General features: G+C 59.1%; 55 protein-coding genes and 1 pseudogene (2 of these 56 cut by a window edge). 33 read left to right on the plus strand and 23 right to left on the minus strand.

All coding sequences use genetic code 11. The annotated features are described in order from the left end of the window. Both A1WC_RS14470 and A1WC_RS14465 read left to right on the plus strand, forming a co-directional pair. Positions 1–1,182, plus strand: the 3' portion of a protein-coding gene (locus A1WC_RS14470) for an amino acid permease (RefSeq protein ID WP_016160889.1). It extends 195 nt beyond the left edge of the window; only the last 1,182 of its 1,377 coding nucleotides appear in the window; its start codon lies off the left edge, out of view; its stop codon occupies positions 1,180–1,182. 235 nt (positions 1,183–1,417) lie between these two features. Then, a complete protein-coding gene (locus A1WC_RS14465; protein ID WP_008805156.1) occupies positions 1,418–2,167 on the plus strand; it encodes a hypothetical protein in 750 nt (249 codons plus the stop codon). Between the two features lie 115 nt (positions 2,168–2,282). Here the strand turns inward: A1WC_RS14465 and A1WC_RS14460 are convergent, their stop codons facing one another. From A1WC_RS14460 to A1WC_RS14450, 3 genes are all read right to left on the minus strand, one after another. Beyond that, positions 2,283–2,477: a hypothetical protein gene (locus A1WC_RS14460; RefSeq protein ID WP_008805155.1), complete on the minus strand. Its 195-nt coding sequence runs from the start codon at positions 2,475–2,477 to the stop codon at positions 2,283–2,285. A 236-nt stretch (positions 2,478–2,713) separates the two neighbouring features. Beyond that, the gene (locus A1WC_RS14455; RefSeq protein ID WP_016160890.1) at positions 2,714–3,832 is read right to left on the minus strand and encodes an oxidoreductase; all 1,119 of its coding nucleotides are present in this window, start codon (positions 3,830–3,832) and stop codon (positions 2,714–2,716) included. Next, positions 3,795–4,538 (minus strand): DeoR/GlpR family DNA-binding transcription regulator, encoded by a 744-nt coding sequence (locus A1WC_RS14450; RefSeq protein WP_012541956.1) that lies wholly within the window; start codon positions 4,536–4,538, stop codon positions 3,795–3,797. Before A1WC_RS14450 ends, A1WC_RS14455 begins: the two co-directional genes overlap by 38 nt. A gap of 278 nt (positions 4,539–4,816) precedes the next feature. Between A1WC_RS14450 and zntB the strand changes: the two genes are divergently transcribed. The 3 genes from zntB (at position 4,817) to dbpA (ending at position 7,699) form a co-directional block, all read left to right on the plus strand. Further along, on the plus strand, positions 4,817–5,800 hold the full coding sequence (gene zntB / locus A1WC_RS14445) for a zinc transporter ZntB (RefSeq protein ID WP_008805152.1): 984 nt from the start codon (positions 4,817–4,819) through the stop codon (positions 5,798–5,800). Positions 5,801–6,134: 334 nt separating this feature from the next. After that, complete coding sequence (locus tag A1WC_RS28425) at positions 6,135–6,311, plus strand: hypothetical protein (RefSeq protein ID WP_369707647.1); 177 nt, start codon at positions 6,135–6,137, stop codon at positions 6,309–6,311. Between the two features lie 14 nt (positions 6,312–6,325). Then, positions 6,326–7,699 (plus strand): ATP-dependent RNA helicase DbpA, encoded by a 1,374-nt coding sequence (dbpA, locus tag A1WC_RS14440; protein WP_016160891.1) that lies wholly within the window; start codon positions 6,326–6,328, stop codon positions 7,697–7,699. Between the two features lie 45 nt (positions 7,700–7,744). Here dbpA and ttcA read toward each other — a convergent pair whose 3' ends face one another. Further along, positions 7,745–8,680, minus strand: coding sequence for a tRNA 2-thiocytidine(32) synthetase TtcA (ttcA, locus tag A1WC_RS14435; RefSeq protein ID WP_016160892.1), 936 nt, complete (start codon positions 8,678–8,680; stop codon positions 7,745–7,747). 48 nt (positions 8,681–8,728) lie between these two features. Beyond that, positions 8,729–9,193: pseudogene (locus A1WC_RS0125120) on the minus strand (tyrosine-type recombinase/integrase); the annotation flags it as partial. A gap of 546 nt (positions 9,194–9,739) precedes the next feature. On the opposite strand from A1WC_RS0125120, the gene A1WC_RS0125125 reads away from it, so the two are divergent. Next, complete coding sequence (locus tag A1WC_RS0125125) at positions 9,740–10,120, plus strand: hypothetical protein (RefSeq protein ID WP_032691179.1); 381 nt, start codon at positions 9,740–9,742, stop codon at positions 10,118–10,120. A 291-nt stretch (positions 10,121–10,411) separates the two neighbouring features. Here A1WC_RS0125125 and A1WC_RS26170 read toward each other — a convergent pair whose 3' ends face one another. The 5 genes from A1WC_RS26170 to nifJ form a co-directional block, all read right to left on the minus strand. Next, positions 10,412–10,771, minus strand: coding sequence for a CHAP domain-containing protein (locus tag A1WC_RS26170; protein WP_071599412.1), 360 nt, complete (start codon positions 10,769–10,771; stop codon positions 10,412–10,414). A 551-nt stretch (positions 10,772–11,322) separates the two neighbouring features. Next, positions 11,323–11,757, minus strand: a complete 435-nt coding sequence (gene uspF / locus A1WC_RS14430) for a universal stress protein UspF (RefSeq protein ID WP_008805149.1) — start codon at positions 11,755–11,757, stop codon at positions 11,323–11,325. 82 nt (positions 11,758–11,839) lie between these two features. Beyond that, positions 11,840–12,052: a KTSC domain-containing protein gene (locus tag A1WC_RS14425; RefSeq protein WP_008805148.1), complete on the minus strand. Its 213-nt coding sequence runs from the start codon at positions 12,050–12,052 to the stop codon at positions 11,840–11,842. A 142-nt stretch (positions 12,053–12,194) separates the two neighbouring features. Next, positions 12,195–13,319, minus strand: a complete 1,125-nt coding sequence (gene ompK37 / locus A1WC_RS14420) for a porin OmpK37 (protein WP_016160893.1) — start codon at positions 13,317–13,319, stop codon at positions 12,195–12,197. Positions 13,320–13,677: 358 nt separating this feature from the next. Further along, entirely contained in the window at positions 13,678–17,205 is a 3,528-nt protein-coding gene (gene nifJ, locus A1WC_RS14415; protein WP_016160894.1) for a pyruvate:ferredoxin (flavodoxin) oxidoreductase, read from the minus strand. Positions 17,206–17,567: 362 nt separating this feature from the next. Here nifJ and A1WC_RS14410 point away from each other — a divergent pair, with 362 nt between their 5' ends. Beyond that, a complete protein-coding gene (locus A1WC_RS14410; protein WP_008805145.1) occupies positions 17,568–17,831 on the plus strand; it encodes a DUF333 domain-containing protein in 264 nt (87 codons plus the stop codon). Between the two features lie 45 nt (positions 17,832–17,876). Here A1WC_RS14410 and hslJ read toward each other — a convergent pair whose 3' ends face one another. From hslJ to A1WC_RS14395, 3 genes are all read right to left on the minus strand, one after another. After that, positions 17,877–18,317 carry a heat shock protein HslJ gene (hslJ, locus tag A1WC_RS14405; RefSeq protein ID WP_012541951.1) on the minus strand — a complete coding sequence of 147 codons (441 nt, stop codon included), beginning with the start codon at positions 18,315–18,317 and terminating at the stop codon, positions 17,877–17,879. Between the two features lie 122 nt (positions 18,318–18,439). Next, the gene (locus tag A1WC_RS14400; protein ID WP_008805143.1) at positions 18,440–19,429 is read right to left on the minus strand and encodes a 2-hydroxyacid dehydrogenase; all 990 of its coding nucleotides are present in this window, start codon (positions 19,427–19,429) and stop codon (positions 18,440–18,442) included. A gap of 147 nt (positions 19,430–19,576) precedes the next feature. Beyond that, on the minus strand, positions 19,577–20,077 hold the full coding sequence (locus tag A1WC_RS14395; RefSeq protein ID WP_008805142.1) for a DedA family protein: 501 nt from the start codon (positions 20,075–20,077) through the stop codon (positions 19,577–19,579). A gap of 206 nt (positions 20,078–20,283) precedes the next feature. On the opposite strand from A1WC_RS14395, the gene A1WC_RS14390 reads away from it, so the two are divergent. The 3 genes from A1WC_RS14390 to A1WC_RS14380 are packed head-to-tail and all read left to right on the plus strand — an operon-like array spanning position 20,284 to position 23,436. Further along, positions 20,284–22,923, plus strand: a complete 2,640-nt coding sequence (locus A1WC_RS14390) for a YdbH family protein (RefSeq protein WP_016160895.1) — start codon at positions 20,284–20,286, stop codon at positions 22,921–22,923. After that, positions 22,920–23,105: a YnbE family lipoprotein gene (locus A1WC_RS14385; protein WP_016160896.1), complete on the plus strand. Its 186-nt coding sequence runs from the start codon at positions 22,920–22,922 to the stop codon at positions 23,103–23,105. The genes A1WC_RS14390 and A1WC_RS14385 overlap by 4 nt, the downstream gene beginning before the upstream one ends. Before the next feature lie 7 nt (positions 23,106–23,112). Next, on the plus strand, positions 23,113–23,436 hold the full coding sequence (locus tag A1WC_RS14380; protein WP_012541948.1) for a YdbL family protein: 324 nt from the start codon (positions 23,113–23,115) through the stop codon (positions 23,434–23,436). Here the strand turns inward: A1WC_RS14380 and feaR are convergent, their stop codons facing one another. Next, the gene (gene feaR, locus A1WC_RS14375; protein WP_016160897.1) at positions 23,437–24,339 is read right to left on the minus strand and encodes a transcriptional regulator FeaR; all 903 of its coding nucleotides are present in this window, start codon (positions 24,337–24,339) and stop codon (positions 23,437–23,439) included. Positions 24,340–24,574: 235 nt separating this feature from the next. Between feaR and A1WC_RS14370 the strand changes: the two genes are divergently transcribed. Then, positions 24,575–26,074, plus strand: a complete 1,500-nt coding sequence (locus A1WC_RS14370) for an aldehyde dehydrogenase family protein (RefSeq protein WP_012541945.1) — start codon at positions 24,575–24,577, stop codon at positions 26,072–26,074. 124 nt (positions 26,075–26,198) lie between these two features. Next, positions 26,199–27,089, plus strand: coding sequence for an oxidoreductase (locus tag A1WC_RS14365; protein WP_016160898.1), 891 nt, complete (start codon positions 26,199–26,201; stop codon positions 27,087–27,089). Positions 27,090–27,106: 17 nt separating this feature from the next. On the opposite strand, the gene A1WC_RS14360 is transcribed toward A1WC_RS14365, so the two are convergent. The 4 genes from A1WC_RS14360 to A1WC_RS14345 are packed head-to-tail and all read right to left on the minus strand — an operon-like array spanning position 27,107 to position 31,117. After that, positions 27,107–27,838 carry a class II aldolase and adducin N-terminal domain-containing protein gene (locus A1WC_RS14360; protein ID WP_008805136.1) on the minus strand — a complete coding sequence of 244 codons (732 nt, stop codon included), beginning with the start codon at positions 27,836–27,838 and terminating at the stop codon, positions 27,107–27,109. A gap of 5 nt (positions 27,839–27,843) precedes the next feature. Beyond that, on the minus strand, positions 27,844–28,674 hold the full coding sequence (locus tag A1WC_RS14355) for an ABC transporter substrate-binding protein (RefSeq protein ID WP_016160899.1): 831 nt from the start codon (positions 28,672–28,674) through the stop codon (positions 27,844–27,846). Between the two features lie 23 nt (positions 28,675–28,697). Continuing rightward, positions 28,698–29,570: a phytanoyl-CoA dioxygenase family protein gene (locus tag A1WC_RS14350; RefSeq protein WP_004224469.1), complete on the minus strand. Its 873-nt coding sequence runs from the start codon at positions 29,568–29,570 to the stop codon at positions 28,698–28,700. Positions 29,571–29,596: 26 nt separating this feature from the next. Next, positions 29,597–31,117, minus strand: coding sequence for an amino acid ABC transporter permease/ATP-binding protein (locus A1WC_RS14345; protein ID WP_004224471.1), 1,521 nt, complete (start codon positions 31,115–31,117; stop codon positions 29,597–29,599). Between the two features lie 488 nt (positions 31,118–31,605). Between A1WC_RS14345 and A1WC_RS14340 the strand changes: the two genes are divergently transcribed. The 7 genes from A1WC_RS14340 to A1WC_RS14310 all read left to right on the plus strand — a co-directional run bounded on the left by A1WC_RS14340 (position 31,606) and on the right by A1WC_RS14310 (position 38,077). Then, positions 31,606–32,520: a LysR substrate-binding domain-containing protein gene (locus A1WC_RS14340; protein ID WP_004190428.1), complete on the plus strand. Its 915-nt coding sequence runs from the start codon at positions 31,606–31,608 to the stop codon at positions 32,518–32,520. Positions 32,521–32,688: 168 nt separating this feature from the next. Continuing rightward, complete coding sequence (locus A1WC_RS14335; RefSeq protein WP_016160900.1) at positions 32,689–33,948, plus strand: flavin-containing monooxygenase; 1,260 nt, start codon at positions 32,689–32,691, stop codon at positions 33,946–33,948. Between the two features lie 24 nt (positions 33,949–33,972). Further along, on the plus strand, positions 33,973–34,407 hold the full coding sequence (locus A1WC_RS14330; RefSeq protein WP_004190423.1) for a RidA family protein: 435 nt from the start codon (positions 33,973–33,975) through the stop codon (positions 34,405–34,407). After that, positions 34,404–35,078 (plus strand): DUF1028 domain-containing protein, encoded by a 675-nt coding sequence (locus A1WC_RS14325; protein ID WP_008805132.1) that lies wholly within the window; start codon positions 34,404–34,406, stop codon positions 35,076–35,078. The genes A1WC_RS14330 and A1WC_RS14325 overlap by 4 nt, the downstream gene beginning before the upstream one ends. After that, a complete protein-coding gene (gene argE, locus A1WC_RS14320; protein WP_016160901.1) occupies positions 35,056–36,228 on the plus strand; it encodes an acetylornithine deacetylase in 1,173 nt (390 codons plus the stop codon). Before A1WC_RS14325 ends, argE begins: the two co-directional genes overlap by 23 nt. A gap of 24 nt (positions 36,229–36,252) precedes the next feature. Continuing rightward, positions 36,253–37,071, plus strand: a complete 819-nt coding sequence (locus A1WC_RS14315; protein WP_012541938.1) for a phytanoyl-CoA dioxygenase family protein — start codon at positions 36,253–36,255, stop codon at positions 37,069–37,071. 22 nt (positions 37,072–37,093) lie between these two features. After that, entirely contained in the window at positions 37,094–38,077 is a 984-nt protein-coding gene (locus A1WC_RS14310) for a zinc-dependent alcohol dehydrogenase family protein (protein ID WP_172437948.1), read from the plus strand. A 2-nt stretch (positions 38,078–38,079) separates the two neighbouring features. Here A1WC_RS14310 and tynA read toward each other — a convergent pair whose 3' ends face one another. Next, entirely contained in the window at positions 38,080–40,347 is a 2,268-nt protein-coding gene (tynA, locus tag A1WC_RS14305) for a primary-amine oxidase (protein ID WP_016160903.1), read from the minus strand. Positions 40,348–40,988: 641 nt separating this feature from the next. Further along, the gene (paaZ, locus tag A1WC_RS14300) at positions 40,989–43,034 is read right to left on the minus strand and encodes a phenylacetic acid degradation bifunctional protein PaaZ (protein ID WP_016160905.1); all 2,046 of its coding nucleotides are present in this window, start codon (positions 43,032–43,034) and stop codon (positions 40,989–40,991) included. Between the two features lie 286 nt (positions 43,035–43,320). On the opposite strand from paaZ, the gene paaA reads away from it, so the two are divergent. The 13 genes from paaA to paaY all read left to right on the plus strand — a co-directional run bounded on the left by paaA (position 43,321) and on the right by paaY (position 54,471). Beyond that, a complete protein-coding gene (paaA, locus tag A1WC_RS14295; protein WP_016160906.1) occupies positions 43,321–44,250 on the plus strand; it encodes a 1,2-phenylacetyl-CoA epoxidase subunit PaaA in 930 nt (309 codons plus the stop codon). An 11-nt stretch (positions 44,251–44,261) separates the two neighbouring features. Next, complete coding sequence (paaB, locus tag A1WC_RS14290) at positions 44,262–44,549, plus strand: 1,2-phenylacetyl-CoA epoxidase subunit PaaB (protein ID WP_004224492.1); 288 nt, start codon at positions 44,262–44,264, stop codon at positions 44,547–44,549. A gap of 7 nt (positions 44,550–44,556) precedes the next feature. Then, positions 44,557–45,312, plus strand: coding sequence for a 1,2-phenylacetyl-CoA epoxidase subunit PaaC (gene paaC / locus A1WC_RS14285; protein WP_016160907.1), 756 nt, complete (start codon positions 44,557–44,559; stop codon positions 45,310–45,312). 11 nt (positions 45,313–45,323) lie between these two features. Further along, positions 45,324–45,821 carry a 1,2-phenylacetyl-CoA epoxidase subunit PaaD gene (paaD, locus tag A1WC_RS14280; protein WP_016160908.1) on the plus strand — a complete coding sequence of 166 codons (498 nt, stop codon included), beginning with the start codon at positions 45,324–45,326 and terminating at the stop codon, positions 45,819–45,821. Between the two features lie 7 nt (positions 45,822–45,828). Next, positions 45,829–46,899, plus strand: coding sequence for a 1,2-phenylacetyl-CoA epoxidase subunit PaaE (gene paaE, locus A1WC_RS14275; RefSeq protein WP_008805122.1), 1,071 nt, complete (start codon positions 45,829–45,831; stop codon positions 46,897–46,899). Beyond that, a complete protein-coding gene (gene paaF / locus A1WC_RS14270) occupies positions 46,896–47,663 on the plus strand; it encodes a 2,3-dehydroadipyl-CoA hydratase PaaF (protein ID WP_016160909.1) in 768 nt (255 codons plus the stop codon). The genes paaE and paaF overlap by 4 nt, the downstream gene beginning before the upstream one ends. Positions 47,664–47,665: 2 nt before the next feature. Next, the gene (paaG, locus tag A1WC_RS14265; RefSeq protein ID WP_016160910.1) at positions 47,666–48,454 is read left to right on the plus strand and encodes a 2-(1,2-epoxy-1,2-dihydrophenyl)acetyl-CoA isomerase PaaG; all 789 of its coding nucleotides are present in this window, start codon (positions 47,666–47,668) and stop codon (positions 48,452–48,454) included. After that, a complete protein-coding gene (locus A1WC_RS14260; RefSeq protein ID WP_172437947.1) occupies positions 48,455–49,879 on the plus strand; it encodes a 3-hydroxyacyl-CoA dehydrogenase in 1,425 nt (474 codons plus the stop codon). Then, positions 49,869–50,291 carry a hydroxyphenylacetyl-CoA thioesterase PaaI gene (gene paaI / locus A1WC_RS14255; RefSeq protein ID WP_016160912.1) on the plus strand — a complete coding sequence of 141 codons (423 nt, stop codon included), beginning with the start codon at positions 49,869–49,871 and terminating at the stop codon, positions 50,289–50,291. Before A1WC_RS14260 ends, paaI begins: the two co-directional genes overlap by 11 nt. Then, a complete protein-coding gene (gene pcaF / locus A1WC_RS14250) occupies positions 50,291–51,496 on the plus strand; it encodes a 3-oxoadipyl-CoA thiolase (RefSeq protein ID WP_016160913.1) in 1,206 nt (401 codons plus the stop codon). The genes paaI and pcaF overlap by 1 nt, the downstream gene beginning before the upstream one ends. Before the next feature lie 26 nt (positions 51,497–51,522). After that, entirely contained in the window at positions 51,523–52,839 is a 1,317-nt protein-coding gene (gene paaK / locus A1WC_RS14245; RefSeq protein WP_008805116.1) for a phenylacetate--CoA ligase PaaK, read from the plus strand. Between the two features lie 99 nt (positions 52,840–52,938). Beyond that, positions 52,939–53,865 (plus strand): phenylacetic acid degradation operon negative regulatory protein PaaX, encoded by a 927-nt coding sequence (gene paaX, locus A1WC_RS14240; protein ID WP_162535956.1) that lies wholly within the window; start codon positions 52,939–52,941, stop codon positions 53,863–53,865. A 9-nt stretch (positions 53,866–53,874) separates the two neighbouring features. Continuing rightward, positions 53,875–54,471: a phenylacetic acid degradation protein PaaY gene (gene paaY, locus A1WC_RS14235; protein WP_008805114.1), complete on the plus strand. Its 597-nt coding sequence runs from the start codon at positions 53,875–53,877 to the stop codon at positions 54,469–54,471. A gap of 32 nt (positions 54,472–54,503) precedes the next feature. Here paaY and nadS read toward each other — a convergent pair whose 3' ends face one another. From nadS to azoR, 3 genes are all read right to left on the minus strand, one after another. After that, positions 54,504–54,788 carry a NadS family protein gene (gene nadS, locus A1WC_RS14230; RefSeq protein ID WP_012541926.1) on the minus strand — a complete coding sequence of 95 codons (285 nt, stop codon included), beginning with the start codon at positions 54,786–54,788 and terminating at the stop codon, positions 54,504–54,506. A 1-nt stretch (position 54,789) separates the two neighbouring features. After that, positions 54,790–55,122 (minus strand): type II toxin-antitoxin system RelE/ParE family toxin, encoded by a 333-nt coding sequence (locus A1WC_RS14225; protein WP_016160915.1) that lies wholly within the window; start codon positions 55,120–55,122, stop codon positions 54,790–54,792. Between the two features lie 243 nt (positions 55,123–55,365). Beyond that, positions 55,366–55,971 (minus strand): FMN-dependent NADH-azoreductase, encoded by a 606-nt coding sequence (azoR, locus tag A1WC_RS14220; protein WP_002902889.1) that lies wholly within the window; start codon positions 55,969–55,971, stop codon positions 55,366–55,368. A 203-nt stretch (positions 55,972–56,174) separates the two neighbouring features. Between azoR and hrpA the strand changes: the two genes are divergently transcribed. After that, on the plus strand, positions 56,175–56,414 hold the 5' portion of the coding sequence (gene hrpA / locus A1WC_RS14215) for an ATP-dependent RNA helicase HrpA (protein WP_016160916.1). The gene runs 3,663 nt beyond the window's last position; 240 of the gene's 3,903 nt are visible here — the first part of the coding sequence; the start codon lies at positions 56,175–56,177; its stop codon lies off the right edge, out of view.

The following is a 56,414-nucleotide window of genomic DNA, read 5'->3' on the forward strand; positions in this document are numbered from 1 at the left end:
GAGATGGTGGTAGAGGAGCCGGTGGCGGGGTCGTTCAGCCATTTCGCCAACCGCTACTGGGGGCCTTTCGCCGGGTTTATGTCCGGCTGGAATTACTGGGTGTTGTATGTGCTGGTGAGCATGGCGGAGCTGACGGCGGTGGGGATCTATATTCAGTACTGGTGGCCGGAAGTACCCGCCTGGCTGTCGGCGGCGATCTTCTTCGTGGCGATCAACGCCATCAACCTGACGAATGTCAAAGTGTATGGCGAGCTGGAGTTTTGGTTCTCGATTGTCAAAGTGGCCGCCATCATCAGCATGATCGCCTTTGGCAGCTATCTGTTATTTAGCGGCCACGGCGGCCCGGCGGCGACGGTGGCCAACCTGTGGCAGGACGGGGGATTTTTCCCTAACGGTATCACGGGCTTAGTAATGGCGATGGCGGTAATCATGTTCTCCTTCGGCGGGCTTGAGCTGGTGGGGATCACCGCGGCGGAAGCCGACGAACCGCATAAAACCATTCCCAAAGCCACCAACCAGGTGATCTACCGTATTCTGCTGTTTTATGTGGGTTCGCTGGCGGTCCTGCTGTCACTCTATCCCTGGCGTAACGTCGTGGAGGGGGGTAGCCCCTTTGTGCTGATCTTTCATGCCATTGACAGCAATATTGTGGCCAACGCTCTCAATCTGGTGGTGCTCACCGCCGCGCTGTCGGTCTACAACAGCTGTGTGTACTGCAACAGCCGGATGCTGTTCGGCCTGGCTCAGCAGGGCAATGCTCCGCGGGCGCTGCTGCGGGTTAACCGCCGGGGGATCCCGTTGACCGCGCTGGCGGTATCTGCCGTCGCCACGGCGCTTTGCGTGGTGATTAACTATGTGATGCCTGGTAAAGCGTTTGGCCTGCTGATGGCGCTGGTGGTGGCGGCCCTGGTGATTAACTGGGCGATGATCTGCATCACCCATCTCAAGTTTCGTCGCGCTATGCAGCGGGCCGGGAAGGTAACGGCCTTCCAAAGCCTCGGCTATCCCCTGACTAACTGGCTGTGCCTGCTGTTTCTCGCCGGGATCCTCGTGGTGATGTATCTGACTCCCGACATCCGCATCTCCGTCTGCCTGATCCCGGTATGGCTGCTGATCCTCGCCGCAGGCTATCTGCTGCGGAAGAAAAGCGCCCCGGCGCTGGTGGTGATGAAAGAAGGTTAATCGCCAACACCCTGCCGGGCGGCAGGGTGATATTCTCATCGTGAAAATAACGTCAATACTTCTAGTGGATTTTATAATTCCTATAAATGATAACCGGACATGTTAATCTGGGAATAGATGACATGAACATGCTTTTTATTGATCTTGCGTGGCGCTTTGGTAATATCCCGACGGCATTCAGGTTTATTTTATAATGCCACCGAATGGAATAGTAAAATACATAATGGAGTATGGGATGAAGCATGTTCATAAACTGGTCTGGATAGGCCTGTTCGTCAATATTATTATCTGTTTTGTCGCGCGAAATTTATTACTCGATGAAGGACAGCTGAACTTTCATCATCGGGCGGACAGCATGTGGTCCTGGCTGGTGCTCGCTCTGTTTATCGCCGTGGTGGTTCAGGCCGTCAGTATTATGTTGTCGGGCCGCTATCCTTATCTGGCCATCGTGCTGGCATTTATTGGCGGTATCGTGATGGTGCCCGCCAGCATGATCTTTCTGGTTGGCTGTATGTTCAGCTTTCAAACGCGGATTAACGCCGGTTTTACCCCATGGCGGTCAACAACCGGGGCGATGGGCCGCGACGATAATCACCAGCTATTAACCTTTAATGCATCCGGTTTTTATCCGCAGGGGGCGCTGGCGCTCATCGCCGGCATTATTATCTTAATGATTGGCATGGGTATTGGCGGGGTATTTATTGCCGCCGGCATTGTTGCGCTGTGCAATGGCTATCGTCTGCAGAATCGGGTGGTGATTGGCGTGAGCGGCGAGTCGATGATATTTACACCGGGGCTCTATGCCGATACCTACGTTATTCCGTTAGGTGACGTTGTGCTGGCTGAGCGCGGGAATAATGATGCGAAAGTTCGGCTACGGATCCGTTCCAGCGGCAGAAGCTTCACGTTGCGTAAAAAACTGCTCGCCGGCGATAACGTTAATGATGCCTTCGCCGCCATTCTGGCCAAACTGTCCACGGTTTAAGGCCGACGGGGAAGGGAAGCCGCCAGGAGAGAAACACCTGGCGGCGAAAGCGTGGGTTAGCATGCGCGTTCATCGCGCCAGCCTGCACCCACGCCCTACAACACCAGGTTGCATGTTAATCCACGTTGGTAAAATAATCGCGCGCGGCGGTCTCGACGCGTTTCGCATCCAGCCCGGTCTTCTCAGTGATCTGTTCGATAAACGGTTTAAATTTCTCGTCCATCACGTTACCCCCGTCCCAGTGGGCGACGTAAAATTTGCACTGATAGCGATAAAAATGGAGAGTGGTATCTCCTAACGTGTAGTACATGAGCTTCTCCTGTCCATTAATGCGGTCGCCGCGTCCACAGCGTCAGCAACCCTTTTCTCATCACGATCGATCTGCTCTCTATCCTCCTCCCAATTGGCTGAAATTTCCAGCGGTGCTTTGCGCTATAAAGCAGGATAAAAGAGGGTTATATTGCGGACGAGTAGTGATTTTTTCTGAAATGGAACGGAGGAACCGGTTACCTGCGGGATGCGCAGATAACCGGAGAGCAGGCAGGATTAGCGCAGCGCGTTGCGCTCGTCGTCGGTCAGGTCCAGGGTCTGCACCATGCCGCTTTCTGCAGCGCGCACCGCCGCTTCCAGAACGGCCATTACCGCCAGCGCTTCAACCGGCGGCACCGGATTGGCGATCTGACCGTTCAGCGCGTCGCGGATCTGCATATAGTACTGGCGCTGATCGCCCTGCGGAGTGGCCTGAGAGTGGGTCTGCAGCGAGGCGTCATAGATCACCAGCTTGTCATCATCCTGACCCCAGCCGGCACTTCCCGGCTCCACGCCCGCCAGCAACTGGCTCTCCTGCTGGTCGGCCCGCGCTTTGATCACGCTGCCTTTATCGCCGTGCACGGTGAAGCGCGAGGAGCCGCCCGCGACCAGCATGCTGCAGTGCAGGATCGCTTTATGCGCCGGGTAGTTTAATACCACATGCGCCCAGTCGTTGATCTCCGCGCCGTCGCGCAGGGTGGCGATATTGCCTTGTACCGACTGCGGCAAACCAAACAGCTGCAGCGCCTGGTCGATCAGGTGGGGCCCCAGATCGAACCATAAACCACTGCCCGGGACGTTCTGCTCACGCCAGCGGACGCGAACTTCCGGACGGAAGCGGTCAAAATGCGACTCGAAGTGTTTCACCGTGCCGATGGCGCCCTGCTCAATGACCTGACGGATCCCCTGGTAGTCGCTGTCCCAGCGGCGGTTATGGAAGACCGAGAGCAGGCGCTGTTTCTCCTCAGCCAGGGCGATCAGCTCCCGGGCTTCCTGCATATCGAGGGTAAAAGGTTTATCCACCACCACATGCTTGCCGGCGTTCAGCGCCAGGCGGGCCAGCGGCGCGTGGGTGGCGTTGGGGGAGGCGATGACCACCAGATCGACATCCGGATGCTGAACCGCTGCCTCCGGGGAAGCGATGACCGTGACATCCGGCAGGTCGCGTTTGACTTTCTCTTCATCGCGCGAGGCGACGAACGCCAGATTCAGACCCGGCACTGAACGGATAAGCGGCGCGTGGAAGGTCTTACCGACGAAGCCATAGCCAATCAGGGCGATATTTATTGTGTTGTTACTCATCAGGTTCTCCACGCGGTTAAGCGTCAGCAATGTGTACAGAGAGGGCGGGGTCATCCCCCAGCTCAGCCCAGGGACGATCAAGAAAAAGATGGTGAATATCGCTGAGCCCGGCCACCAGCCACGGCTCGCAATGGTTGACTTTGGTATGGTCTGCCACCAGCCAGTGCTCTGCGCTGGCGGCCAGCATGGCGCGCTTCACGTCAGCATCGGCCTCCTGGCTGGCGCTCAGCCCCAGCCCGGCATGAAGCGCGCAGGCGCCGAGAATGGCGATGTCGGCCCGGTAGCGGGCGACCAGCGACAGCGTAGCGCTGCCGGCGAACAGCCGCTGTTCACTGTCCCACTGGCCGCCAAGCAGGATCAGCTGGATATCGGTACGGTCGCTAAACAGCTGGGCGATATCCAGCGAAGGCGTGATCACGGTCATCGGCCCTTTAAGCTGGGCGGCGACCGCCAGCACCGTGCTTCCGGCGTCGAGAAACAGCGTCGAGCCGAGGGGGATGCGCGCGGCGACCTGCTGACCCAGGCGCTGCTTGGTCTGGGGGAGCAGGGCGTTTCGACCCTGGCGGGTCATCGCCGGGACGTTAAGAGCGATGGCGCCGCCGTGGCTTTTCTGCAGGACACCCTGTTTTTCCAGCTCGCTCAGATCCCGGCGAATGGTATCGGCGGAGACCTGGAGCCCTTCGACCAGTTCGCTGATGCTTAGCTGGCCGTTTTCACTCAGCCTGTCGAGGATGTGTTTTTGTCTGGCGAGCTTATGCATGGCAAGCGACTCCGCAAATTAACGCAATAAACAGCATAATACAGCAATGAGTGGCAAAATAAACCGCAAAAAGACGCATTGAGATCGGCAAAACGGGAAGAACTTGATTTCACTACGCTTTAACGTTAAATGAGGAGTGCAGCGCGACCCGGGGCGAAAGCGCTTTTTAATGAAGCTATTAGCCCTACTTACCGGGCAATAAAAAGCGAAAAAGCGCGCTTTCGCGTACCTTATAGAGAGTGCGCGCAATGTGACAGGTATGGATTAACGGAGGTTGAGTGGACGCGATTAAAGGCTCGGAGTTGCAAATACCGGACGCGATCTTCGCGTGGGTGCTCGACGGGCAGGGGGGCGTGAAGCCGCTCACCGATAACGATATTATCGACAAAGACAAGCCCTGCTGGCTGCATCTGAATTATACCCACAGCGACAGCGCCGACTGGCTGGCGGCCACCCCGTTGCTGCCCAACAACGTGCGTGACGCCCTGGCGGGGGAGAGCACCCGGCCACGGGTGACGCGGATCGGCGACGGGGCGCTGATCACCCTGCGCTGCATTAACGGCAGTACCGATGAGCGTCCCGACCAGCTGGTGGCGATGCGTCTGTATATGGACGAGCGGCTGATCGTCTCCACCCGTCAGCGCAAGGTGCTGGCGCTGGACGATGTGCTGGGTGACCTGAAGGAGGGCAATGGCCCGACGGACGGCGGCAGCTGGCTGGTGGAAGTCTGCGATGCGCTGACCGATCATGCCAGCGAGTTTATCGAACAGCTGCACGACCGCATTATCGACCTGGAAGATGACCTGCTTGACCAACAGGTGCCACCGCGGGGTTTTCTCGCGCTGCTGCGTAAGCAACTGATTGTGATGCGCCGCTATATGGCGCCGCAGCGCGACGTTTACGCCCGACTGGCCAGCGAGCGGCTGCCGTGGATGAGTGACGATCAGCGGCGGCGGATGCAGGATATCGCTGAGCGGCTGGGGCGCGGTCTGGATGAGATCGACAGCTGTATCGCCCGGACGGCGATCATGAGCGACGAGATCGCCCAGATTATGCAGGAGTCGCTGGCGCGGCGGACCTACACGATGTCGTTGATGGCGATGGTGTTTCTGCCCAGCACCTTTTTAACCGGCCTGTTCGGCGTCAACCTTGGCGGGATCCCGGGAAACAGCTGGCATCTGGGGTTTAGCCTCTTCTGCCTGATGTTAGTTGTTGTCATCGGTGGTGTTGCGTGGTGGTTACATCGCAGTAAATGGTTGTAAAGAATCGCCTTTTAGCGGCCGCATTGCCGGGAAAACCCGGCAATGTTTGAGCGAAATCAATAAACCACCTACCCATTCAGGGCAATATCTCTCTCGCAGGTGAATGCAACGTCAAGCGATGGGCGTTGCGCTCCATATTGTCTTACTTCCTTTTTTGAATTACTGCATAGCACAATTGATTCGTACGACGCCGACTTTGTTGAGTCGGCTTTTTTTTTGCGCTCTCCGGACCAGCTTCTACGCTTACTAAGACACCCGACGGTCTTCAGGCCGTTAAGCCTGCGGGTACGCCCGTATTACTCTCCGGGAGGCCTCTATGCATTACGCTTCAGGGCTGACAGCCCAGTCTATCCCCATCTCACCCGAGCCGAACGATCCGGCTCCTTTACCCGACCCACGACCGCGTCCGCAGCCGCAGCCCGATCCGCCGCCTGACGAAGAGCCGATTAAATTGTCGCATCAGGCGCGGAGATCTGCGAGGATACGCGCCTGCAGATTGTCCGTCCTTTAATACGAGAATACATTGTGACCGCTTTTTCTACCCTGACTGTTTTACCTGCCGCCCAATTAGCCAACCTTAATGAGCTGGGTTATCTGTCGATGACTCCGGTTCAGGCCGCCGCCCTGCCGGCGATCCTTGCGGGGAAAGATGTGCGCGTGCAGGCAAAAACCGGCAGCGGAAAAACGGCCGCATTCGGGCTGGGTCTGCTGCAGCATATCGATCCGGCGCGCTTTGAGACCCAGTCGCTGGTGTTGTGTCCGACCCGCGAGCTGGCCGATCAGGTTGCCGGTGAGCTGCGTCGCCTGGCGCGCTGCCTGCCGAACATCAAGATTCTGATGCTCTGCGGCGGGCAGCCCTTTGGCGCCCAGCGAGATTCACTCCAGCACGCCCCGCATATCATCGTCGCCACCCCGGGCCGTCTGCTCGATCATCTGCAGAAGGGAACCGTCTCCCTTGACGCGCTGCAGACCCTGGTGATGGATGAAGCGGACCGCATGCTCGATATGGGCTTCAGCGACGCCATCGACGAGGTGATCCGCTTCGCGCCGGCTGACCGGCAGACCCTGCTGTTTTCCGCCACCTGGCCCGCGGCAATCGCGGCGATCAGCGGCCGGGTGCAGCGCAATCCGCAGACAATTGAGATCGACACTGTCGATGCGCTCCCGGCGATTGAACAGCAGTTCTTTGAAGTTTCCCGCCACGGTAAGATTGCCCTGCTGCAGCGCCTGCTCAGCCAGCATCAGCCTGCATCCTGCGTGGTGTTCTGCAACACCAAACGCGATTGCCAGGCGGTCTGCGATGCGCTCAACGCCGCCGGGCAGAGCGCCTTGTCCCTGCATGGTGATCTCGAGCAGCGCGATCGCGATCAGACGCTGGTGCGCTTCGCCAACGGCAGCGTCCGGGTTCTGGTGGCGACCGACGTCGCTGCCCGCGGCCTGGACATCAAATCCCTCGCACTGGTGGTGAACTTCGAGCTGGCCTGGGATCCGGAGGTGCATGTTCACCGCATCGGCCGTACCGCCCGCGCCGGCGAACAAGGGCTGGCCATCAGCTTCTGTGCGCCGGAAGAGGCGCAGCGCGCCACGATCCTGGCCGACATGCTGCAGCTCTCCCTGAACTGGCTGTCGGCGCCGACGGGCAACACCATCGCACCGCTGACGGCGGAGATGGCCACGCTGTGTATCGACGGCGGTAAAAAGGCGAAAATGCGCCCGGGAGATGTGCTGGGAGCGTTGACCGGCGATATGGGTTTTGACGGTGCCGATATCGGCAAAATCACCGTCCATCCGGCTCATGTCTATGTGGCGATCCGCCAGAATATGGCGCAGAAGGCGTATAAGCAGTTACAAAATGGCAAGATTAAGGGCAAAGCCTGCCGCGTTCGACTGCTGAAGTAAGGGCAGGTTAGTGCGTCTCAGGCGGCTGCCTGAGACGCGTGAGGGTTACTTCACTTCCACCACGTTCAGACGCAGTTCATCGAGACGGGCGTCTTCTTCTTCCGGCTGCCAGCCGGCAGGCTGCAGGGGAATATCTTCCCGGTCAAACGCCAGATCGCCGCCGTCCACCACCTCGGAGCCGTGGATGATGCCTTTAAAATCAAACAGATTGACATCGCTCAGGTGTGAAGGCACCACGTTCTGCATCGCGCTGAACATGGTTTCAATGCGCCCAGGATAACGCTTATCCCAGTCGCGGAGCATATCGGCGATCACCTGGCGCTGCAGATTTGGCTGCGAACCGCACAGGTTGCACGGAATAATCGGGAAGCCTTTGGCCTGGGAGAAGCGCTCGATGTCCTTTTCGCGGCAGTAGGCCAGCGGGCGGATGACGATGTGTTTGCCGTCGTCGCTCATTAGCTTCGGCGGCATTCCTTTCATTTTGCCGCCGTAGAACATATTCAGGAACAGCGTCTGCAGGATGTCATCGCGATGATGGCCGAGGGCGATCTTGGTCGCCCCGAGCTCGGTGGCGGTACGGTAGAGGATACCGCGACGCAGGCGAGAGCACAGCGAGCAGGTGGTTTTCCCTTCCGGGATCTTCTCTTTGACGATGCCGTAGGTATTCTCTTCGACAATCTTGTATTCCACGCCCAGCTGCTCAAGATACGCCGGCAGAATATGCTCCGGGAACCCAGGCTGTTTCTGATCGAGGTTCACCGCCACCAGCGAGAAGGAGATGGGCGCGCTTTTCTGCAGATTACGCAGGATCTCCAGCATGGTATAGCTGTCCTTGCCGCCTGAAAGACAAACCATAATGCGGTCGCCCTCTTCAATCATATTGAAGTCGGCAATCGCCTCACCGACGTTGCGGCGCAGACGTTTCTGCAGCTTATCGATGTTGTATTTCTCTTTCTTTGTAAGTTCTTGATTTTCTTGCATTGTTAACATTCTCAAAATCTAAAAGGGGCATATAGGGGGCAAAATGTGTTAAAGCCCAAGCCGGGAATTCAACATAGAAACCTGGTCGCCGTTCATTTCTTCTATCCATGTACTATAAACGTCGTACACCATTTGCGCGTTTTCATGCCCCATCTGATTGGCTATAAAAGACGGGTTTGCGCCAGCCGTCAGGAGCCAGCAGGCAAAAGTATGCCGCGTATGGTACGGATTCCTGCGGCGAATGCCAGCGCGTTTTACTGCAGCTTCCCATCTGCTGCCTATGCTGCTGTGCGAGTAGCAGGGTTTTTGCTCGCCTTTTCGTCTCCGCGGCATGAAAACAAATCGCAAATTCTGTTCCTCGCTTGAGCCGTATTCCCTGTGGTGAAACGTGATAGAGGATACCGGATGTCCAGCAGTCAGTTCATGCTGCGCTTTCAGCGCGTCCAGGGCAGGGCCGAGCAATTGTATCGTCCGGTTTCCTGCCGCTGTTTTTGGTGGGCCGAACATGCCGTTTGCTGTCATGGTAATAAAGAAATTAATGGTCGAAGCAGGTTTAACAGAAAACATCGAATTTGTATTTAGCGTGAAGGCTTAGCGGTTACGTGGGGGATCGAAAAATGAGCGAGTAAGGGAGTATCTGCAGAACAATGGTTTTTCGCGGTGAGTGGCTTGACGGTACGCGCTTAGAGGAGTGCAAACTCAGGGAAGCAAGTTCATTTTGTGGTCATATGAACACTCTATATTTTTGCATATAACCAATTGCTTTTTAATATCTTTTTACGAGCAGGCTAATGGTGTTCAACAATTAAAATAGTCAAGGCCAGCTACAAAAATGTGCTACGTAAATCGAGACAGAAGCTTGGGACATCAAGAGTAGCAAACTGGTCAGAACTTGAGATAATGAAAACAAGAGAACAACTACTATAATAAAAATCGAGCAAACCAAGTTTGATGAAGTTGATGTAAAAGCGCCTGAAATATAAGTCAGGATTGGCATGTTTTTATCGTTATATTTATTCTTATAAATCATCTTTTTTGAACTAATCATGCGAGGGCGTTATGGACAAGAAAACGTTAAATGATCAAGCACTTAAATTTCGTTCTCAGTTTAATAAAGGTCAAAAGAATTGGAGTTTTGCACATCATTTCAGTATCTTCGGTTCAATTCTATGTAGTGTAGCTGCGGGAGCAATTTTACAAATCAAAGACCCAGATTATTCAGGAGTCGCAGTAGTATTAACGACTATTGCAGCAGCACTTACAGCAATCGCAACTGCAGGAGGCTTTGAGCGTAAATGGAGGAGTAATCGTTTAAGCCGAAGTGAGATAGATCTCCTACTTATTGATATAGAGGCTCAAGGAGCTAACTTTGACGCACTAGCTATAAAACTTAAAAACATTATTTTTAGGCATGATATGGAGATCGTTAAAAAGCCCTAAGTTGCAAGCGGCGAGCACTTCTTTGGCCAAAAAGCTAGACTTGATTGCGCTGCAATCGTCGCGGTCGTAGGCGTATGTAGCAGGGCCTGGTCGCCGGCAGAAAAAATTGCAGATGTGAGGTCCTACTGACAATTAACTTTGTTATCCATAAAGGCAGTGATTAACATTATCATAGCCGCTAATAATATTTTTACTTCATCCGCGTGGAATATTAGGGCTCGCAATTGTGAGCCCTCTAGATCTTACCAACTGATTTGTTGAGCTGAATTTATTGGTAATTCAATCTCTTAATCAAGTGTGGCGAAGAATGATAAATGGAGGGGCAGAATTTCTGTATGCCTGCCCCGGATACATTGTTTTTTGAATGAAGTCACTAATCCAATTTTCACCATCATATATACAGACATGGCCATAAGGATGGTTTGGTATAGGCTGTATTATCGCAATATCTCCAATATCCATACTAACAATCGCATACTTAAATCCAGCTGCAAATAGAGTGTTTCCCATGTCCTTGGCATATGGAGTTCTTGGGATGTTGAGACCACCATAGAGAATTGCGTTGGTTACATATCTAGCACATAACCCAATACTATGATCTTCAGCATTGTCTCTGGCATATTGTGCTGCTAAGTACTTATTCCAAGACATTTTTTATCCTCATTTATCTCTAAATAAAAATCATCGAGAGGAAAATACAGAATTCCCAATTAATTATTGTAGCTATTTGGCTGTGCATTATTTTTTTATCAGTAGCAATTCCACTCATACAGTTCAACCAAGTCTAAGCATCTGATTTAAAAACGGTGCTTTCAGAGAAAAGGCCTCCCTTCTATGAATACGAAATACTAATTTGACTACTCTGCGGTTGTTCTCCTGCGGCATCGGCTCCATAAAGCCGAACAGACAACGGAATCGCGGTGACATATCCCTACACAGGGCTCACCGGTGACGTTTCGTAACTCATTCTCTACGCGCTTGTACTGAGCCCGAATACTACTTCCTTTCACGCCATCCGTAACTATGGAAAGAAGGAAACAGGTACCAGAAAAACGGCGTGATGCCCGAAGAGTTCTATAGCTAGGGTCAGTACGGATTCAGGGGCAGAATGTCAGCATCTTTCCGGCACTTTCCGCTGCGGGCAGGCAGGCGGAGGCGGTGTAAGCGGAAATAAAAAGCCCGCCGGGCGGCGGGCTGTGGCGTTAACGCACCACCAGGACTGAGCACTCGGCGTGGCGGACCACCGCGGCGGCGTTGGAGCCCAGCAGATAGGTGGTGATATCTGGCCGGTGCGACGCGATGATCACCAGGTCGGCGGGTAGCGACTTGGCCAGCGCGAGGATCTTATCTTTTGGCGACCCTTCGGCGACGTGAAAATGCATCCGATCTTCCGGGATGGAAAATTGTTTGGCGATCTCTTTAAGCTGCGTTTCCGTTCCTTCGCGCAGCTCATCCATACCCGGCAGTTCGGCGGTGTAAGCCATTCCCAGTGAGGCATAATAGGGCAGGGAAGGGATCACGGAGAGGAAATGGACCTCAGCGTCGTCAATCCGTGCTTCCGATTCAACGTGACTGATAATGCGTTCAGTAAATTCTTTATCAGAGATATCGATAGGGACAAGAATCATTCTGCTCATAAAAACCTCCTGTTTAAGTATCCCCTCACATTGTACGGCATTAGAGCACGTTTTGTATCATGACCGTGGTCACACTTTGACATTAACGTGGCTTGCGTTCGGGGAATTTCCCTTTGATCACGCCGTCATAAAATCGTCCTTTTGACACCACCTGTAAAAAATCGCGGAAAATACGCGGTGGCACGCCGGTATATTGCAACGGCGGCTGGTGATAAAAATAGATTTCCAGTGTGGCGGAGGCGTCATCGTAGGCGACAGAGATAATTCGGGATGATTTTACTGGGTGATGATGCATGGTGGACGTCCTCGGGCAAGCACTGACTGAGCACGACTATATCACTAAATGGACGGCTATTTTAACCAGCGGGATATATTGTTTTGTTTTATCTACTGTACGGCGGGAGGAAGAAGCCCGCCGGAACCGGCGGGCTGGCGCATCAGAACTGGTAAACCAGGCCCAGGGCGACGATGTTGTCGGTAGAGATACCGTTGTCTTTGTAGAAGCTGTCGTTGTCATCCAGCAGGTTGATTTTGTAATCAACGTAGGTAGACATATTACGGTTGAAGTAATAGGTAGCGCCAACGTCCATATATTTGACCAGATCTTTATCGGCGTAGCGGCCGTTATTATAGAGATCTTTGCCTTTGGACTGCAGGTAGGAGATGGCCGGACGCAGGCCGAAGTCGAACTGATACTGCGCGGTGACTTCGAAGTTTTGCGTTTTATTGGCCACGCCGTCATTGCCGTACGGGGTCATATTGCGGGTTTCTGAGTACATGGTCGCCAGGTAGATATCGTTGGCGTCGTACTTCAGGCCGGCGGTCCAGGCTTCGGCTTTATCGCCGCGGGCGTTGGTCTGGGTCATCTGATCGTTGGTACGGTCAGAAGAGGTGTAGGCCGCTGCCGCGCTGATGCCCATGCCGAAGTCATAAGAGGTGGAGAGACCGAAGCCATCGCCATTGTCGAAGCGAACATCGCTGTCGCTGCTGCGGTTATTGGTGCCGACGTTGATATCCTGCGCGTTCTGACCTTCGTTTTTACCCTGATACTGCAGGGCAAAGTTCAGACCCTCCACCAGGCCAAAGAAATCGCTGTTGCGGTAGGTCGCGACGCCGTTGGCGCGGCCTGCCATAAAGTTATCCGCATAGGTGTAGGAGTCGCCGCCGAACTCCGGCAGCATATCGGTCCAGCCTTCGACGTCGTACAGCACGCCGTAGTTACGACCGTAGTCGAAGGAGCCGTAATCGCCGACTTTGATACCCGCGAATGCCAGACGGGTCCACGCCTGATCGCTGGAGCTCTCGGTGTTGTTGGCCTGAACGTTATATTCCCACTGACCGTAACCGGTGAGCATATCGTTGATCTGAGTTTCGCCTTTAAAGCCAAAACGCAAATAAGTTTGATCGCCGTCTTTTTTCGAGTCGCTGGAGAAATAGTGCAGACCGTCTACCTTGCCATAGAGATCTAATTTATTTCCGTCTTTATTATAAATTTCCGCCGCATGGGCGGCACCGGCGGCTAATAAAGCCGGAATAACGAGGGCCAGTACTTTTCTTTTCATGAAGAAATTCCTTTAACTGTTTTTATGTTTTAGCTTCCGGGAAGGAAGTGAACTCATGCTAAAGGAGCGGTCTGAGATATGGTAAGACTCAATTGTTACGATATAAGTAAAATCTAAAATAAATAATACCAAAGAAACGGTGATAATTATGCTGAATATATCCGTGGATAATATACAAAATAAAAATTATACATACCCAGGATAATCACGTATTATTCGCGCGTTATATGCCTTTATTGTCATGCCAATTATTTATTGTTGCCGTCTCATTCTGCGGAATGATTTTGTTTATCGGTAAAACGACAAGCCCGAACAACATGTTCGGGCTTTTTTTATGGCTGCAGGATGGAAAATAACCTTAGCCTTCGCTCGGTGATTTCTCCGCTTTGCCGGCCAGCTGGGCGAGGAAGTCATACCGTTTCTGCAGATCGGCGGCGGCGTCTTTCCACAACTGCTCCGCCACCTCCGGCTGCTGGGCGTTCAGGCGACGGAAGCGTTGCTCGTTGAGCAGCGTCTCGGCCAGCGCGTCGGACGGCGGACGAGAATCCAGCGCCAGCGGCAGTTTGCCTTCGTCGGCGCGACGCGGGTCGAAGCGGTAGAGCGGCCAGAATCCAGTGGCGGTCAGCTGACGCATCTGATCGTGGCTGAGCGCCAGATCGTAGCCGTGTTCTTCGCAAGGACTGTAGGCGATGATCAGCGACGGTCCCGGATAGGCTTCCGCTTCCTGAATCGCTTTCACCGTCTGGTTCAGCTGCGCGCCCAGCGAAATCTGCGCCACATAGACATGACCGTACATCATCATGCTGACGCCAAGATCTTTGCGCGCCTTGCGTTTACCGTGTTCGCCAAACTTAGTGACCGCCCCCAGCGGGGTGGCTTTTGACGCCTGGCCGCCGGTGTTGGAGTAGCACTGGGTATCCAGCACCAGAATGTTGACGTTTTCCGTCAGGCTCAGCACATGATCCAGACCGCCGAAGCCAATATCGTAGGCCCAGCCGTCGCCGCCGATCAGCCAGACGGATTTCTCCACCAGCGCGTCAGCATCGGTCAGCAGCTCTTCAGCGCCGTCCACGCCGGCCAGCGCCTGGCGCAGGGCCGCCACCTGCTCGCGGCGAACTTCCGGCGTCGCCTCGGCATGCAGCGCCGCGTTCAACTCTGCCGGCAGTTTGTCGGCAAATTCGCTCAGCAGGCGCATCACGCGCTGACGGTGCTGGTCGACGGTTAAGCGGAATCCGAGCCCGAATTCAGCGTTATCCTCAAACAGCGAGTTGGCCCATGCCGGGCCGCGGCCGTTGGCGTCGGTCGTATACGGCGTCGAGGGCAGGTTGCCGCCGTAAATGGAGGAGCAGCCGGTAGCATTGGCAATCAACATCCGATCGCCATACAGCTGGGTCAGCAGTTTGATATACGGCGTTTCGCCACAGCCGGAGCAGGCGCCGGAGTATTCAAACAGCGGGCTGATCAGCTGCGAGGTGCGAATATCAATCCGCTCCAGTTTTGTACGGTCGATTTCCGGCAGGTTGAGGAAGTAATCGTAATTGACCTTCTCCTCTTCCACATGCTCCAGGCGCGACATCATATTGATGGCCTTGATCTCCGGGTTCTGGCGATCTTTCGCCGGGCACACTTCAACGCACAGGTTGCAGCCGGTGCAGTCTTCCGGGGCGACCTGCAGAACGTATTTTTGTCCGCGCATATCGCGGGATTTGACGTCCAGCGAGTGCAGACTGGCAGGGGCGTTCTCCATCTCTTCCGGCGCGACCACTTTGGCGCGGATCGCCGAGTGCGGGCAGGCGGCGACGCAGTGGTTGCACTGCGTACACAGCGCTTCCTTCCAGATGGGGATCTCTTCGGCGATATTGCGTTTCTCCCAGCGCGTGGTGCCCATGGGCCAGGTGCCGTCCGGCGGCAGGGCGGAGACCGGCAGCGCATCGCCGAGGCCGGCCAGCATCGCGGCGGTGACCGTTTTGACGAAATCCGGCGCGGCGTCAGAGACGACCGGCGGGCGGTTCGGACTGCTGGCGTTCACTGGCTGGAGCGGCACTTCCGCCAGCGATTCCCGGGCCAGGGCCAGCGCCTGCCAGTTGCGTTCCACCAGCTCCTGGCCTTTGCTGCTGTAGCTTTTGGCGATGGCTGCCTGCAGTTCCGCCAGCGCGCTGTCGCCCGGCAGGATGCGGGTGAGATGGAAGAACGCCATCTGCATCACGGTATTAATGCGCGCGCCGAGGCTGCACTCGCGGGCGATTTTCGCCGCGTTGACCACGTAAAAACGCGCTTTTTTCTGATTCAGGGTGGCCTGGACTTCCTGCGGCAGGCGAGACCAGACCTCATCGGCGCCATACGGCGTGTTGAGCAGGAAAATACCGCCGGGCTTCAGCCGCTCGGCCATCTGGTATTTATCGATAAACTGTAGCTGGTGGCAGCCGACAAAATCAGCCTGCGAAATCAGATACGATGAACGAATCGGTTTTTCGCTGACGCGCAGATGTGAGACGGTCAGGCCGCCCGCTTTCTTCGAGTCATAGACAAAATAGCCCTGTGAGAACCACGGGGTCGAGTTGCCGATGATTTTGATGTTGTTTTTGGTGGCCGACACGCTGCCATCGCTGCCGAGACCGTAGAACAGGGCCTCGAGCTTGGCCTCAGCCGGCAGGGAATTTTCTCCCAGCGGCAGCGACAGATTGGTCACGTCATCATAGATACCGACGGTAAAGCGCGGCTTCGGCTGAGCGGACTGCAGTTCACTAAATACCGCCAGCACGCATTCCGGGCCGAACTCCTTGGAGGAGAGGCCATAGCGGCCGCCGATGGTGCGCGGCAGCGTCTCGCGCTCGCCGCGGTTAAAGGCTTCCGCCAGGGCGGTCATCACATCGAGATACAGCGGCTCGGCAAGCGCGCCAGGCTCTTTGGTGCGATCGAGCACCGCTACCGCCCGGGTGCTCTCCGGCAACGCTGCCAGCAGGTGGGCGGCGGAGAACGGGCGATAGAGGCGCACTTTCAGCACGCCGACTTTCTCGCCGCGGCTCAGCAGTTCATCAACCACCTCTTCGCAGGTACCGATGGCCGAACCCATAATGACGATCACGCGCTCTGCCTGCGGGTGGCCGTAAAACTCAAACGGTTTGTACTGACGGCCGGTGGCGGCGGCGAAGTCGTTCATCGCCGTCTCAACATGGTTATAGACCGCGTCGTACCACGGATTGGTGGCCTCCCGGGACTGGAAGTAAGTGTCGGGGTTGGCCGAGGTTCCGCGGATCACCGGGTGTTCCGGATTGAGCGCGCGCTGGCGATGCTCGGCGATTTTATCCTGCGGTAGCAGGGCGCGAATGGTGTCATCCGCCAGCGGGGCGATTTTGTTGATTTCGTGCGAGGTGCGGAAACCATCAAAGAAATGAATAAACGGCACCCGGCTTTGCAGGGTGGCGATATGCGAGATCAGCGCAAAATCCTGCGCCTCCTGGACGCTGCTGGCGCACAGCATGGCGCAACCGGTCTGCCGCACGGCCATGACGTCGGAATGATCGCCGAAGATCGATAGCGCGTGGGTGGCGACGGTGCGGGCGGCGACGTGCAGCACAAACGGCATCAGCTGGCCGGCCAGTTTGTACAGCGTAGGGATCATCAGCAGCAGGCCCTGCGATGAGGTAAAGGAGGTGGAGAGGGCGCCGGTCTGCAGCGCGCCATGTACGGCGCCAATGGCGCCTGCCTCCGACTGCATTTCGACCACGCGGGGAACATCGCCCCAGACGTTTTTCAGCCCATTGCCGGCCCAGGCGTCGGCCTGTTCCGCCATCGTTGAACTGGGCGTGATCGGGTAGATGGCGATAACTTCACTGGTGCGAAACGCGACGGAAGCGACCGCGCCATTACCATCAATCGTAATCATATGAAGACACCCTTACATTGCGCAAAAGAATGGACACGTGAAACCGCGACGCGCCCTGTAATTATATAAGGGGTAGTTTAGCAAACCGTTGGCGCGGCCATTTTTGCATTTGTGTCCTCAATGCGCCGGCCACCCGTGACCAGATCAATATTTTGCATGGTTCGCGGAGAAAATGGCTTCCTGCCGAGTGTCGAGTCACGTGCGCCCGGCGACCAGGCCGGAGCAGATCAAGCTTTCGGCGAAAATTTGCTAGAAAATGTTAATGAGGCGCATAAATACGTACTTCCCCCCTCGACGCCGCCCGCCACGCTGCCTATTATTCTGGGGTTTGCTTTTTTAAGACGTTTCCGAGGGGAGAGAGAATGCGAGCTGCGATATTAGTAGGTTGTGCGGCGCTGTTGCTGTCGGCGTGCAGTAGTGAACCCGTTCAGCAGGCCACGGCGGCGCACGTCACGCCAGGCATGCGGGCGGCGATGAGCGACGCCGGTCAGGCCAACTGCGCCATGATAGGCGGCTCGTTATCGGTGGCTCGTCAGCTCGATGGTTCGGCGATTGGCATGTGCGCGCTGCCGAACGGCAAACGCTGCAGCGAGCAGGCGCTGGCGGGCGGCAGCTGCGGCTACTAACGGCGGCCCCGTCGCGGGGCAGCGTCAGCGGCACCTCAAGGCCGGCTAGTGCATCAGGTCGGCGAGCTTATAGACCAGCGTCTGGTCGGCGGTCGCCAGCGTCAACTGGTTTTCCGTCAGATCGACCTGCGCGCCTTCGCGCAACATCTTGCCGATCGTCGCGTCAAGGGTATTAAGCTGGGCATCGTGGCACAGCATCCGGGTCATCGCCAGCGACTTCACCTTCAGCTCGCCGTCCGACACCTTGCCTTCCCCGCTAAAACCGTTGCACATATTGCCCGAAACATACATCTTGCCCGTAATAGCCATCTTCTCGCCGAAGCTCAGCTCCAGCGGCCGGTCGCCGGAGCTGACCGCCTGGCCGTTGACGCTGGTCAGCACGAAGCGATGATGCTGCAGCTGTTCCGCGCCGGTGGACACCTTACTGTTATAGACACAGCCGGACAACAGCATACCTGCCGCCAGTAGCGCCGCCAATTTGTTCATTTTCACTCCAAAACATTCACATTTCTAATAAAACCAAGCCAGTGTAACGGTATCGCAGCGGGGATCTGTGGGGATTATCTGAATGTGCTCCCCCCGGGAGAGGAGCACAAAAGGGAAAGGAATCAGACGATGGCGTTCGGGCAGGTTTCGCCGTTTGCGACCTGCTGCAGGTTGCCCAGGGTGGTCTCCGAAATGCTGATCAGCGCCTCAGCGGTGAGGAACGCCTGGTGGCCGGTGAACAGCACGTTGTGACAGGCGGAGAGGCGGCGGAAAACGTCGTCCTGGATCACATCGTTGGATTTGTCTTCAAAGAACAGATCGCGTTCGTTCTCATAAACATCCAGCCCCAGCGCGCCAATTTTCTGGTGCTTCAGGGCGTCGATGGCCGCCTGGGAGTCGATCAGCGCGCCGCGGCTGGTGTTAATCACCATCACCCCGTCCTTCATCTGGTCAAACGCCTCGCGATTGAGCAGATGGTAGTTTTCGTCGGTCAGCGGGCAGTGCAGGGAGATCACGTCCGACTCCTTGTACAGTGTAGCGAGGTCGACATATTCCACCCCCAGCTCCAGCGCGGCGGCGCTTGGGTACGGGTCGAACGCCAGCAGGCGCATGCCGAAACCTTTGAGGATCCGCAGCATCGCCACGCCAATTTTCCCGGTGCCGATCACCCCGGCGGTTTTACCATACATGGTGAAACCGGTGAGGCCTTCGAGGGAGAAGTTGGCATCACGGGTACGCTGATAGGCGCGGTGGATGCGACGGTTGAGCGACATCATCATACCGATCGCATGCTCAGCGACGGCTTCCGGCGAGTACGCCGGGACGCGGACCACGCGCAGGCCAAGCTCTTTTGCCGCCTCGAGGTCGACGTTGTTAAATCCGGCGCAGCGCAGAGCGATATACTTCACGCCGTGGGCCTTCAGCTCTTCCAGCACCGGGCGGCTGCCGTCGTCATTGACGAAGATACACACCGCTTCGCAACCGTTGGCGGTTTTAGCGGTCTTCGCTGTCAGCAGGAAGTCGAAGAATTCCAGTTCAAAGCCGTAGGTATCATTCACGTGCTGCAGGTACTTTTTATCGTACTGCTTCGTACTGTAAACCGCGATTTTCATAAGACTTTTCTCCAGTGATTATAACGTCACGGTATCATATTTAAAATAATCATACAATTATTAAAAAATAGTTTAATTGACAGGTGCTTATGCTAATTCTAGAGCATATCGCGGATTTGCGGAATCTCTTTGAAAGACAAAGTTTTTTCACCACAAACTGAGGCTTAAAGCGCCGGGGGAGAGCAGCAGAAACGGCCACAGCAGACCGGAGCTGACGTTAGCCAGCTGAAACGACCACAGCGGCAGGCCGCTGGCGCCGCTGACCAGGGGCAGGGTGGCGCGCAGGGGAGAGAGGAAGCGACTGAAAAAGACCGCCCACAGCCCGCGGCGCTGAAAAAAGAGTCGGCTGCGGGCCAGCCGCTCGGCGGTCAGCCAGCGTAACTGTGTGAGGCGGTGACGATAGCGAACGCCTAACCACCACGAGAGCCAGAATCCGCCGATGGCGCCGAGGCTGGCGCTGGACCACATTAACAGGAAATGACCGAGACTGGCGGAAGCGAATGTCCCCAACAGCAGCAGGCCGGAGGTGCCCGGGATCGCCAGCGACACCAGCGCGCAGGATTTAGTGAAGGTGAGCAGGAAAACCATTAGTAATACCAATGGATAGTGGCCCTGTGCGCTCTCAAAGAGCGAGATAATTAACGACACGGTCTCTCCCGCAAGCCATTTCTGTCTGGCTGGAGTGTGGCAGGCGCTGCTTAAACAAAAGCTAAATGATGACGGCCGATCGCCGCGCCGCGAGTCCGGCTGGCAACTATGCTTTAACAGGTCGCAAACTTTCACTCACTGGTCGAACGTGTCACAATGGGCGCCATTCGGCTTTTACTTATGTTGAATCAGGATATTAACTGCCCATGAAGGGTAAATATAAAGCCGCCATCGCGCTGGTGTTAGTGCTGGTGTTATTGCCGCTAACGCTGCTGTTGACGCTGACCCACTGGGTGCCGACGCTGGCGGGCATCTGGCTGCCTGTGGGCACTCGTATCTCGTTGCAGGAGAGCCCGCGTCTGACGCGGTCGGCTCTGCTGATCCCCGACCTGCGCTATCTGGTGGGCGACTGTGAACTCGCCCGGGTGACCGATGCCCGTCTCTCGCGTCCCAGCCGCTGGCGGCTGCATATTGGCCAGCTGGACATCAACAGCGCTTGTCTGAGCAAACTGCCGGCCAGCGAGCCCACGCCGGGATCGCCGCGCACCCTCGCCGAATGGCAATCGATGTTGCCCTACAGCTGGTTAACCATTGACAACCTGCGGCTGTCGCCATGGGAGAAATGGCAGGGGCGGCTGGTGATGTCGTTGACGCCAGTGCAACAGGACATCGGCTTTGCCGGTAAGGAACTGAGTCTGCAGGCGCGCCTGCGCGGCCAGGCCCTCACCGTCAGCCAGTTCAGCGCCCGGCTGACTGACGATCAGCCGCCGGTGAAGCTGGTGGGAACCTTCCACCTGCCGCTGGTACCGGATGGTCTGCCGGTCGACGGCCAGATGCAGGGCACCTTTGAATTTCCACAAACCGCGGAATGGATCGATGCCGAGCTCGAGTGGCAGCACAATCGCGGCCAGCTGCTGGTGACGCCGCGCGGCGAGGTAGAGCCGATCCTGGACCTGCCGTGGGAGATCACCCCGGAGCGGATCACCATCAGCGACGGCCGCTGGCGCACCCGCTACCAGAACTACCCGCTCAGCGGGCGCCTCGCACTGTCGGTGGGCAACTGGCAGCAGGGGACCGAGCAGATGACCGTCAGCGGTCGCTTAAATGTCCTCACCGAGGGGCATGCCGGCAAAGGCAACGCGGTGCTGAATATCGGTCCGGGCAAGCTAAGCATGGATAACAGCGACATGCCGCTGCGGCTCACCGGCGAGGCCAAGCTGGGGGAGATGATCTTCTACGCGGCGCTGCCGGCGCAGCTCAGCGGGTCGCTGGTCAGCCCGCAGCTGGCGTTTCATCCCGGGGCGCTGCTGCGTTCGCGCGGACGAGTGATCGATGCGCTGAATATTGATGAAATTCGCTGGCCGCTGGCTGGGGTGAAAGTGACCCAGCAGGGCGTCGATGGCCGCCTGCAGGCGATCCTCCGCGCCCATGAGCAGCAGATGGGCGACTTTACGCTGCATCTGGACGGTCAGGCGAGCGATTTTCTGCCTGACAGCGGCCGCTGGCAATGGCGCTACTGGGGTGAGGGACACTTCACCCCGATGCAGGCGCGCTGGGATGTGAAGGGCAGCGGGGAGTGGCGCGACAATGCAATTACCCTGAGCAGCCTCTCCACCGGCTTCGATAAGCTCGAGTACGGCACGATGCGGGTCAGTACGCCGCGTCTGACGCTCGAGCAGCCGATCCGCTGGCTGCGTGATGCCCAGCACCCGCGGTTGACCGGCGCGCTGTCGCTGGACGCGGCCAAAACCACCTTCTCCGGCGGCAGCTATCTCCCGGCGTCAACGCTGAAATTTGCCCTCGACGGCCGGGACCCGACGTGGTTCCAGTTCACCGGCGCCCTGCACGCCGATGCCATTGGCCCGGTGCGGCTCACCGGGCGTTGGGACGGCGAACGGCTGCGCGGCCAGGCGTGGTGGCCAAAACAGTCGCTGACGGTGTTCCAGCCGCTGGTGCCACCGGACTGGAAGATGAATCTGCGGGAAGGCAGTCTCTATGCGCAGGTGGCCTTTTCGGCAGCAGCCGGGCAGGGATTTGAGGCGGGCGGCCACGGCGTGCTGAAGGGCGGCAGCGCCTGGATGCCGGACAATCAGATTAACGGCGTCGACTTCGTGCTGCCATTCCGTTTCAGCGACGGACACTGGCAGCTGGGCACCCGCCGTCCGGTCTCCCTGCGTATTGGCGAAATCGTCAACCAGGTTACCGCGCGCAATCTGACGGCGGACCTGCAGGGCACCTGGCCGTGGAGTGAGGCCAATCCGCTGCAGCTCAGCGACGTCAGCGTCGATCTGTTAGGCGGTAAGCTGACGCTGCTGCAGCTGCGCATGCCGCAGCGCGACCCGGCGCTGATCCGTCTGCAACATATCTCCAGCAGCGAACTCACCAGCGCCGTCAAGGTGAAGCAGTTCGCCATGTCCGGGGCGGTGAGCGGCGCGCTGCCGCTGTGGCTGGAAAACAACCAATGGATCATCCACGACGGCTGGCTGCGTAATGACGGGCCGATGACCCTGCGGCTGGATAAAGACACTGCCGATGCGCTGGTGGCGGACAATGTCTCCGCCGGGGCGGCGATTAACTGGCTGCGCTATATGGAGATCTCCCGCTCGTGGACGCGGATTAACCTCGACAATCTGGGCGTGTTGACGCTTAAGGCCACCGTCAACGGTACCAGCCGGGTGGACGGAAAAAGCAGTACCGTGCATTTAAACTACGCTCATGAAGAGAATATTTTCGATCTGTGGCGCAGTTTACGCTTCGGCGACAATTTACAGGCGTGGCTCGAACAGAATGCCATGCTGCCCGTGCGGCACTGTACGGACGGTAAGACATGTAAGGAACCTAAATGAAGAAGTTGCTAGTGGCCATGGTGGCGCCGATGCTGCTCGCCGGCTGTACGCCGCGTATCGAAATTGCGGCATCGAAAGAGCCCATCACCATTAATATGAATGTCAAAATTGAGCATGAGATCCATATCAAGGTCGATAAGGATGTGGAAAATCTGCTGAAATCCCGCAGCGATCTGTTCTGAGGCGACGATGAGAAAACGACTGTTAAGCGCAGCGCTGGCGCTGACCTTACTCAGCGCGCCCGCGCTGGCGTTGACCCTGAGCGAAGCGCGGCAGCAGGGGCGGGTGGGGGAAACGCTGAACGGCTATCTGGCGCCGCTGCGCCAGGATAAAGAGACCTTAGCGCTGGTGAAGCAGATCAACGCCGCGCGCAGCGAAAGCTACCAGCAGCTGGCGGATGACAACAATCTGCCGGTAGATGAAGTGGCGAAAATGGCCGGGCAGAAGCTGGTGGCCCGCGCTCAGCCCGGGGAGTACGTCCAGGGGCTGAACGGCCAGTGGCGGCGTAAATGATCAGCGGCAGCGCTTGCGGTATTCGCCCGGCGAGACGCCAAAGCGCTGCTTAAAGGCGGTGGAGAAATGGCTGTGGTCGCTGAAGCCCCAGCGGTAGCCGATCCCCGCCAGCTTTTCGTCGTCATGGGCGTTCTGTAGCGCCCGGGCGCACAGATCCAACCGCCGGTTCTTAATATACTGCGCCACCACCAGCCCTTTGTCGGCAAACAACCGGTACAGGCTGCGTACCGACATCCCCGTCTCGCTGGCCAGCCACTCCGGGCGCAAATGCTCCGACTGAATGGACGCATCGATTAAGGCAATAATCTTCTGAAACTGCTTTTCCCGCCGGGAAGGGGCAGGCTCGCGCTGATGCAGCACCGGGCGCAACAGGCAAGCGATCGCCTCCAGCGCCGCTTCACTCTCGCTGGCGGAGAGCGCCGTGCCGCCCATGCTTTCCAGCAGCAGTCGCTGGCTGAGCTGCACCATTGGCAGGGATTTGTCCAGCCGGCAGGCGGTGGCGATGTCGCCTGATGGCGCCACCCGCTGGCGCGGCAGCAGCAATGAGGCCTGACGCGAGGTCTGCTGCCAGACAATCGAGCAGGGGCGGGCGGCGTCGATTAACGTGATATCGCCTGCCGCCAGCGTCACCTGGCGATCGTCCTGTTCGATGATGGCTTCGCCGGCAAGCTGAAATACGGTGTAGAACCAGGCGTCGTTATCGCGTTTTATCTCATTGTGTGTGCGGTAGAGATTAACGCCGGCGGCGGTGACCGTGCTGACCTTGAGGTTACCGGCGTAGCGGGCGTCAATCTCGCCGTGGAAGCGCCCCTCCAGCGGCCGGGCGGCGAAATGGCCGCAGACCTGATTGATCGTCGCCAGCCAGCGCTGGTACGCCAGCCCCCCCTCTGCCGTGGTCATCATTCGCCCTTCTCCTGTAATAACAATGTTTCCGCATTGTTGCATTTATGCCGCCTCAGGCAAGGCCGCGATGGCGGGTATATGAAAGAACTATTACCTGCGGCACATTTCTGCCAGGGTAAGCCGCGGATTTGCGGCGACTGTCACAGCGGCGCAAACGAATGTCACAGAGAAAAAAGCGCCAGCCGCCAACCGGACATAGACTGAAAGCACTATCCGCGAAGAATAAGGAAAGGGTATGTCCACCTCTCAGATAGCGCTGCTTGCCAGCGTCCAGCAGTTTTTAGACCGTCAGCATGGCCTGTATATCGACGGCGCTCCCTGCGCCGCGCAGAGCGAAAACCGGTTAACCGTCTGGGATCCGGCCACCGGGCAGGCGATTGCCACCACCGCCGACGCCAGCCCGGCGGATGTTGACCGGGCGGTAATGTCCGCCTGGCGCGCTTTTGTCGATCGCCGCTGGGCCGGGCGCACCCCGGCCGACCGTGAACGCATCCTGCTGCGTTTTGCCGACCTGGTGGAGCAGCACGGTGAAGAGCTGGCGCAACTGGAAACCCTTGAGCAGGGCAAATCCATTGCGATCTCTCGCGCCTTTGAGGTCGGCTGCACCCTGAACTGGATGCGCTACACCGCGGGGCTGACCACCAAGATCAGCGGCCGGACGCTGGACGTGTCGATCCCGTTCCCGCAAGGGGCGCGTTACCAGGCGTGGACCAAAAAAGAGCCGGTCGGGGTGGTGGCGGGCATCGTCCCGTGGAATTTCCCGCTGATGATCGGCATGTGGAAGGTCATGCCGGCCCTGGCGGCGGGCTGTTCGATCGTCATCAAACCTTCTGAAACCACCCCGCTGACCCTGCTGCGGGTGGCGGAGCTGGCGACCCTGGCGGGCATTCCTGACGGGGTGTTCAACGTGGTCACTGGTAGCGGCGCCGGCTGCGGCGCGGCGCTGACCGCCCATCCGCAGGTAGCGAAGGTCAGCTTTACCGGCTCAACGGCGACCGGGAAACAGATCGCCCGCGTGGCCGCCGACCGCCTGACTCGCGTGACGCTGGAGCTGGGCGGCAAGAACCCGGCGATTGTGCTCAAAGATGCCGATCCCCAGTGGGTTATTGAGGGGCTGATGACCGGTAGCTTCCTCAATCAGGGACAGGTCTGCGCCGCCAGCTCGCGGATCTACATCGAAGCGCCGCTGTTTGACACCCTGGTCAGCGGTTTCGAGCAGGCGGTAAAATCGCTGCAGGTGGGGCCGGGGATGCAGGAGACGGCGCAGATCAACCCGGTGGTCTCCCGGGCCCACTGCGACAAGGTGGCGGCCTACCTCGAAGAGGCTCGCCAGCAGAAGGCAGAGCTCATTAGCGGCAGCGCCGGACCGGATGCGGGGGGGTACTATATTCCGCCGACGCTGGTGGTTAACCCCGACGCCGGACTGCGCCTCACCCGTGAGGAGGTGTTTGGCCCGGTGGTGAACCTGGTGCGGGTGGCCGACGGCGAGGAGGCGCTGCGTCTGGCCAACGACAGCGATTTTGGTCTGACCGCCAGCGTCTGGACCCGCGATCTAACCCAGGCCCTGAACTACACCGACCGTCTGCAGGCGGGAACGGTATGGGTCAACAGCCATACTCTGATTGACGCCAACCTGCCTTTCGGCGGCATGAAGCAGTCTGGTACCGGCCGCGATTTCGGCCCTGACTGGCTCGACGGCTGGTGCGAAACCAAATCCGTCTGCGTGCGTTACTAGACCGCTGTCGGGGAAAGCGAATGGCTTTTCCCGACGCGCCGCTTGCCGACCTCCGGTCTTTCTCGCTACTGTGGAGGGCAATCTTTGCCCAACCAGGGCGGTGAATCACCAGGAGGTCTTCGGCATGTCAGCATTTCCTAAGGTTGCACTTATTGGTCCCGGCGCCATCGGCACGACTATCGCCGCCGCCCTGTTTGAGGTGGGGAGGGCGCCGATGGTCTGCGGGCGTACCGCCCATTCGGCGCTGGTGCTGCGCACTGACGAGGGCGAGATCGTGGTGCCCGGCCCGGTGCACACCGACCCAACGGCGATAGCCGCCCCCTTCGACCTGGTCTTTGTCGCGGTGAAAACTACCCAGACGGAGGCCATCGCCTCCTGGCTGACGGCCCTGTGTTCCACGGACACCGTGGTGTGCGTGCTGCAAAACGGCGTTGAGCAGCGCCAGCAGTTTGCCCCCCTGACCGGCGGCGCGACGGTGTTGCCCTCGGTGGTCTGGTTTCCGGCGCAGCGCGATGCCGATGCCTCTGTCTGGCTGCGCGCCACGCCGCGCCTGACCCTCCCGGATCTGCCGGGGGCAGAGCGAGTGCAGCAGGCGCTGGCGGGGACCCGCTGCGCGGTGGACCTGGCGGCGGATTTTACCACCGTGGCCTGGCGTAAACTGTTGCAGAACGCCGTAGCCGGACTGATGGTGCTGACCGGACGCCGCGCCGGGATGTTTGCCCGGGAAGACATTACTGCCCTCGGACTGGCTTATCTGCGCGAATGTCTGCAGGTGGCGCGGGCGGAAGGGGCCGCCCTGGGCGACAGCGTGCCGGAGGAGATTATCGCCGGCTTTCACCGGGCGCCTGCCGACTTAAGCACCTCTATTCTGATCGATCGCCTGAATGGCCGACCGCTGGAGTGGGATATTCGTAACGGCGTGGTGCAGCGTCGCGGACGTCAGCACGGCATTCCGACACCGCTCAGCGATATCATCGTGCCGCTGCTGGCGGCAGCCAGCGACGGCCCGGGCTGACCCGGGCAGGCGCGGGGTTAGTCCACCAGGGAGGGATCGAGGTCGATCATTAACTGCTTCATTTCGGCAAAATGCTGCCGCGAGAAATCGGCAATCTTCTCCCAGTCCTGGGCCGTTTTTTCCGCTACCGCGTCTGACAGAACCTTCAGCGGATGGCCGGTGGACCAGGCGGTGATCAGGATCTGACAGGCGCGCTCCAGGGTCCAGATATCATCGAACGCCTCGCCGATGGTCGGGGCGGTCACCAGCACCCCGTGATTCCCCATCAGCAGGCGGCGTTTGTCCGCCAGCAGGCCCGCCAGCCGGGCGCCTTCTGCCGCGTTGTCCGCCATCCCGCCGTACAGCGTATCGACGGCGACCCGGTTAAAATAGCGGGCCGTGTTCTGGTCGATGGGCAGGATCTGCGGCGTCGCCAGACAGGCGAGGCTGGTGGTGTACACCGGGTGCAGATGCAGCACCACCCGCACGTCCGGGAGCCGCTGATGGATCTGCCCGTGAATAGCCCACGCGGTGGCATCGACGTCAGGGCGCGCGGCGCAACGTTCATCATCGGCGTTCAGCACCAGCAGATCGCTGGCGCGGATGCGCGAAAAGTGTTTCCACTTCGGGTTGAGTAAAAACGTTTTCCCGTCGGCGGAGAGCGCGGCGCTGAAATGGTTGGCCACCGCCTCATGCATGCCAAGATGGGCAATGATGCGAAAGGTGGCCGCCAGGTCGATGCGGATCTGCTCTTCATCGGAATCGCGCATGGCCATTACTCCGCTTTCGGCATCAGGGTCTGCAGATCGTCCGTCGTCGGCGCCTGGAAGTGATATTTCTTCAGCAGGGCGGCATATTCCGGCGTCGCGCTGTATTTTTTCAGCGCCTCTTCGAGGGCGGTTTTCACCTCAGTATTGCCTTTTTTAACGCCAAAGCCGTTTAGCACCGGATAGATCAGCGTGTCAGAGGAGATAACCACCCGGTCACCCAGTTTTTCCACCACCCCGCGCGCCACGGCGGCGTCGGTGATCTGCGCATCCACCGCGCGCGACAACAGCGCCTGGGTGGTCTGCGGGTCGGTGGTATAAACGCTCAGCGCAATCGGCTTCAACCCCTTCTTCACGCAGTAGTCGGCGGAAAGCTTCTGCAATTGCGCCAGCCACGAGGTGGCGCCCATCGAGCCGATTTTATGCCCGCAGAAGTCCTCCGGGGTCTTAGGCTGGTAGTCGCCGCCTTTGCGGGCGAGGATCGCTTCCCCACTTTTCAGGTACGGCACCATATCGATCACCTTCAGGCGTTCGGCGGTAATGTACATCGACGAGTTGGTGATATCGAAGCGCCCACCCTGCAGCCCGGGGATCAGGTTGGGGAAGCGGGTATCGATATTCACTGCTTCACGGCCCATAGTCTTCGCCAGACCATCGAGCAGCTCGATGTCAAAACCGGCTGGCTTATTGTTTTCCATGTACTCGTAAGGAAAAAAGGTCATGTCCGAACCGGCGGTGATCTTACCGCTTTGCTGAAAGGCCAGTGCGCTAAAGGATGTCAGAGCAGCCGCTGCGCAGAGCAGCAGGGTCAGCGGGCGTGGTGCGAAAATGCGTGTCATAAAACCTCCGGAGTGTGGGCAAATTACATGCTGGCGCGATCGGCGCCGGCCTGCTGAACAAAAAACGAAGCGCCGCGCGGCTTCTGCGGCAGACGAAGCTGGTTATTGGTGCTGCGCACCAGACCGCTCTCTTCTCCCGCGACCAGTTGGCCGGCATGGCGGCTCGGCAGCGGGTTTTCGCCGTAGGGTAGCGCATCCTCCGCGGCGTAGACGCTGATGAACAGGGTGCGCGGCAGGGCGGTTTCGTTGGGACTGGAGGCGTGCAGCAGGCGGGTATGCATAAAGCAGACTGAGCCCGCCGGGCCAAAACAGGCCTGCGGCTGCTGGCAGTGCGTCGCCACCACCTCATCATCCACCGCCCCCGTGAAGCGCCCCTCCTGCCAGTGGGACCACAGCGGCCCCTGATGACTGCCCGGCACCACGTTGAGCGGACCATTCTCTGGCGTCACCTCGCTGACCATCAGCAGGGCGGTGATGATGTCGTCATTGCTGTGCGGGGTGAAAAGGAAATCCTGATGCCATTTCACCTCGGTGGCGGTGTGCGGCAGTTTGGAGTTAATTTTGCTGTGATGAAAGCGGGTGCCGCTGCCGCCGATCAGCTGCGCGGCGATGGTCGCCATCCGCGAGTTCAGCGCAGTATGGCGATAGGCCTCGGAGATCTCCGTCGGGGAGGCGACCCGGCGCAGCGACGGATGGTCAGGAGCATGATCGCGCTCGATATCGAAGCGCGGCCGCCCGTCGAGGGTTTCTCCCCACACCGTCGCGTGACCGCGGCTCTCCTCGACCCAGCCGTCGAAATCGCTCTGCAGGGCGGCGATGTCGGCGCTGGAAAGCACCTCTTCGACCACCAGAAAACCCTGCTGATGAAACTGATCAATTTGCCACTGCGCAATCATAGTTTTTCCTCTTCACGTTCCGATAGTTAAGCCAGAGAAACATCTTTGAGAAAGGCCTCGACCCGCGGGTGTTGCCCGCTACGCATCGCCTGCGGCGTGTCATCGCACACCACCCGGCCTTTCTCCATAAACACGATCCGGTCGGACACTTTGAAGGCGAAGTTCATCTCGTGGGTGACGATGACCATGGTGATGCCTTCGTGGGCCAGGGATTCGATAACCTGCAGCACTTCATTCACTTTTTCCGGATCCAGCGCCGAGGTGGGCTCATCGAACAGCATGATCTGCGGACGCATCATCAGGGCGCGGGCGATCGCCACCCGCTGCTGCTGTCCGCCGGAGAGCTGGTGTGGATACTTCCAGGCGTGCTCCAGCATGCCCACTTTGTGCAGCAGTTCGCAGGCGTGCTGGCGCAGCTCCGCGTCACTTGCCAGATGGTGATAGCGCGGGGCCAGCAGCAGATTGCCGAACACGGTCAGATGCGGGAACAGGTTAAAGCTCTGGAACACCATGCCGATGTTCAGGCGATGTTCGGCATTCTCCATAAAGCGCGGCTTCTGCTGCCCCTGACGGTCGAGGTGAATAAAGGGTTGGCCGTTAATCTGAATTTCGCCGTTATCGATCTGCTCAAGACCGTTCAGCAGGCGAATGAGGGTGGTTTTCCCCGAGCCTGACGGACCGATGACCGAGACCACCTCGCCGGGCTGGATCTGCAGGCTCACCGCCCCCAGCACTTCGACGTTGTTGTAGGCCTTATGCAGCTTAGAGGCCTGCAGCGCCGGCTCATGACTCTGGGCGACGCTGCGCGCCATCGCCGGGCGGCGGGCGCTGGCCAGCCGCTGCATCTCGGCATCTACCGGACGAGCGGTATTGCGCTGGGTCACGTCAAGGTAGTTCTCCAGCCGTTTCAGCAGAAAATCGAACACCGTGACGATAAAGATGTAATAAAACGCCACGGCCGTCATCGTCTCCATGACCAGAAAGTTCTGCGAGTAGAGCTGCTGGCCGACCATCAATATTTCGGTCAGGGAGATCACCGACACCAGCGAACTGAGCTTCACGATGGCGATATATTCATTGGCCAGCGCCGGCAGGGCGACGCGCAGCGCCTGGGGGATGATCACCCGCCACTGGATCCCGGCGTAGCGCAACCCCAGGGCCCGCGCGGCTTCGCTCTGCCCGCGAGGGATGGAGAGCAATCCGCCGCGGTGGATCTCGGCGATATAAGCCGCTTCGCTGAGGACCATCGCCAGCAGGCCGGCCCAGAAGGGATCGTTCAGCACCGGGGCGAAGGAGGGCAGCGCCTGCGGCATGTTGTAGACAAAAATCAGCAGGACCAGCAGCGGCATACTGCGAAATAACCAGATATACAGCCGGGCTGGGGTGGATAACCAGCCGCGCGGCGACTGTTTGGCCAGCGCCAGAATAAATCCGAGCACAATACTGCAGCCCCAGGTCAGCAGACTTAATTTAATGACGGTCCAGGTGGCCCACCAAAAATCGGCATCGCTGAGCAGGCTTAACATGTAGTTCCAGTTAAACGTCATGGGCTATTTCACTCGTCATAATTATCAAAAATGAAAGTGGCTCGGCTGTGCCGTAATGGGGAGCCACCGGTATTCATCGTGCGAATACACTATGCTGGCAGGATGCTTTCAGAGGCAATTAGTAAATTTTTGGTCTTTAAGTTTAAAAAAACTATACAGAGATATTAACGATATGGAATTTAAAGTGATTGTTAAGATACTTTGCGTAAACAATTTAAAAACAATGACTGTAATTCAATAACGCTATTTTGCGCAGACAGGTTATTTTGCGCGAAACTGGGGCAGGCGCTGCCAGTCTGGCGTGCAGCGTGGCGCATGATGGTGCAATGGTGGAAATAAACCACGCGGGCGTAGAGCAATAATAAATATTGTCGCCCCTTGTCGGGCAAGGCGCCGCTCTTTTCCGGGGGTGGCACGCGGATTGCTTGGGACTTAGAGGAAAACTATTCCCCGTGTACGCCGGACCATATTTTATCAATGGTGATGCTATGAACCGATTTACCCTGAAGCAGCTCAAATATTTCGTCACCGTGGTAGAGACGGAGAGTATCGCCGAGGCCTCCCGCCAGCTGCACATTGCGCAGCCGTCGATTTCGATTGCCATCAAGAATCTGGAGAGCACCTTCGACCAGCAGCTGTTTATTCGCCACCATGCGCAGGGCGTTTCGCTCACCTCCAGCGGTCGGCGGATCTACGATAAAGCGAAAGAGCTGCTGCGCCTGTCCTGGGAGTTCGAACAGAATTCGCGAGCGGATAAAGAGCTGGTTTCTGGCATGATCTCCATCGGTTGCTTCGAATCGGTGGCTCCGCTGTATATGCCGAAGCTGGTGGCCGGGTTTAAGAAATGCTATCCGGAAATCACCCTGCATCTGTACGACGGCGAACAGCATGAGCTGATGCATGGCCTGCACCGCGGCCGCTTCGACCTGGCGCTGGTTTACGATCTGGAGCTCGGCCATTCGATCAATAAAGAGCGGCTCAATGCCCCGCATAAACCCTACGCACTGCTGCCCGCCGCGCATCCGCTGGCGCAGAAGGCGCAGGTGACGCTGCAGGAGCTGAGCCGCGAGCCGATGATCCTCCTCGATGCGGTCCCCAGTAAAAATTATTTTATCTCCATCTTTAAGGAAAAGGGTTATCACCCGGAAGTTGCTTACAGTTCCCCCTCCATTGAAATGGTGCGCTGTATGGTGGGTCAGGGGTTGGGTTTTTCGGTGCTGGTCACCCGGCCCTGCTGCGATATGACCTACGATGGTGAAAGAGTGGTGCAGCGGGATATTGCTGACGAGATGCCCGCCTCGACCTTAATTATGGCGCATCTCGCGAATAATGAGCCCACGCGGCCGACGCAACTGTTTATGGATTATTGTCGCAGCATCGAATTAACCCCAACTCACGCCTGAAATAACGCCTGTCGATCCGGCAGGCATTATTTTTTGTCGTCACTCAGCCTCGCAAAATTCTATTCAGTCGATCGTTTTATAATATTTTACCAATTCGTCACAGTTAAATAACCTGAAAGCCGTCAATTCCGGCGACGTCGTCGGCAACTGTGCTTGAAGGATAGCGAAATGACTGAACAGATTACCGAGATCGATACCCTGGTGGTGGGCGCGGGGCAGGCGGGCGTCGCCATGAGCGAGCATCTGACCCGGCTGGATATCCCCCACCTGGTGCTGGAAAAGCAGGGTATTGCCCAGGCCTGGCGCAGCGGACGCTGGGATTCGCTGGTCGCCAACGGCCCGGCCTGGCACGATCGGTTCCCGGGCATGGTGTTCCCGGACTGCCCGGCAGACAGCTTTGTCGGCAAAGAGCAGGTGGCAGACTATTTTGCCGCCTATGCCCGCAGCTTCAATGCGCCGATCCGTACCGGGGTGGAGGTTTTCAGCGCTGAACGCCTCGTCGGACGGCCGGGCTTTCGTATCGACACCTCGCAGGGGGTGATTGAAGCGCAGCGGATCGTAGCGGCCACCGGGCCGTTTCAGCGGCCAGTGATCCCGGCCATCGCCCCACAGAGTCAGGCTATTCAGCAGCTCCACTCCGCGCACTATTTTAACCCGCAGCAGCTACCGGAGGGCGGTGTGCTGGTGATTGGCGCAGGCTCCTCCGGCGTGCAGATTGCCGATGAGCTACAGCGAGCCGGACGCGCGGTGTGGCTGTCGGTGGGAGCGCACGACCGCCCGCCGCGTCGCTATCGTCAGCGCGATTTTTGCTGGTGGCTCGGGGTGCTGGGAATGTGGGATGCCGCGGCCAATGCGCCGGGTAAAGAGCATGTCACTATCGCGGTGAGCGGCGCGCGCGGCGGCCATACCGTCGATTTTCGCCAGCTGGCGCATCAGGGGGTCACGTTAGTGGGGCAGACCCGCGGCTTTGACGGTGACAAAGCACTGTTTCACCACGACCTGGCGGAGAATATCCGCCGCGGCGATGCCTCCTACCTTGCACTGCTCGACGCCGCGGACGCGTGGGTGGCCCGCAACGGCATGGACCTGCCCGAAGAGCCCTCCGCCCGCGAATTTCTGCCCGATCCGGCCTGCGTTACCGACCCGCTGCTCAGTCTCAATCTGGCGCAGGCCGGGATCGGCACCATCATCTGGGCGACAGGCTACACCACCGACTATCGCTGGCTGAAGGTCAATGCTTTCGATGATGCACAGCGGCCACAGCATCATCGCGGCGTGTCGACGGAGCCGGGCGTCTATTTCCTCGGCTTGCCGTGGCTCTCGCGGCGCGGGTCCACCTTTATCTGGGGCGTCTGGCACGATGCTAAATATATTGCCGACCAGATCGCCATTCAGCGCCAGTACCAGCGTTACCAGCCGTCCTGTTAACCGTTTTCCTTAAGGAGTGCTTTGATGCCAACTCATACCCGTATTCGCATGTTTAACACCAAAGAGACCTACCCGAACCAGGCGCTGAACAACGATCTGTGCCAGGCGGTGCGGGCCGGCAATACCGTCTACGTTCGCGGCCAGGTTGGCACCGATTTCGCCGGCAATCTGATTGGCCTCGGCGACCCGCGGGCGCAGGCGGAGCAGGCGATGAAGAATGTTGAACAGTTGCTGAAAGAGGCGGGAAGCGACCTCTCGCATATCGTCAAGACCACCACTTATCTGATCGATCCCCGCTATCGCGAGCCGGTCTATCAGGAGGTGGGCAAATGGTTAAAAGGCGTCTTTCCCATCTCCACCGGGGTGGTGGTGTCGGCCCTCGCGCAGCCGCAGTGGCTGATGGAGATTGACGTTACGGCGGTGATCCCTGACGACTGGCAGGGGGAGGCAGCAGAATGACTCTCTCTATTAGCGCCCGCTGCCCGGAATCAGGTCAGCTGGGCATTGCCATTAGTTCGTCGAGCATGGCCGTGGGATCGCGCTGTCCGTGGCTATTGCCCGGCGTCGGCGCGGTCGCCAGTCAGAACATAACCTTACCGTCGCTGGGGCCGCATATTCTTGGCGCGCTTGAGGCGGGGGCCTCCGTTGAGCAGGCTCTGAACCTGGCTCTGGCGGAGGACCGCTTCCGCGAATATCGCCAGGTCGCGGCGATTGATGCCAACGGTGAAGTGGCGGCGTTCAGCGGAGAACATACTCTCGGGATCGGTGGCACCCTGGCGGGAGATAACTGCGTGGCGGCGGGCAACATGCTGGCCAGTCACGAGGTGATCGCCGCGATGGTGGCCGCCTTCGAGACGGCGAGCGGTGAACTGGCCAGCCGGCTGCTGGCCGGGCTGCGCGCGGGGATTGCCGCCGGGGGCGAGGCCGGCCCGGTCCACTCGGCGGCGGTGAAGGTGGTGGACGATTACCCGTGGCCGGTGGTCGATCTGCGTATTGACTGGGCGGAGACGGATCCGCTGGCGGCCCTTGAGCAACTGTGGCTGGCCTGGGAGCCGCAAATGGACGCGTATATTACCCGGGCGCTCGACCCTCGCGATGCGCCCGCCTATGGCGTCCCCGGCGATGAATAACATCCTCGCCGCGCTGCTGGCTTTTGACACCACCAGCCGCCATTCGAACCTGGCGATGATCGACTGGATCGCCGATTTTCTCGCTGCCCGCGGCGTGGCGTCCCGCCGCTTTTATGACCCGTCGGGCGGTAAGGCCAATCTCTACGCCCGGCTGGGGCCGTCCGGCGGCGGTGGGGTGATGCTCTCGGGCCACACCGACGTGGTCCCGGTGGACGGCCAGGCCTGGAGCGTTCCGCCTTTCAGCCTGACCGAGCGCGATGGCCGCTACTATGGCCGCGGCAGCGCCGATATGAAGGGGTTTCTCGCCTGCGTGCTGGCGGCAGTGGATGACTTTCTGGCGGCGCCGCTGCGCATGCCACTGCATCTGGCCTTCTCCTATGACGAAGAGGTCGGCTGTCTCGGTGTGCGCAGCCTGGTGGATTTTCTGCAGGCCTCGCCGGAGAAACCGGCGCTGTGCCTCATCGGCGAGCCGACAGAGATGCAGCCGGTGTTCGGTCATAAAGGCAAACTGGCCATGCGCTGCTGCATCGAGGGGCAGGCCTGCCATTCGGCCTATGCCCCGCAGGGGGTGAACGCCATCCGCTACGCGGCCAGGCTGATCAACCACCTGGATCGGCTGGGCGTGCGTCTGGCCCGGCAGCAGGACAGCCGCTTTTCGCCGCCCTTCAGCACGCTGCAGGTGGGCACCATTCAGGGTGGGGCCGCGCTGAATATTGTTCCGCAGTCCTGCCGCTTTGATTTTGAGATCCGCTACCTGCCGGGGATGCGTCCCGAAGCGGTCACCGAGGCGCTGGCGGCCTACGCCCGTCGCCAGCTGCTGCCGGAGATGCGCCGGGTAGGCAGCGGGAGCGACATCCAGTTCCAGCTGTTAAGCCACTATCCGCCGCTGCTCAGCGATCCGCAGTCCGACTTCGCCCGCTGGCTGGCGCAGTGGTGCGGCAGCGACCGCTTCTCCACCGTGGCGTTCGGCACCGAAGGGGGGCTGTTCGATGAGATGGGCGTCGCGACCCTGGTCTGCGGACCGGGCAGCATGGCCCAGGGCCATAAGGCCGATGAGTACATCAGCATCGCGCAGACCGAGCGCTGTATGACGATGCTGAGACAGCTTTGCGCGTGGATGCGTGCCGAACCGGCGGAACCGCCCACCTGATCCCTCAACACAGGAACCCAAGCGATGCACAATCAACACTCTCCCCACATCGATCAAGCGACCATCGACCGCTGGCAGGCGGATGGCGCGGTGTTATTAAAAGGCGTCTTTACCCCTTGGGTCGATCGCCTCGCCGAGGGGGTCACGGCGCTGATGGCCAGCCCCAGCGAGTATGGTCATGCGCGCACGGTGATCCCCAAAGATGGTTCGCCGCCTTTTTTTCAGGACTACTGCAACTGGTCGCGGATCCCGGCGTTTAGCGAGTTTGTCTTTCAGTCAGCGGCCGCCGAGATCGCGGCGGCGCTGATGCAGTCGCAGACGGCGAAATTTTTCCATGAACATACGCTGGTCAAACCGGCCGGAGGCAGCACGGTGACTCCCTGGCATCATGACCAGCCTTACTATTGCGTCTCCGGCAGGCAGAACGTCAGCTTCTGGATCCCGCTGGACCCGGTGGCGGAGGCCACCTCGCTGCGTTGCATTCGCGGGTCGCATCGCTGGGAGGAGGAGTTCAGTCCTACCCGTTTCAATGGCACTAAGCTTTACGAGCACACCCGGTTCAGCACCCTGCCGGATATCGACGCCCATGAGGACGAATACGATATCGTCAGCTGGGCGCTGGAGCCGGGGGATGCGGTGGCCTTCCATTTCCGCACCGTCCATGGCGCCCGCGGCAACCCCGGCGCGCGGGCGCGACGGGTCTTCTCCGCCCGTTGGGTGGGGGATGACGCCGCGTTTGCCGATCGCGGTGGCGTGACGTCGCCACCGTTCCCCGAGCTGACCCTGCGGGACGGCGACCCGCTGGATTCCCCGCTGTTCCCCCAGGTTTGGCCGCGGGCGTGAGCCACTGGCGGCGGGATCTGCTATGATCCCGCCTTTCGCTGTCTGGAGCCTGTCGATGTTCAACGACGCCATTGTTTATGATCGCTACGGGCCGCCGGCCGCTGTGCTGACCCTGAAACGCCTTCCGCTGGCGCCGCTGGCGGGCGGGCGGGTGCGGGTCAGGATGCGCTATGCCCCGGTGAATCCCTCGGATCTGATCCCCGTGACCGGCGCCTATCGCCACCGCACCCGACTGCCGGCCGTCGCCGGCTATGAAGGTCTTGGCGAGGTGGTCGCCGCGCCATACGGCAGCCGGCTGTCCGCGGGCCAGCGGGTGCTGCCTCTGCGCGGGGGCGGCACCTGGCAGCGGTTTATCGATCTGGATGAGACCTGGCTGGTGCCGGTGCCGCCATCGGTTGACGATCTGCTGGCCGCCCGCGGGTATATCAATCCGCTGACGGCTATGCTGATGCTCAAGCGCTGGCCGGTTGCCGGAAAACACCTTGTGCTGACCGCGGCATCGTCCTCCTGCGCCAGCCTGCTGGGACAGTGGGCGCTGGCGATGGGCGCCCGCTCGGTGAGCGGGATTATTCGCTCGCCGCAGCACCGGGCGCGCCTGGAACAGGCCGGGATCTATCCGATCCTCGATACCGACCGGGCGCTGATGGAGAAGGTCAGCCAGCACAGCGATCTGGTGTTTGACGCGGTGGGCGGCGAACTGGCGAATACGCTGCTGTCGGTGCTGCCCGCATCGTCGACCCTGATCTCCTATGGTTTATTATCCGGGCGGCCGCTGACCCAGACGCGCGGTAGCGCGACGGTGCGCAAGTTTCATCTGCGGGAGGCGTTGCCGACACTCAGCGTGGCGGCGTGGCGGGCGGCGTTTGACGAGATTTGGCAGCGCTTGCCAGTGACCACCCAGCCGCCGGCCCAGCGTATAGCGTTGAACGACTGGCGGGAGGCGATTGCCGCCGCCGACCAGCCGGGAAGAGGCGGTAAAATCCTGCTCGATTTCACCGCCGGTTAAGATTACTTTTTCTTCTCGCCAAGGGTTGGGGTTTCGTCAAAGAAGTTCCACGGCTTCAGCAGGGCGTGCGCCCATTCGGTCGGCATGATCGGCCACTCTTCGGCGCGCGCCACGTGGGTGGTGCCGGTGGTGATCCACACGACGTCGTCGTGGTTTGTCAGCGACTCATCATCCTTTGCGTACTGGCCTAAGCCGGTATCGTGGGCGGAACGGTTCGGGTATTTCCCTTCCGGATAACGCTCTGTCGGGTGGTAGCGCGTCACCCACAGCTGTTTATCCATAAAGCTCAGGCGATGGTAGATCCACTCGTCCGGGGCGAACTTCGCGCCGGTCGCCGCCGGGTGCGTACCGCCGGCGTAAGGGATAATCTGATAAGAGACCGGGTTGCCCATGCGGTTCTCTTTGCTGGTGTTGCTCAGCAGGCGAATGGTGCCCGGGTCGAATTTCTGCGCCGCTTTCTGCTCGCTGTCAATGGTGTACTGATTCACCTGCATGGTGCTGGTGCGCGGGCCGCCGGCGGTGTTGGGCTTCACTTCAGGATCCATCGCCACCAGGCTGTTGTTTTCGCCGTCCACGTCGAGGTCGAGGCGGAAGTTATAGATGTGCTGGTGAGTGGTGCCGACAATATTATGGTCGATCAGCGTCCCGTAGCGGGTATCCTCTTTGGCGCTGGGGTCGTGCATGGTCTTCGCCATCACGCCTTTGACGGCTTCAATCCCGGTGGCGCCGGCGTCGATACCGATGGTGCCGTTGTCGTGGAACACCCAGTCAAAGATATAGTCGTAGTTGCCGACGGTACTGATCCAGCGCACCACCAGCTCCCGGCGTTCGGTACTGACGTTGGGCTTGCCCATTTCCAGGTGCTTATATTCCGGCCCGGCATAGCGTTCGAATATGGCGACCGCGCCTGGAATCGTGGTCGGTTTGCCGGTGTAATCGGCGATGGTTTCATCCAGCAGTACCGCATTCGATGGCGCGTCCTTGCCGCGCACAATCGGCGAGGTCAGGGTGCCCATACCGTAATCGCCGGAGTCGAGGTAGGCTTTGAAATACCAGCCGACGTCCGGGTCGCCGTAGGGGACGATCATCCCGCCGAGGGAACCTTCATACATCACCTGGCGTTTTGTGCCGTTATCGTTGTAGGTCACCGTCGAGAGGATTGGCCCGACGCGCGAGTTAAGGCGCAGGTGGAAATCCCAGTTCTGCCAGTGAATGGTATCCCCGGTAATGGTGTAGTTTTTGCCCTCTGGTTCCGTAATATCCAGCGGTTTCACCGCCGGGGCGTTGCGGTCGCGGCCATCATACGGACGGGGCTCCATCGGAACCGGGATCACCGGGCCTTCCTCAATTTTGATAATTTTCTTCGCTTTAAGGTCGACCACCGCCACCAGGTTTTCAATCGGGTGCGCCCAGTAGTTGCCGTCGCCGGTATCGAGATAACTGACCACCTTCAGCAGACGCGCATCCTGTTGCAGGCCATCTTTGCCATCAAAATAGCCAACGGTGAGCGGGGTGGTGACCACTTTGCCTGGATCGGTAATACCGTGCTTTTTCAGCACCTCAGCGAATTCGCTGCTGGCGTTGATGATGTTCTGCACGCTGACAAAATCATCGAGCAGTACCATCCCGTGGGCGCCTTTAACTGGCGTCCAGGAGAGGATTTTTTTGTTTTGCAGATCGACGACGGCTTCAATCACGTGTTTGCCATCCAGCATCACCACATCGGCGGTGCGCGGTGAATCGACCGGCGTACCCTGCAGGGCAAAGGCCCACACCGCCGCTTTATCCGGCTCGTGCAGGGAAATTTCGGTAAAGCGGGTATTGGGCTGGAATTCCGGCGCGGCTTTAACAATGGTCACCGCTTCACTGATTTCCGCCGCCGAGAGCGAGTTTAACGGGTGAGGGCGCTTTTCCACCTGGAAGGTCTGATCGAGACCGGACTGGAAGACATCGTTGATAAAGGTATCGGAGACCCAGGCTTTACCTTCCTTCATCACCACCGGCACCGGTAGATCCAGGGGTTTACCGTTGACGATCGCGGTTTTGGCGCCGGGCTTCACTTTGACGTAAGCGCCGTCTTTTATCAGGGTAAACATTTGCGCGTAGTCATCCCACTGGACATCGGCGCCGAACGCCTGCAGCGTTTTATCCAGCGGTACCATGTGGGCTTCGCTGCCGTGGGCGAAGACCGGTGATTGCCAGGCGCAAACCACCGCGACGGCCAGCGCCAGCGCGGTTTTACGAGGAGAAAATTTCAAGCCGTTTGCCATAGTGACCTCATCTTATTGTTGTGTTGTCTCTTGCCGCTGCGAATGTCGGCTTTGTCACCCTTAAGCTACCAGCCAGCGGCGCCGGGGCGTTTGTTTGCTTTTGCCAGCTTGTTTGTCAGTTTTGCCAGACGGACGTAAAAAATGCCTCCGCAGAGGCATTGAGAACGTGCGCCGATTTTTTTGCCGGGTGGCGGCTGACGCCTTACCGGGCCTACAGCCCCTACAGATCCAAATCATCGCTGGCGCTGGGGCCGCTGAAACTACCGGTGCTGGCGGCCTCAAAATCGCTGAGACGTTCCCGGAAGGCCGGGGCAGCCCGCATGGATGCGGGCTGAGGGCCGTGTTTTGCAGGGACGCTGCCTCGGCCCGACCCGCAGCCTGCAGGGAAAAGTCGAAGGCACCACGCAGTGGCGATTTTGCTGGCCGGAGCCCGGGGGTACAGGGGGCGGCGGCGACTGGCCGCCCCCTGTGCGCTCCCTGCGCCATGAGTGACATAACGCAGACGATTAATCGGGAGCGCAATGTGCGCTGAAGCCACAGATAACATAAAGGACTTCCCGGGGCGAAACCGTTGCAAACCGATTGCAGGATCAATGGCTCAAGGATCGGCCAACAGAGCGCCAGCGGTCTATTTTCCGCTATCACGCCGGAAAATCCCCTTGCTGGCGCGCCACCAGGGTCAGAATGGAATACAGCGCCACCGCCTGCTGGTGCTGGTTGAAAATCTCCACCGCCCATTCCACCACGCCGGTGGCTTTCTCATCGGCGCTGCGCTGACGTTTGACCGTTTTCCGCTTACAGGTCAGGCGAACCTGAATGGTGTCTCCCGGTTTGACCGGCTCAATAAAGCGCAGGTTTTCCATCCCGTAGTTGGCGATAACCGGCCCGACGCCGGCATCGACGAACAGCCCGGCCGCAGCGGAGATCAGGAAATAACCGTGGACCACCCGCTCGCCGAAAATCGACTCGGCGGCGGCGATTTTGTCCATGTGCGCATAGAAATGGTCGCCGCTCAGGCAGGCGAAGTTAACGATATCCGCTTCGGTGAGGGTTCTCCGCGGGGTTAATAAGCTATCGCCAGGCTGGATCTCTTCGAAGTATTTACGGAACGGGTGAATGCGGTCTTCGCTAACCTGCGCGCCACGCACCCACTGCTGGCCGATGGTCGCCAGCATCGTTGGGCTGCCCTGGACCGCGGTACGCTGCATATAGTGTTTCACCGAGCGCAGCCCGCCAAGCTCTTCTCCGCCGCCCGCGCGGCCAGGGCCGCCGTGTACCAGCTGCGGCAGCGGCGAGCCGTGGCCGGTCGACTCTGCCGAGGACTCCTCGTTAAGGATCTGAATACGACCATGGGCGCGCGCGGCGCCAAGGATAAACTCGCGCGCCAGCTCGCCGCTGGCGGTGACCAGCGTACCAGCCAGACTGCCACCGCCGGCGCGTGCCAGCGTCAGCGCATGCTGGCGGTCGCGATACGGCATCAGCGTCGCTACCGGGCCAAAGGCTTCAATGGCGTGAACCTCTGGCGTTTCATCCGGCTGCGGGCAGTACAGCAGGGTCGGCGGGAAGAACGCGCCATCAGCATTAAGATCTGCCTGTCCGCCGAGCAGCGCTTCACAGCCGGCGGCGATCAGTTTATTGACGTTATCCTGCACATCCTGACGCTGTTCGCGATTAACCAGGGCCCCCATCTTAATGCCCTCCTGCGCAGGGTCACCGACGGTTACTTTATGCAGGCGGGAGATCAGTGCATCGCTAACCGCATTAATCTGAGCCAGTGGCACGATGATTCTGCGGATAGCGGTACATTTTTGCCCGGCTTTCGCCGTCATCTCGCGGACCACTTCCCGAATAAACAGCGCGAATTCCGGTTGCTCCGGGGTGACATCTTCGCCTAAAACGCAGCAGTTGAGCGAATCTGCTTCCATGGTAAAGGGAATCGATTTGGCCACCAGGTTAGGATGCGACCGTAGCTGCTGGCCGGTGGCGGCAGAGCCGGTAAAGGTCACCACGTCCTGGCTATCGAGATGGTCGAGAAGATCGCCCGCGCCGCCGCAAATCAGGCTGATGGCGCCTTCCGGCACCAGGCCGCTGTCGACAATCGCTTTCACCATCGCCTGGGTAAGCTGGGCGGTAGCGGTGGCCGGTTTAATGATCGCCGGCATGCCGGCAAGCCAGGTCGGCGCCAGTTTTTCCAGCATTCCCCAGCAGGGGAAGTTGAAGGCGTTGATATGTACGGCGACGCCTGATTTCGAGGTCAGCACGTGACGCGCGGCAAAACCCCCTTGTTTGGAGAGCGGGATGAGCTCGTCCTCCGGCCACAGGAGATCGTCCGGCAATTCGCGACTACCGAGCCCGGCATAGGTGAAAAGGGTGCCGATGCCGCCTTCAATATCCACCCAGCTGTCGGCGCGGGTCGCGCCGGTTTGCGCGGAGATGGCGTAGAACTCGTCTTTCTGCTCCAGCAGCCGTTTTGCTACCGCTTTTAACATCGCGCTGCGTTCAATAAAGGTCATGGCTTGCAAAGCTTTACCGCCGCGCTCAATCGCGAAGCGGCGCGCCTGCGCCATATCCAGGCCTTCACTGGTCACCTCCCACAGCGCCGCCCCGGTGATGGCGTGATGGATAGTACGGGCGCGGCCCCGGCCGGTCTGCCAGGCGCCGGATAAGTAACTGGCTAACTGCTGCATCGCAAATCTCCAAATGTGTTACGTGTGATATCTATAAATAGTTCTTTTATGAATCATAAAAATCAAGCCTATATTTAATAATTTATTAACATTGTGATCGGCGGTCGATGGAATGTTGCGTTTATGCTACTGATTTATTGGCTGTTTACAAAAGGTTTTGCGGTTGTTATCACAAAAGGAGCAAACAAAATTTGTGGTTTTATTTAACCAATATGTAACCTTCAATAAACAAAATGATTCACATAAATGTTTTTGTTGTGAATATCGGAATCATAAAGGTGATGACGTGACAGAAGAACAACGCTTTGACCAGCGCATCGCGCAGGAAACGGCCATCGAACCGCGGGACTGGATGCCGGATGCCTACCGTAAGACCTTGATTCGGCAGATAGGTCAGCACGCGCACTCGGAAATTGTCGGCATGCTGCCGGAAGGCAACTGGATCACCCGCGCGCCGACGCTGCGCCGTAAAGCGATTCTGTTGGCTAAGGTACAGGATGAGGCCGGACACGGGCTGTATCTCTATAGCGCCGCGGAAACGCTGGGCTGCGCCCGGGAAGACCTGTATCAGAAAATGCTCGACGGGCAGATGAAATATTCCTCCATTTTTAACTACCCGACCCTGAGCTGGGCCGATATCGGCGTGATCGGCTGGCTGGTCGATGGCGCGGCCATCGTCAACCAGGTGGCGCTGTGCCGGACCTCCTATGGCCCCTATGCCCGGGCGATGGTCAAAATCTGCAAAGAAGAGAGTTTTCACCAGCGCCAGGGATTTGAAGCCTGCATGGCGCTGGCGCAGGGCAATGACGCGCAGCGGCAGATGCTGCAGGACGCTATTAACCGCTTCTGGTGGCCGGCGCTGATGATGTTTGGCCCCAACGACGACAACTCGCCGAACAGCGCCCGCAGCATGGCGTGGAAAATCAAACTGCACTCCAACGACGAGCTACGTCAGCGCTTCGTCGATAACACCGTGCCGCAGGTAGAGATCCTCGGTATGACCGTCCCGGACCCGGATTTGCGCTTTGACGAAGCCAGCGGCCACTACCGCTTCGGCGAAATCGACTGGCAGGAATTTAACGAGGTGATTAGCGGCCGTGGGATTTGCAATCACGAGCGGCTGGCCGCCAAGCGTAAGGCCTGGGAAGAGGGCGAGTGGGTGCGCGAGGCCGCGCTGGCCCATGCGCAAAAACAGCAGGCCCGCAGCGCGGCATGAGGAGAGACAACATGAGCAAAGTTTACTGGCCGTTATATGAAGTGTTCGTTCGCAGCAAACAGGGGTTATCCCATCGTCACGTCGGCAGTCTGCACGCCGCTGATGATCAAATGGCGCTGGAGAATGCCCGCGATGCTTATACCCGCCGCAGCGAAGGCTGCTCAATTTGGGTGGTGAAGGCCAGCGAAATCGTTGCTTCGCAGCCGGAAGAGCGCGGCGAATTCTTCGACCCGGCGGAAAGCAAAGTCTACCGTCATCCGACTTTCTATACCGTGCCGGATGGCATGGAACACATGTGAGGCGGCGATGAATACCCCTAACCCCGTAGCCACCTACGCCCTGCGGCTTGGCGACAATGGTCTGGTTCTGGCCCAGCGTTTAGGCGCCTGGTGCGGCCATGCTCCCGAGCTCGAGATCGATCTTGCGCTGGCCAACATCGGCCTCGACCTGCTCGGCCAGGCGCGCAATTTTTTAAGCTATGCCGCCGAGCTTAACGGCTGCGGCGACGAAGATACGCTGGCTTTTGGTCGCGATGAGCGCCAGTACAGCAACCTGCTGCTGGTGGAGCAGCCAAACGGCAATTTTGCCGACACCATCGCCCGCCAGTTCTTTATCGATGTCTGGCACGTCGCCCTGTACAGCCGGCTGGTGAACAGCCGCGACGCGCAGCTGGCGGCCATTGCCGCCAAAGGGCTGAAAGAGGTGCGTTACCACCAGCGCTTCAGCCGCGGCTGGCTGGAGCGTCTGGGTAACGGCACCGAGTTATCAAATCGCAAAATGCAGCAGGCGGTCGACAATCTGTGGCGCTTCACCGGCGAACTGTTCCTTGCCGATGAAGTGGAGCTCAGCCTGGTTGAGCAGGGTATTGCGGTTGATCCGCGTGAGCTTCAGGCCGAATGGCAAAGCGCGGTACACACGGCGCTGCTCGACTCCGGCTTACAAATCCCGCAGGAAGCGGCCTTCCGCAGCGGCGGCAAACAGGGGCTGCACAGTGAACATCTCGGCCCGCTGCTGGCGGAGATGCAATATCTGCAGCGTTCGCATCCCGGACTGCAGTGGTAAGTGAGGTGACTATGCAACGTCTTGCCGACATCGCTCCTGCTGAAGTTCGTACCATCTGGGGATTATTAAGCGCGATCCCGGATCCGGAAGTGCCGGTACTCACCATCACCGACCTCGGTATGGTGCGCAGCGTCGCGCGCCACGGCGACGGGTGGGTGATTGGCTTTACCCCGACCTATTCGGGCTGTCCGGCGACAGAGCATCTGCTGGGCGAGATCCGTACGGTCATGAGCGAGCATGGCTTTCTGCCGGTGCATATCGTCCTGCAGCTGGATCCGCCGTGGACCACCGACTGGATGAGTCAGGAGGCCCGCGAGCGCCTGCGCCAGTACGGAATCAGCCCGCCCCAGGGGCACGCCTGCCATGCGGACATGCCCGTTGAGGTGAGCTGTCCGCGCTGCGGCAGCACCCATACCTCGCTGATTAGCGAATTCGGTTCCACGGCCTGCAAAGCGCTCTATCGCTGCGACAGCTGCCGGGAACCTTTTGATTACTTTAAATGTATTTGAGGTTGCCATGACGACGTTCCATTCGCTTAAGGTGGCGAGAGTCGAGCCGGAAACCCGCGATGCGGTGACCATCACTTTTGCGATCCCGCAAGCCCTGCAGGCGGAGTACTGCTTTCGCCCGGGCCAGCATCTGACGCTAAAAGCCCGTCTGGGCGGCGAAGAACTGCGCCGCTGTTACTCCATTTGTCGCAGCCGCACGCCAGGCGAAATTAGCGTCGCGGTCAAAGCTATCGACGGCGGGCGCTTTTCGCGCTACGCCCAGCACGATATCCAGCAGGGTATGGAGCTGGAAGTGATGGTGCCGCAGGGGCATTTCGGTTATCAACCGCAGGCTGAACGGCAGGGTGAATATCTGGCGATTGCCGCCGGTTCCGGGATCACGCCGATGATGGCGATCATGAGCGCGACGCTGGCGACCGAGCCGCAAAGCCGCTTCACGCTGATCTACGGCAACCGCAGCAGCCATAGCATGATGTTCCGCCAGGCGCTGGCCGATTTAAAAGACCGCTATCCGCAGCGCCTGCAGGTGATACATCTGTTTAGCCAGGAGTCGATGGACAGCGATCTGCTACAGGGGCGCATTGACGGCGACAAACTGCGCCAGCTCGCTGACCATCTGCTGGATTTTAGCCGTTTCGACGAGGCTTTTATCTGCGGTCCGGCGGCGATGATGGATGAGGCGGAAGCGGCGTTACGTGAACTTGGCGTAGCGGAGAAATCGATTCATCTCGAACGCTTTAATACACCAGGCGGCAATGTGAAGCGCGCCGCCGGCGTGCAGGCGGAAGGGCGCACGGTGACCATCCGCCAGGACGGGCGCGATCGGCTTATCGCCCTCAGCGCCGAAGACGACAGCATCCTGGATGCCGCATTGCGTCAGGGCGCCGATCTGCCGTTCGCCTGTAAGGGCGGGGTATGCGCCACCTGTAAATGCAAAGTGCTACGCGGTGAAGTGGCGATGGCCGCCAATTACAGCCTGGAAGCAGATGAGCTGGCGGCGGGATATGTCCTGAGCTGCCAGTCGTTGCCGACCAGCGGCGATGTGGTGGTCGACTTTGACGCGCGGGGGATGGCATGAGTGACCTGCTGATCCACCGTCATGGCCGGGTGCTTCAGTTGACGCTAAACCGCCCGCAGGCCCGCAACGCGCTGAACAATGCCCTCTTAACCCAGATTGCCGAGGCGCTGGAGGTTGCGGCAGTTGATGACAGCGTCGGCGTCTGCGTTATCAGCGGCAACCCGCGTTTTTTTGCCGCCGGGGCCGACCTCAATGAGATGGCGGAGAAAGATCTGCCTGCCACCCTGGATGATATTCGCCCACGGTTGTGGGCGCGAATTGATGCTTTCACTAAACCGCTCATCGCTTCGGTCAACGGCTACGCGCTTGGCGCCGGCTGCGAGCTGGCCCTGCTGTGTGACCTGATTGTCGCCGGCGACAACGCCCGTTTTGGCCTGCCGGAAATTACCCTCGGCATTATGCCGGGCGCGGGCGGCACCCAGCGGCTGATCCGCAGCGTAGGCAAGGCGCTGGCCAGCCGAATGGTGCTGAGCGGCGAGAGTATTGACGCCCGCCAGGCGCAGCAGGCCGGGCTGGTTAGTGATATCCATCCGGCGGCGTTAACCGATGAGTATGCCCTGAAACTGGCAACCACCATTGCCCGCCACTCGCCGCTGGCGCTCCGGGCGGCAAAACAGTCGCTGCGCCTGTCGCAGGAAGTCAGCCTGCAGGCCGGTCTGCAACAGGAGCGCCAGCTGTTTAGTCTGCTGAGCGCCACCGAGGACCGCCGCGAAGGCATCGACGCCTTCTTACAAAAACGTACACCGGACTTTAAAGGACGCTAATCGTGGAAGCTTTCATTCTCAGCGCAGTGGAACAGGGCGTCATGACCATTACCCTCAATCGCCCGGACCGTCTCAACAGTTTTAACGATCTGATGCATCACCAGCTGGCGGAATGTCTGAAGCAGGCCGAGCGCGATGATGGCGTGCGCTGCCTGCTGATCACCGGCGCCGGTCGCGGCTTTTGCGCAGGCCAGGATTTGAACGATCGCAATGTCGACCCCAGCGGCCCACCGCCGGATCTCGGCCTGTCGGTAGAACGCTTTTACAACCCGTTAGTGCGCCGTCTGGCGGCGCTGCCGAAGCCGGTTATCTGCGCGGTCAACGGCGTTGCCGCCGGCGCTGGCGCCACCCTGGCGCTGGGCTGCGATATCGTGCTGGCCGCGCGTTCGGCGAAATTTGTGATGGCGTTCAGCAAGCTCGGCCTGGTGCCGGACTGCGGCGGTAGCTGGTTCCTGCCGCGGGTGGCCGGCCGCGCGCGCGCGATGGGGCTGGCGCTGCTGGGCGATAGCCTCAGCGCGGAACAGGCCGCGCAGTGGGGAATGATCTGGCAGCTGGTGGACGACTCAGAACTGGCGGATACCAGTCTGCAGCTGGCGCGCCATCTGGCGGCGCAGCCGACGTTTGGTTTTGGGCTGATTAAAAAGGCGCTGCTGGCTTCTGAAACCAACAGTCTCGATGCGCAGCTGGATCTGGAGCGCGATTATCAGCGCCTGGCCGGACGCAGCGATGATTACCGCGAAGGGGTCAGCGCGTTTCTGGCCAAACGGCCACCACAGTTCAGCGGGAAATAGATGATGACGAGATCCTTAGCCAACGTGGCGGTGATCGGCAGCGGCACCATGGGGGCCGGCATCGCCGAAGTGGCTGCCGCCGCCGGACATCCGGTGCTGATTTACGACATCGATCATCAGGCCATTGCCCGGGCGATCGACTGCATTGCCAGGCGTCTCGCCTCACGGGTCGAGCGCGGCAAACTGGCGTCAGAGCAGGCCGACGCGCTGCTGGCGCGCCTGCATCCGGCTCACGATTTAGCCGCGCTTGCCGACGCGGATTTAGTGATTGAAGCGGCCTCTGAACGGCTGGAGGTCAAAACGGCGCTGTTCGCGCAGCTGGCGGAGATCTGCGCGCCGTCAACGTTGTTGACCAGTAACACTTCGTCTATTTCGATTACCGCCATCGCCGCCGGGGTCAAAAACCCGGAGCGGGTGGCCGGGCTGCACTTTTTTAATCCGGCGCCGGTGATGAAGCTGGTCGAGGTGGTCAGCGGCCTGGAGACGTCTGCTGAGGTAGTAGAGCAGCTGTGCCAGTGCGTAAGCGGCTGGGGGAAACAGCCGGTACGCTGCCGCTCAACGCCCGGTTTTATCGTTAACCGCGTAGCGCGTCCGTTCTACGCCGAGGCCTGGCGCGCGCTGGAAGAGCAGGTTGCCGCCCCGGAGGTTATCGATGCCGCTTTGCGTGACGGCGGCGGTTTTCCGATGGGACCCCTGGCGCTGACTGATCTGATTGGCCAGGACGTCAATTTCGCCGTGACCTGTTCGGTGTTTAACGCCTTCTGGCAGGACCGCCGCTACCTGCCATCGCTCCTCCAGCAAGAGCTGGCGCTGGCCGGGCGGCTGGGTAAAAAGAGCGGTTACGGCGTCTATCGCTGGCCCGCTGAGACACTGCCGGACGCGGCGTTGCCGCCGGTTGCCAATGGCGCTCAATCCGTGATGACGATAGGTGACAGTGTCACTGAGCTGGACGAACTGCTGTTGCTGGAGACCGAAGGTGAGACCGCGCTGGCGCTAAGCGTTAAGCATCACCGCCCGGTGGTGGTGTATGACCTGTGCGCCAGCGATACGGTGGTGCTGGCCGCAGCGGCGACCAACGCGCCTGCGGCCACTGATAAGGCCGTGCATTACTTCCAACAGCAGGGCAAGAAAGTCCTGCATATTGCCGATTATCCCGGCCTGCTGGTGTGGCGCACGGTGGCGATGCTGATTAACGAAGCGCTGGATGCGCTGCAAAAAGGCGTCGCCAGCCCGCAGGATATCGATACCGCGATGCGCCTTGGCGTCAATTATCCGCACGGCCCGCTGGCATGGGGAGAACGCCTTGGCTGGCGACGGGTGCTGCAACTGCTGGAGAACCTGCAACACCATTATGGCGAGGAGCGCTATCGTCCCTGTTCCCTGTTGCGCCAGAAGGCGCTGATGGAGAAGCACCATGAGCAATGATGCGTGGCGCAACGCGCGCGTGATGTACGAAAAAGATACCTGCGCCAGAAAGATGGGGATCGAACTTATCGAAATGGACGATGGTTTTGCGCAGATGAGCATGACCGTCTCGGCGGACATGCTTAACGGCCATCAAACCTGTCACGGCGGTCAGCTATTTACGCTCGCCGATACCGCTTTCGCTTACGCCTGTAACAGCCAGGGGCTGGCGGCGGTGGCTTCGGCGGCAAATATTGATTTTCTTCGTCCGGCGTTTGCCGGCGACAGGCTGGTCGCCACCGCAAGAGTCAAACAGCAGGGCAAGCTGACCGGCGTCTACGACATCGAAATTGTTAATCAACAGCAAAAGATTGTGGCCCTGTTCCGCGGCAAATCGCACCGTATCGGCGGCACAATCACGGGAGAAGTGTAATGCGCGACGCCTTTATTTGTGACGGGATCCGCACGCCGATTGGCCGCTACGGCGGAGCGCTGGCCGGCGTCCGCGCCGACGATCTGGCGGCGATCCCGCTACGTGAGTTGCTGAGCCGTAACCCCGGGCTCGACCCGGCAGCGATTGATGATGTGATTTTCGGCTGTGCGAATCAGGCCGGTGAAGATAACCGCAACGTGGCGCACATGGCGACGCTGTTGGCCGGTTACCCGCATAGCGTGCCGGGCACCACGATTAACCGCCTGTGCGGATCGGGGCTGGATGCGATCGGCTTTGCCGCCAGGGCGATCAAAGCCGGCGATGCCGATCTGTTGATTGCCGGCGGCGTGGAATCGATGTCTCGCGCGCCGTTCGTGATGGGAAAAGCCAGCGCGCCGTATCAGCGTCAGGCGGAACTCTTCGATACCACGATTGGCTGGCGTTTTGTGAACCCGCTCATGGCGCAACACTTCGGAACTGACAGCATGCCGGAAACGGCCGAGAATGTAGCTGAATTGTTAAATATCAGCCGGATCGATCAGGACGCTTTCGCCTGGCGCAGCCAGCAGCGTACGGCGCAGGCCCAGCGTGACGGCATTCTGGCGCAGGAGATCGTGCCGGTGCAGATCATCGGCAAGAAAGGGGCGGTCAGCGCGGTACGCGATGATGAGCATCCCCGCCCGGAAACCACGCTTGAGCAGCTGGCGAAACTGAAAGCGCCGTTCCGCCAGGGCGGCGTCATTACCGCGGGCAATGCTTCCGGCGTCAACGATGGCGCCGCGGCGCTGATCATCGCCAGCGAACAGCAGGCCGCTATCCAGGGGCTCACGCCGCGGGCGCGTATCGTGGCGATGGCGACGGCGGGTGTTGAACCGCGCCTGATGGGGCTGGGGCCGGTACCGGCGGTGCGTAAAGTGCTGGAGCGAGCCGGGCTCAATATTAACGATATGGATCTGATTGAGCTGAATGAGGCCTTCGCCGCGCAGGCGCTGGGGGTGCTCAGACAGCTCGGCGTGCCGGATGATGCGGCGCATGTGAATCCCAACGGCGGCGCCATCGCGTTAGGCCATCCGCTGGGCATGAGCGGCGCGCGGTTAGCGCTGAGCGCCAGCCTTGAGCTGCAACGCCGGGGCGGGCGCTATGCGCTGTGTACGATGTGTATTGGCGTGGGTCAGGGCATTGCCATGATCCTCGAGCGAGTGTGAGCTAATTTACCTGCGAGTACCCTACAATGATAACTACTACAAAATTAGATCCGATTGAAACCGCATCGCGTGACGAACTGCAGGCCCTGCAAACCCAGCGCCTGAAATGGACGCTGAAGCATGCGTATGACAATGTGCCGATGTATCGCCGCAAATTCGACGCCGCCGGCGTGCACCCTGACGACTTTCGGGAATTAAACGATCTGCAAAAATTCCCCTGTACCACCAAACAAGATCTGCGCGACAACTATCCCTTCGATACCTTCGCGGTGCCGATGGAGCAGGTGGTGCGCATTCACGCCTCTTCCGGCACCACCGGCAAACCGACGGTGGTGGGATATACGCAAAACGATATTGATAACTGGGCCAATATTGTCGCCCGTTCGCTGCGCGCCGCCGGCGGCACGGCGAAAGATAAAATTCACGTCGCCTACGGCTACGGCCTGTTTACCGGCGGCCTTGGCGCGCACTACGGCGCGGAACGCTTAGGCGCGACGGTGATCCCGATGTCCGGCGGGCAGACCGAAAAACAGGCGCAGCTGATCCGCGACTTTCAGCCGGATATGATCATGGTGACGCCGTCTTATTGTCTGAATCTGATTGAAGAGCTGGAGCGCCAGATGGGCGGCGATGCCCGCGGTTGTTCATTGCGGGTCGGCGTGTTTGGCGCCGAGCCGTGGACGCTGGCGATGCGCGCGGAAATCGAGCGCCGCCTGGGGATCACCGCCCTGGATATTTACGGTTTGTCGGAAGTCATGGGTCCGGGCGTAGCGATGGAGTGTCTGGAGACCGTTGACGGCCCGACCATCTGGGAAGACCACTTCTTCCCGGAAATCGTCAACCCGGACGACGGTACGCCGCTGGAAGATGGCGAGCATGGCGAACTGCTGTTTACCACGTTGACCAAAGAAGCGCTGCCGGTGATCCGCTATCGTACCCGCGATCTGACGCGCCTGCTGCCGGGCACCGCGCGGACTATGCGCCGCATGGATCGCATCAGCGGGCGCAGCGACGATATGCTGATTATCCGCGGAGTTAACGTCTTCCCCTCGCAGCTGGAAGAGGAGATCCTCAAGTTTGAACACCTGGCGCCGCACTATCAGTTAGAGGTCAATCGCCGCGGTCATCTTGATTCGCTGGCGGTGCGCGTTGAACTGAAAGAGAGCGGGCTGGCGCTGAGCCACGAACAACGCTGCCAGATTTGCCATCAGCTGCGCCACCGCATTAAGTCGATGGTCGGGATCTCTACCGACATTACTATCGTCAACTGCGGCAGCATTCCTCGCTCGGAAGGGAAAGCCTGTCGGGTATTCGACCTGCGTAAAGCGGTGGTCAGCGGTTAATTCTCTCCCCGGTAGCCCGGCTGAGGCCTTTACGCCGTAAGCCGGGAATTTCCTGTGCTATGATTCATAAAGGAAAAAAATAACAACAGAATGAATCAGATGAGTAAACTCGACGCCTTTATTCAACAAGCGGTGACGGCGATGCCGATCAGCGGCACGTCATTAATTGCCTCGCTGTATGGCGACGCTTTATTGCAGCGCGGTGGGGAAGTGTGGCTGGGCAGCGTTGCGGCGCTGCTGGAAGGATTAGGCTTCGGCGAGCGCTTTGTCCGCACCGCGCTATTTCGCCTCAATAAAGAAGAGTGGCTCGATGTCATCCGTATCGGCCGGCGTAGCTTCTATCGCCTGAGCGATAAAGGGCTGCGCCTGACCCGGCGCGCGGAGCATAAAATTTATCGCGGCAGTGCCCCGGAATGGGACGGTACCTGGCTGCTGCTGCTTTCGGAAGGCCTGGAGAAAAATGTGCTCGCCGACGTCAAAAAGCAGCTGCTGTGGCAGGGCTTTGGCGCGCTGGCGCCCAGCCTGCTGGCCTCGCCGTCGCAAAAACTGGCCGATGTCCAGTCGCTGCTCCACGAAGCGGGCGTCGCCGAAAACGTCATCTGTTTTGAAGCCCATTCGCCGCTGGCGCTCTCCCGTGCGGCGCTGCGCAGCCGCGTGGAGGAGTGCTGGCATCTCACTGAACAAAACGAGATGTATGAATCTTTCATCTCGCTATTCCGACCGTTACTGCCGCTGCTGCGCGACTGCGACCCGGCCGAGCTGACGCCTGAGCGCTGTTTCCAGATCCAGCTGCTGCTGATCCATTTTTATCGCCGGGTGGTGCTCAAAGATCCGCTGCTGCCGGAGGAGCTGCTGCCGGCGCACTGGGCGGGGCAAACCGCCCGCCAGCTGTGTATCAATATTTATCAACGCGTGAATCCCGGCGCGCTGGCGTTCGTCAGCGAGAAAGGGGAAAGCTCGGTGGGCGAGCTTCCGGCGCCAGGCCCGCTCTATTATCAGCGCTTTGGCGGTTTGCCGGGCGCATAAGGAGGTTGCATGCCGATTTATCAGATTGATGGGCTGACGCCAGTGGTGCCGGAGGAGAGCTACGTCCACCCAACCGCCGTGCTGATTGGCGACGTGATCCTCGGCAAAGGGGTCTATGTTGGGCCCAACGCCAGTCTGCGCGGCGATTTTGGCCGCATCGTGGTCAAAGACGGCGCCAATATTCAGGACAACTGCGTCATGCATGGATTCCCCGGCCAGGATACGGTGGTGGAAGAGGATGGCCACATCGGTCACGGCGCTATTCTGCACGGCTGCGTGATTGGCCGCAACGCGCTGGTGGGCATGAGCGCGGTGATTATCGACGGGGCGGTCATTGGCGAAAACAGCATTGTCGGCGCTTCGGCCTTTGTCAAAGCCAACGCCGAGATGCCCGCCAACCATCTGATTATCGGCAGCCCGGCAAAAGCGATTCGCACCCTGAGCGAACAGGAGCTGGCGTGGAAAAAACAGGGTACCCGTGAATACCAGGTGCTGGTGGAGCGCTGTAAGCAGACGCTGCATCAGGTGGAGCCATTACGGGAAGTGGAAGCAGGGCGTAAGCGACTGGAATTTGATGAAAACCTGCGGCCAAAAACGCAGCGCTAACTTTCCAGGGCAACCCGGAGGGGCTCGGTGGATTAGTGCTCAGCCAGTTCACGAAAGAACGCCGGGTTGGCCTGGATAACCGCCAGTACTTTTGCTGCCAGGCCTGTCGGGTTGCGCCGCCTGGACTCCCAACTTTTGATAGTATCCACGCTGGTACCCAGCGCTTTTGCCATCTCCGCCTGCGAAACATTAAGCTGAGTGCGGATGGCTTTCACATCAGCAACTTCATAGCGCGTCGCTCGGGCTGGGGCCTTGTTGCCGTCTTTGATCTCAACAGCCTCTTCCAGGGACGCTTTAAGTTCGTTGAAGTAACCCATTTCAAACCTCATTTTTTAGTCGCCGGGTCAGTTTCCTGAGTTCGTTTTTTTCCGCTGCGCTCAGGCTCTCTTTGGTGTGCTTGGGGTAGGCTAAGACGAGATAGATGATCTCGCGGGTTGCCAGAAAATAAATCACCCGCACGCCGCCGCTTTTTCCCTGTGAGCCTGTCGCCATTCTTATTTTCCGTAACCCGCCGGTATCCTGGATAAGATCGCCGAAATCCGGATTGCCTATGAGTTGCCTCTGCAGTCCCCTCAGATCTTCATCGCTGGCCAGCTGTTTTATCTGGCGGGTAAATAGCGACGTTTCGATAAATTCAATGGCATGACACACGAAAACGCTCCTTGCTAAGGTACCATGTACACCATCGGGTGTACATAGTACGCACTCCTGTTTTTGACCATGACAACGGTTGCCGTCAGCGACCGGGAGTGAGCCAGATTCGCGCGGCGACAGCCATGGTACAGGCTGGTGGCTTAAGGCGTTGGAATGATGTGTGAATTTACGAGGCGGCTCGTAAAAGGGGGATGGGCGAGGGGAAAAAAACACTCCCACCGGGCGGCGGGAGTGGAAATCTTAGGCTGCAACCACGCTGTCGATGGCCGCTTTCGCGTCGGACTGCGCTTTGGCCGCCACTTCCGGGCCGTAAGCGATACCTTCGGCGAACACAAAGTTCACGTCGGTGATGCCGATGAAGCCGAGGAAGGTGGACAGGTACGGGGTGACCAGGTCGGTCGGGGTATCTTTGTGGATACCGCCGCGGCTGGTCACGACGACCGCACGTTTACCGGTCACCAGACCTTCCGGCCCTTTCTCGGTGTAGCGGAAGGTGACGCCGGCGCGAGCCACCAGGTCAAAATAGTTTTTCAGCTGCGTCGGGATGTTGAAGTTGTACATCGGCGCAGCGATAACAATCACATCATTGCCTTTCAGTTCGGCGATCAGCTCGTCGGAAAGGGCCAGCGCTTCCTGCTGACGCGGAGTCAGCGGCGCGTCGCTCGGACGCAGGGCACCAACCAGTTCACCATCCAGAACCGGGATCGGATTAGCGGCCAGGTCACGCACGGTGATCTCGTCGCCCGGGTGTTTTTCCTGCCATTGTTCAACAAAATAGTCGGAAAGCTGACCAGATTGTGAGTACCCTGCCAGAATACTGGATTTCAGAACTAATACTTTGCTCATGGGTGTTTCCTTTTTTAATGTGATTGACGGGTCAATGCCCTGGTGCATGTTGACACTGTATTCACAATCGCGCCACAGAGATAGCGCAATATATCGAATCCTATGTTCAGATTTTTTGAACAAGGCACGGATGACACAGATGTGGTACTCTAAGGCAATACTTCAAAAGAGATTTTCCCGGCAGAGCTCTGCCCGATAACGCTATGACAGAACAACAAAAAATCACCTTCCCCCAGCTTTATCAACAGCTCGACGGCCTGATGCTGCGCGATAAAACGCGCTTCGCCCGCCGTCTGCACGGTGTGAAGAAGGTTAAAAATCCTGAATCGCAACAGGCCATCCTCCAGGAGATGGCGCAGGAGATAAGCCAGGCAGCCGGTAAAGTCCTGCTGCGCGAAGCGGCGCGTCCGGCCATCACCTATCCTGAAAACCTGCCGGTTAGC

The sequence above is a fragment of the Klebsiella sp. KTE92 genome, from assembly GCF_000398905.1.
GTDB lineage: Bacteria > Pseudomonadota > Gammaproteobacteria > Enterobacterales > Enterobacteriaceae > Klebsiella > Klebsiella variicola.

Excerpts from the sequence above, each read along its gene's own strand:
- A1WC_RS14465 (WP_008805156.1), top strand. The coding sequence starts at position 1,418 with ATGAAGCATGTTCATAAACTGGTCTGGATAGGCCTGTTCGTCAATATT.
- A1WC_RS14460 (WP_008805155.1), bottom strand. The coding sequence starts at position 2,477 with ATGTACTACACGTTAGGAGATACCACTCTCCATTTTTATCGCTATCAG.
- A1WC_RS14455 (WP_016160890.1), bottom strand. The coding sequence starts at position 3,832 with ATGACCCCGCCCTCTCTGTACACATTGCTGACGCTTAACCGCGTGGAG.
- A1WC_RS14450 (WP_012541956.1), bottom strand. The coding sequence starts at position 4,538 with ATGCATAAGCTCGCCAGACAAAAACACATCCTCGACAGGCTGAGTGAA.
- ttcA (WP_016160892.1), bottom strand. The coding sequence starts at position 8,680 with ATGCAAGAAAATCAAGAACTTACAAAGAAAGAGAAATACAACATCGAT.
- A1WC_RS0125125 (WP_032691179.1), top strand. The coding sequence starts at position 9,740 with ATGGACAAGAAAACGTTAAATGATCAAGCACTTAAATTTCGTTCTCAG.
- A1WC_RS26170 (WP_071599412.1), bottom strand. The coding sequence starts at position 10,771 with ATGTCTTGGAATAAGTACTTAGCAGCACAATATGCCAGAGACAATGCT.
- uspF (WP_008805149.1), bottom strand. The coding sequence starts at position 11,757 with ATGAGCAGAATGATTCTTGTCCCTATCGATATCTCTGATAAAGAATTT.
- A1WC_RS14425 (WP_008805148.1), bottom strand. The coding sequence starts at position 12,052 with ATGCATCATCACCCAGTAAAATCATCCCGAATTATCTCTGTCGCCTAC.
- ompK37 (WP_016160893.1), bottom strand. The coding sequence starts at position 13,319 with ATGAAAAGAAAAGTACTGGCCCTCGTTATTCCGGCTTTATTAGCCGCC.
- nifJ (WP_016160894.1), bottom strand. The coding sequence starts at position 17,205 with ATGATTACGATTGATGGTAATGGCGCGGTCGCTTCCGTCGCGTTTCGC.
- A1WC_RS14410 (WP_008805145.1), top strand. The coding sequence starts at position 17,568 with ATGCGAGCTGCGATATTAGTAGGTTGTGCGGCGCTGTTGCTGTCGGCG.
- hslJ (WP_012541951.1), bottom strand. The coding sequence starts at position 18,317 with ATGAACAAATTGGCGGCGCTACTGGCGGCAGGTATGCTGTTGTCCGGC.
- A1WC_RS14400 (WP_008805143.1), bottom strand. The coding sequence starts at position 19,429 with ATGAAAATCGCGGTTTACAGTACGAAGCAGTACGATAAAAAGTACCTG.
- A1WC_RS14390 (WP_016160895.1), top strand. The coding sequence starts at position 20,284 with ATGAAGGGTAAATATAAAGCCGCCATCGCGCTGGTGTTAGTGCTGGTG.
- A1WC_RS14385 (WP_016160896.1), top strand. The coding sequence starts at position 22,920 with ATGAAGAAGTTGCTAGTGGCCATGGTGGCGCCGATGCTGCTCGCCGGC.
- A1WC_RS14380 (WP_012541948.1), top strand. The coding sequence starts at position 23,113 with ATGAGAAAACGACTGTTAAGCGCAGCGCTGGCGCTGACCTTACTCAGC.
- feaR (WP_016160897.1), bottom strand. The coding sequence starts at position 24,339 with ATGATGACCACGGCAGAGGGGGGGCTGGCGTACCAGCGCTGGCTGGCG.
- A1WC_RS14370 (WP_012541945.1), top strand. The coding sequence starts at position 24,575 with ATGTCCACCTCTCAGATAGCGCTGCTTGCCAGCGTCCAGCAGTTTTTA.
- A1WC_RS14365 (WP_016160898.1), top strand. The coding sequence starts at position 26,199 with ATGTCAGCATTTCCTAAGGTTGCACTTATTGGTCCCGGCGCCATCGGC.
- A1WC_RS14360 (WP_008805136.1), bottom strand. The coding sequence starts at position 27,838 with ATGCGCGATTCCGATGAAGAGCAGATCCGCATCGACCTGGCGGCCACC.
- A1WC_RS14355 (WP_016160899.1), bottom strand. The coding sequence starts at position 28,674 with ATGACACGCATTTTCGCACCACGCCCGCTGACCCTGCTGCTCTGCGCA.
- A1WC_RS14350 (WP_004224469.1), bottom strand. The coding sequence starts at position 29,570 with ATGATTGCGCAGTGGCAAATTGATCAGTTTCATCAGCAGGGTTTTCTG.
- A1WC_RS14345 (WP_004224471.1), bottom strand. The coding sequence starts at position 31,117 with ATGACGTTTAACTGGAACTACATGTTAAGCCTGCTCAGCGATGCCGAT.
- A1WC_RS14340 (WP_004190428.1), top strand. The coding sequence starts at position 31,606 with ATGAACCGATTTACCCTGAAGCAGCTCAAATATTTCGTCACCGTGGTA.
- A1WC_RS14335 (WP_016160900.1), top strand. The coding sequence starts at position 32,689 with ATGACTGAACAGATTACCGAGATCGATACCCTGGTGGTGGGCGCGGGG.
- A1WC_RS14330 (WP_004190423.1), top strand. The coding sequence starts at position 33,973 with ATGCCAACTCATACCCGTATTCGCATGTTTAACACCAAAGAGACCTAC.
- A1WC_RS14325 (WP_008805132.1), top strand. The coding sequence starts at position 34,404 with ATGACTCTCTCTATTAGCGCCCGCTGCCCGGAATCAGGTCAGCTGGGC.
- argE (WP_016160901.1), top strand. The coding sequence starts at position 35,056 with ATGGCGTCCCCGGCGATGAATAACATCCTCGCCGCGCTGCTGGCTTTT.
- A1WC_RS14315 (WP_012541938.1), top strand. The coding sequence starts at position 36,253 with ATGCACAATCAACACTCTCCCCACATCGATCAAGCGACCATCGACCGC.
- A1WC_RS14310 (WP_172437948.1), top strand. The coding sequence starts at position 37,094 with ATGATCCCGCCTTTCGCTGTCTGGAGCCTGTCGATGTTCAACGACGCC.
- tynA (WP_016160903.1), bottom strand. The coding sequence starts at position 40,347 with ATGGCAAACGGCTTGAAATTTTCTCCTCGTAAAACCGCGCTGGCGCTG.
- paaZ (WP_016160905.1), bottom strand. The coding sequence starts at position 43,034 with ATGCAGCAGTTAGCCAGTTACTTATCCGGCGCCTGGCAGACCGGCCGG.
- paaB (WP_004224492.1), top strand. The coding sequence starts at position 44,262 with ATGAGCAAAGTTTACTGGCCGTTATATGAAGTGTTCGTTCGCAGCAAA.
- paaC (WP_016160907.1), top strand. The coding sequence starts at position 44,557 with ATGAATACCCCTAACCCCGTAGCCACCTACGCCCTGCGGCTTGGCGAC.
- paaD (WP_016160908.1), top strand. The coding sequence starts at position 45,324 with ATGCAACGTCTTGCCGACATCGCTCCTGCTGAAGTTCGTACCATCTGG.
- paaE (WP_008805122.1), top strand. The coding sequence starts at position 45,829 with ATGACGACGTTCCATTCGCTTAAGGTGGCGAGAGTCGAGCCGGAAACC.
- paaF (WP_016160909.1), top strand. The coding sequence starts at position 46,896 with ATGAGTGACCTGCTGATCCACCGTCATGGCCGGGTGCTTCAGTTGACG.
- A1WC_RS14260 (WP_172437947.1), top strand. The coding sequence starts at position 48,455 with ATGATGACGAGATCCTTAGCCAACGTGGCGGTGATCGGCAGCGGCACC.
- paaI (WP_016160912.1), top strand. The coding sequence starts at position 49,869 with ATGAGCAATGATGCGTGGCGCAACGCGCGCGTGATGTACGAAAAAGAT.
- pcaF (WP_016160913.1), top strand. The coding sequence starts at position 50,291 with ATGCGCGACGCCTTTATTTGTGACGGGATCCGCACGCCGATTGGCCGC.
- paaK (WP_008805116.1), top strand. The coding sequence starts at position 51,523 with ATGATAACTACTACAAAATTAGATCCGATTGAAACCGCATCGCGTGAC.
- paaX (WP_162535956.1), top strand. The coding sequence starts at position 52,939 with ATGAGTAAACTCGACGCCTTTATTCAACAAGCGGTGACGGCGATGCCG.
- paaY (WP_008805114.1), top strand. The coding sequence starts at position 53,875 with ATGCCGATTTATCAGATTGATGGGCTGACGCCAGTGGTGCCGGAGGAG.
- nadS (WP_012541926.1), bottom strand. The coding sequence starts at position 54,788 with ATGGGTTACTTCAACGAACTTAAAGCGTCCCTGGAAGAGGCTGTTGAG.
- azoR (WP_002902889.1), bottom strand. The coding sequence starts at position 55,971 with ATGAGCAAAGTATTAGTTCTGAAATCCAGTATTCTGGCAGGGTACTCA.